The organism is Cognatilysobacter segetis (genome assembly GCF_004359965.1).
Classification (GTDB): domain Bacteria; phylum Pseudomonadota; class Gammaproteobacteria; order Xanthomonadales; family Xanthomonadaceae; genus Cognatilysobacter; species Cognatilysobacter segetis.
Genome location: NZ_SMRQ01000009.1, coordinates 1 through 57,671, shown reverse-complemented (window position 1 = coordinate 57,671; position 57,671 = coordinate 1). Strand labels below are relative to the sequence as shown.

Here is a 57,671-nt window from a genome sequence, read left to right as displayed (position 1 = left end):
GCCATCGCGATCCTCGTCTCGATGCCCGACCTGCGCATGCCCGCGATCACGCGTTTCGTCGACGGCAGCGGACCGGTCTTCAGCGGCGCGCTGTTCCCGTTCCTGTTCATCACGATCGCCTGCGGCGCGGTCTCGGGCTTCCACGCGCTGATCAGCTCGGGCACCACGCCCAAGATGCTCGCCAGCGAAGCCGATATCCCGGTGATCGGCTACGGCGCGATGCTGATGGAGGCGTTCGTCGCCGTGATGGCGCTCATCGCCGCCTGCGTGCTGCAGCCGGGCCTGTACTTCGCGATGAACGCGCCGGCCGCCGCGCTCGGCAGCACGCTGGACTCGGCGGCGACGGCGATCAACGGCTGGGGCTTCGCGATCACGCCGGAGCTGCTCGCGGCGACGGCGCGGCAGATCGGCGAGGAGACCGTGCTGTCGCGCACCGGCGGCGCGCCGACACTCGCCGTCGGCATGGCGCACATCCTCGCGGGCCTCGGCGGCGGCAGCACGATGATGGCGTTCTGGTACCACTACGCCATCCTGTTCGAAGCGCTCTTCATCCTGACGACGATCGACGCCGGCACGCGCGTGGCGCGCTTCATGTTCCAGGAGATGGCGGGCCTCGCCTATCCGCCGCTGCGGGAAACGCACAGCTGGGCCGGCAACGTGCTCGGCACCGCGCTCGCGGTCGGCGGTTGGGGCTGGTTCCTGTACCAGGGCGTCGTCGATCCGCTGGGCGGCATCAACACGCTGTGGCCGTTGTTCGGCATCGCCAACCAGATGCTGGCGGGCATCGCGCTCGTGTTCTGCTGCGTCGTGCTGGTGCGCATGAAGCGCGAGCGGCTGCTGTGGATCCCCGGCATCGCGACGTTCTGGTTGCTGGCGTGCACGCTGACGGCCGGGCTGGAAAAGCTCCTGCATCCCGATCCGAAGATCGGCTTCCTCGCCGCCGCGCGGAAATTCTCGGACGCCGCCGCGCGCGGCGAAGTGCTCGCGCCGGCGAAGTCCTTGGGCGACATGCAGCGCGTCGTACTGAACAACACCGTCGACGCGGCGCTCTGCGTGCTCTTCATCGGCGTCCTGCTCGCCACTGTCGGCTTCGGTCTGCGCGCGATGCGCAACGCGCGCCGCGACGCGGCACCGACGTCACGGGAGATGCCGCATGCGGCGCTGGGCTGAGCGATGGCGGGCGGCGGCGCGGCGCATCGCCGCGACGCTGGCGCAGGCCGCGCGCCTCGCCGTCGGCATTCCCGACTACGCGGCCTACTGCGAGCACGTGCGGCGCGCGCACCCGGACCGCTTGCCGATGGATCGCACGACGTTCTTCCGCGAACGCGTCGAGGCGCGCTACGGCCGCGGGCGCTCGCGCTGCTGCTGAAACAGGCGACCTGCAACGTTCCCGAATCCCGTCCGGCGTCGCGGTCTAGCTGCCTCGCGTCGCGCCCGCCTGCATGAGGCGTGGCACCTCGTCCAGCAGCTCGCGTGCGAGAAAACCGAGCGGCCCGCCCTGTCGCTCGGCGAGCGCGTCGCCCGCGGCGGCGTGCAGGTAGACGCCCCATGCGGCCGCCTGGAACGGCGTGGCGCCGCGCGCCGCGAGCCCGCCGATGATGCCCGACAGCGTGTCGCCCGAACCGGACGTGGCGAGCCCCACGTTGCCATAGTCGTTCGACGCGACCGCCTCGCGTTCGCCGCGCCCCAACGTCGGGCCGTCGATGATGTAGCTGGTCGCGCCCTTCATGACGCAGACCGCGTCGAAACGCCGCGCCATCTCGATCCCGAGTTCGAGCGGCCGCGCGACGATCTCGTCGCGCCCGCAGCCAAGCAGGCGCGCCGCCTCGCCGGCATGCGGCGTGATGATCCGCAGGGCCTCACCGGCAGCCACGCGGTCGCCATCGTCGTCGAACGCGCACAGGGCCGCGGCGTCGATCACCACCGGAACCGCGTGCAATTGCGCGAGCCACGCGGCGAGCATGCGCGCGGTCGTTGTCGACTCGAGCAGGCCCGGGCCGACCACGATGGCATCCGCATGCGACGCCATGACGGTCAGGCGCTCGCGCGCGGCCGTCGCCAACGCGCCGCCCCGGGTCTCCGGCAACGCGACCACGCGCGCTTCGGGCACCGCGGCGGCCACCAGGGGCGCCGCGCTCGTGCAGGTCGCCACCTGCAGCTTCCCCGCGCCGGCGCGCAGCGCGGCAACCGCACTGAGCAGCGCCGCGCCCGGCATTTCGCCCGCGCCGGCGACCACGAGGATCCGGCCGCGCGCGTCCTTGTCGCCCTCGTGGGACGGCTGCGGCAACGGCCATCGGCGCAGCTGCGCCGGCGTGATCGCAATGGGCGTCGGCAGCATCATTTCGGCCCCGCCGGCACGTCGGGCTCGGTGGTGACCGGTGCGCCGGCCTCGACCAGCGGCGCGACGAAGTTGTAGCGCTCAAGCACCAGCTTGCCGATGTGCCCGACGTTCGGATCGAACGCATAGCCCGTGATCGCGCAGTTGGCCACGTCCTTCTGGCGGTCGATTTCGAGGATCTGTGCCTCCGACATGCGCTCGAACAGGTAACGGAAGCAGAGCACCGTCACCTGGTGAGCGACGATCAGCACGCGGTCACAGCGGTACTCGCGCGTGATCGTGTCGATGACGCTGCGCAGCCGCAGGATCACGTCGCACCAGCTCTCGCCGCCCGGCGGGCGGTGGTAGAACTTGCCGATCAGGGTCAGGGCGCGTGCCTGGTCCGGGAAGTGCTGCTCCACGCCGAGGCGCGTGAGGCCGTCGAAGATGCCGAACTCGCGCTCGCGCAGGCGTTCGTCATAGCGGATGCGGTCGCAGTCGATGCCGCACTGCTGCAGCACGCGCTGCATCGTCTGCCGCGCGCGAACATATGGCGAGCACAGGAAGACGTCGGGGCGCTCGTGCTCGGGCAAGGCCGCGAACCAGCGGCCCAGCGCATCAGCCTGCTGCTCGCCCAGGCAGGACAGCGGCACGTCCGCGTCACGCGTGCCGAAGTCGTAGGTGATCGCGTTTTCCACGCGCGCACGGTCGCGCGCGACGTTGCCGGCGGACTCGCCGTGCCGGACGATCCACAGGCGATCGGGCCATTTCTGCGTCTCGCTCATGGCCGCAGCCTGCCGCGCGCACCGGCTACGTCCCGTCAACGCCGCCCGGAAACGACGACGCCCGCCCTCGCTAGAGGACGGGCGTCGGTGTTCCAGTTGCTCGGCTTACTGGCCGATGTGCTGCTTCAGCCAGCCGTTCACGGTGTCGTGCCAGAGCACGCTGTTCTGCGGCTTCAGCACCCAGTGGTTCTCGTCCGGGAAATACAGGAACTTGGACTCGATGCCCTTGCGCTGCAGCGCGGTGAACGCGGCGATGCCCTGCTCGACCGGGATCCGGAAGTCCTGCTGACTGTGGATGACCAGCATCGGCACTCGCCAGTTCTCGACGTGGTTGATCGGATTGAACTTCTCGTAGGCCTTCGGATTCGCCCACGGCGTGCCGCCGTTCTCCCACTCGCTGAACCACAGCTCCTCGGTGCTGTAGCCCATCATGCGCGCGTCGAACACGCCGTCATGGTCGACCAGGCACTTCCACGGCTGGTTCCAGTTGCCGGCCATCCAGTAGACCATGTAGCCGCCGTAGCTCGCGCCCAGCGCGCAGGCCTTGTCGCCGTCGAGGAACGGGTACTGCTTGAGCGCCGCGGCCCAGCCCTTCTGCAGGTCTTCCAGCGGTCGATCGCCCCAGTGCTGGCTGATGGCGTCGGTGAACGCCTGGCCGTAACCGGTCGAGCCGTGGAAGTCGATCATGACGACCGCATAGCCCTGCCCCGCGTACGTCTGCGGGTTCCAGCGATAGCTCCATCCGTTGCCGAAGCTGCCCTGCGGGCCGCCATGCACGAGGAACGCGACCGGATAGCGCTTGCCCTTCTCGTAGTTCCACGGCTTGACCACGTAGCCGTGCACCGTGTCGTTGTTCCAGCCCTTGAAGCTGAACTGCTCGTAGTCGCCGAAGCGGACGTCCTTCAGCAGCTCGGCGGCGCCCGGCGACAGGGCGCGCACGGGCTTGCCGTTGAGGCCACCGGCGAAGAGCTGGTCGCCCGACTTGAGGGAGTTGCGCGAGAACGCGAGCACGCCGTTCTCGATGTCGAACGACGACACGGTGCCGTCGCCGATCAGCCGGGTGACGCCGCCGGACGCGATGTCGACCGCCCACAGCGGGTGCTGGCCCATGTCCTCGGCGGTCGTGTAGATCGTCCTGCCGTCGTCGGAGAGCGTGATGCCGTCGGCCGAGCGATCCCACTTCGGGTCGATCTCGCGCTTCTCGCCGCTGGCGAGGTCCATCGCCATCAGCGCGAAGCGGTCGGCCTCGAAGCCGGGGCGCTTCATCGCGCGGTAGTACAGCGTGCGGCCGTCGGGGCTGAACACGCCGCCCGTGTCCCATGCCTTGTTGTCGGCGGTGAGGTTGCGTGCGTCCGCGCTTCCGTCGGCCGGCACCAGATAGAGGTCGAAGTTGGTCGACCACGGCTCCTCGCGGTTGGCGTCGCGCGCGCTGAACAAGATCGACTTCGAATCCGGCGACCAGCCGAACTCGCTGGCGTCGCCGAACGGGCGCGACGGCGCGTCGCCGACGACGTTGCCGCCGACCAGCCTGGCCGTGGCCGCGGTCTTGCCCGCGCCGGGCAGGTCGACGACGAACAGGCGATTGAGCTTGCCCTCGTTCCACGCATCCCAGTGGCGGATGAACAGCCGGTCGAACACGACGCCACTCGTCTTCTTCAGGTCGGTGCGCTGGCCGTGCTTGGCATTGCAGGCGAGGTCCCCCGCGCACTCGGGGAACGCTTCCATCGACACCACGACGCGTTCGCCGTCGGGCGACACCGCGTAGTTGCCGACGTCGAGCGGGAGTGCCGTGACCTGCGCGGGCGCGCCGCCGGCCAGCGGCACCGAATAGAGCTGCGACGAGCCGCCCTTCGAGCTGAGGAAATAGACGCGCTTGCCGTCGTGGGACACCTCCGGCGAATTGACGTTCCAGCCCTCGGGCGTGAGGCGACGCGCCTTCGCCGACGGACTCGAGGCGTCCTGCGCCCACAGCGCGGTCGACGCCTTGTTCGCATCGAAATCCACCACGCGCCGCGCGAAGACGAGCGTCCTGCCGTCGGGCGTGAGCGTGGGAGACGAGAACCGGTCGAGCGTGGCGAGCTCGCGCGGTTGGAGACCGTGGGGCGCGGCGGATGCCGCGAGCGGAAGCACGGCGGCGACCATCAGGGGCAGCAGGGCGTGGCGAAGGGACATCGGAGCTCCGCGATCGGGGGTTGACCGCCGATGGTAGGGCCGGCGGCAGTGGCGGCAAAGCGAAGGTGCGCGTGGAGGCGCCCGGCGCCGCGCAGGTGCGCGCGAGCGCGGCCGGGCGCGGCGACGAGGCGTCGGCAACGGGCATGCGTCGTGCGCTGCAGCACGCCAACGCGCGTCGCAACGCCTGCGCCGCCCTGCCCCGGACGGCCTCACGCAGGCCGTGGCTATACTCCGGCCACCTTTCACACGCCGGAGTGCTGCGTGTCGTCGATCCCGAATACCGCCGCGCTCGCCGCGGATCCGCGCCGCGACCTGTTCGGGCATCCCAAGGGCGTCTACGTCTGCTTCTTCACCGAGATGTGGGAGCGCTTCTCGTTCTACGGGATGAAGGCGCTGCTGCTGCTGTACCTGCTGAAGCACCACCTGTTCACCGACAACGCGGGCTACGACGTGCTGGGCGCGTACGGCGGCCTCGTCTACTGCATCCCCGTGTTCGGCGGCATGCTCGCCGACCGCTACCTCGGCATGCGCAAGGCCGTGATCTTCGGCGGCCTGCTGCTCGTTCTGGGCCACGCGGGCATGGCGATCGAAGGCAGCGCGGCACACGTCGTCGGCGGCCAGGTCGTGCGCGACGAAGGCGCGCTGCGCGCGTTCTACTTCTCCCTCGCGCTGATCATCATGGGCGTCGGCTTCCTCAAGCCGAACATCTCGACGATCGTCGGCAAGCTCTACGCCGAGGACGACCCGCGCCGCGATTCAGGCTTCTCGCTGTTCTACGCCGGCATCAACCTCGGCGCGCTGTTCGCCTCGATCGTATGCGGCTACCTCGGCCAGACGCTGGGCTGGAACTACGGCTTCGGCGCCGCCGGCATCGGCATGCTGCTCGGTCTCGCGCAGTTCATCTGGGGCCAGAAATACCTGCACGGACACGCGGAGCCTCCGGAGCCGGCGCGCCTGCGTGAACGCGTGCTCGGGTTGCCACGGGAACTGGCGATCTACGTCGGTGCGGTCGTCGGATTGTTTCCCGTCGCCTGGCTCATGTGGGCGGTCGCGAACGGCGCGTTCCGACTCCCGGGTGACGTGTCGCTGGCACTCGGCCTGATGATCCTGGTGATGGTCGGCGTGCTGGTGTGGTTCGTCTGGTTCGTGATCGCACGATGCAATGCCGTGCAGCGTCAGCAGATGATCGCGCTGATCACGCTGATCTTCATGTGCCTGGTGTTCTTCACTCTCTACGAGCAGACCTATGGCTCGTGGGTGACGTTCACCGATCGCATGCTGACCAAGGACATCGTGCCGTCGATGGTGAACCCGGCGGCGCAGGCGGCCTCGACGGCGGCCCACGTCGATTTCGCCGCGTTCGTGCGCTCGGCGCCGTGGTCGATCGCCTCGCTGCTGCTGGCGCCGCTCGCATTCGTGGTGTCGGCGACGTCGTCGGACCGCAAGCCGACCTCGGCCGCGCCGCGCGTGCTGTTCGGCGCGGCGGTGGTCGCCATGCTGGTGTTCCTCGTGCGCGACGCGCTGGTGCTTCCGCAGACGGCAAGCTCGCTCACCTACCTCGGCGCGATGTTCATCGTGCTGCTGGCGCCGACGTTCGGCGCGCTGTGGGCGTGGCTGGGCCGGCGCGGCATGGACCCATCCAAGCCGACGAAGTCGGCGCTGGGCCTGCTGTTCGCCGGGCTGAGCTTCATTCCGCTCGCCTGGGCAGCGGAGCACGCCGGTGCGACCGGACAACTGGCCAGCGTCTGGTGGCTGGTACTCGCCTACTTCGCACTCGAAGTCGGTGAGATGTGCCTCGCGCCGGTCGGGCTGTCGGCAGTGACGCAGCTGTCGGTGCGCAGCGTCGTCAGCCTCATGATGGGCACGTGGTTCCTCGCCACGGCGTTCTCGGAAACGCTCGCGGCCAAATTCGGCAAGCTCGCCTCGCTGGACATCCCGGAGGGCACGGCGATCGACATGGCCGAGGCCGGCGCGAAATACGCCCACCTCTTCTGGCTGATGATGTGGATCGGCATCGGGTTCGCGGTCCTCGCCTTCATCGCGTCGCCGCTGCTGCGCCGGTGGATGCACGGCGTGAAGTGATACGGGGTTTTCTGCAACAAAAAAAGGCGCCTCCCGGCGCCTTTTTTCTTGCAACGGTTCGTTATCGCGCGGTGGTCGACGCCGACTTCGGCGGCGAAGCGGTGTCGCCTCCGATGTTGCGCGACAGGAACGCGAGCAGCCGCGTGTAGAACTCGCGGCGGTGCGCCGGCACGTAGAAGCCATGACCTTCGGTGTCGAAGTACAGCGTCTCCACCGGCACGCCCGCCCTGCGCAGCGCACTCTCCATCATCCGGCTGTGCTCGATCGGCGCGCGCTCGTCCTCGCCGCCCGCGGCCAGGAACACCGGCACCTTGATCCGGTCGGCCAGCCGCGTGGGCGACACCGCGACGACCTTGTCGCGCGGGCCGATCCATTCGGACACGAAATTGCGTCCCGACTTGCGCTCGCTGATGTCGCCTTCGGTGTGCATCGTCGGCAGGTCGTATACGCCGACGTAACCGGCGGCGCACTTGTACAGCGTCGGCTCCTTGGCGACGCCCATGAGCGAGGCGTAGCCGCCATAGCTGGCGCCGTAGAGGCAGATCCGCGAACCGTCCGCAATGCCCTGCTCCACGGCCCACCGCGTGGCATCGGTCAGGTCGTCCTGCATCGTGCCGCCCCATTGGCGGGCGCCGGCATGGTGGAACGCGCGACCGTACCCGCCCGAGCCGCGGAAGTTGACCTGCAGCACTGCGTAGCCCGCGCTGGCCAGCAGCTGCGCGTCTTCGTCGAAGCCCCAGTAGTCGCGAATGCCGAACGGGCCGCCGTGCGGCATGACCACCATCGGCACGCGCTTGCCTTCGCTGCCCTTCGGCCGCGTGACGTAGCCATGGATGGCGAGGCCGTCGCGCGCCTTGAACTCGATCGGCATCATCGGGTTCATGGCATCCGGATCGAACCAGTCGCGGCTGCCGAGCGCGTAGTCGGCCTTGCGCTTGACCGTGTCGAACAGGTAGTAGTCGCCGGCACTGCGGTCGCTGGAGACGCGGACCAGTGCGACCGAGCCGTCCGATGTTTGCGACGTGACCGACACCGTGGAACCGGCGAAGGCCTCTTCCAGCTGACGCTGCAAACGTGCTTCGGGGCTCTGGGGGTCGAAGAACCGCGTGACCGGCTTGCCGGCCATGAAGTACGCACCGACCGGGACGCCCGTGCCGGGCTTGTAGATCATCCGCAGCGGGTCGGCCACGTCGTCGCGCAGGACGTCCGTGCGCGTGCCGGTGGCCGTGTCGAAGGCGACGATGCGGTCCGGCCCCTTCTCGCTTTCGACGTTGAGGTAGGCGATGCGGTTGTCGGCGGAGAAACCCACCGGCGACTCGTCGTGACCGGTGACGCTGTCGTCGTTGATGAGCTGCCAGTTTTCGCCGTCGCCCTTGCGGTAGTAGAGGCGGTTGGTCAGGTCGATGTCGGACCCGTGGGCGAAGCGCACGACGCCGGCGTTGTCCGTGGCGAACGAGGCGTTCCGGATCGGCGCCGTCGCCACGCGCACGCGGCGCCCCGTGTAGATGTCGAGCTTCTCCGCACGCGAATAGGCGTCGGCCGCGAACGGCGACACCGTGATGATCACCGCCTTGTCGTCGGCGGGCAGGTCGTCCACGAGGAACGCCGCGACGTCCTCGGCCTTCTTGCCGCGGATGTGCGTGCCCAGGTCGCCGCGGACCCGAAATCCGACGAGGGCCTCGGGATCGCCCCCCTCGGCATTCACGGCGAACAGTTCGCCGGTCAGGGACGGGCGGTCCAGCGCGCCGAACTTCTCGCCCGGCGATACCAGCACCCGCGTCGGATTCACCCAGGTGAAGTCGGAGACGACGGTGTTCTTTCCGAGCGAGAAGCTGCCCGTCATCTTGTTGTCGCTGCGGCGGATGATCGCGAGGATCGTCCGGTCCTCGAGCGGCACGGTGGCCGCGAAATAGTCGCCCTTGGGCGAGATCTTGATGGCGTCGAACTTGTCCTTGCGGATGTACGGCTCGATGTCCAGCGCGTGTGCGAGCGGCGCCGCGGCCATGGCGGCCGCGAGCATGGCGATCTTCAGTCCTTTCATGTCCCGTCCTGCGGAGTTTGCGACTGCACGCGCCGGCCCCCTGCCGGCATCCACGCCACAGCCGCCCACAGGCTATCCGAGGGCGGACGCCCCTGCACCCACGTCGCGCATGAACGTTTCAGCGAGCGCGTCCCGCCAGGCGGGAACGTCGATTCCGAGCGCGGCCAGGCCCGAGGTGTCGAGGACCGAATACGACGGCCGCTTCGCCGGCGTCGGATATTCCGAGGACGGGATCGCCTCGACGCGCGGAGCGCGCGCCAGCAGGCCGCGTGCCGTCGCTTCGTCGAAGATCGCGCGCGCGAAGCCGCACCAGCTGACCGCGCCGCGCGCGATCACATGCTGGATGCCCGCCGGCGCGCCGCGAGCGACGAGTTCGCGCGTCAGCGCCGCCACCAGCCACGCCGGCGTGGGGCTGCCGATCTGGTCGTCGACCACGCGCAGTTCGTCGCGCTCGCCGCCCAGCCGGAGCATGGTGCGGAGGAAGTTCTGGCCCCGGAGGCCGTAGACCCACGCGGTGCGGAGGATCATCGCGTCGGCGCCCGATGCCAGCACGCGCTCTTCGCCCTCCCGCTTGCTGCGACCGTAGACCCCGATCGGCGCGGTCGGGTCGTCGGGGCGATAGGGCTCGCGTCCGTCGCCGTCGAACACGTAGTCGGTGGAGTAATGCACGAAGCGCGCACCGACGTCCGCGCACGCCCGCGCCATCGACTCGGGTGCCTGCGCGTTCACGCGAAATGCGAGTTCAGCCTCGGATTCGGCGCGATCGACCGCCGTGTACGCGCTCGCATTGACGACCAGCCCGGGCTCGACCCGCGCGATGAGCGCCGAGATCGCGTCGAGGTCGGTGACGTCGAGCGCAAGGCAGCTCACCCCGGCGAACGGGGACTCACCGGACCGCGTGGTCGCGATGAGGCCGGACGGGATCTGGCGCGCGAGCTCATGCCCGACCTGACCGGTCGCGCCGATCACCAGCGTCTTCATCGCGCGGTCGGCAGGCGGTCGGCCGCGATCTGGGCCAGGAACGGCGCGGCCGCATCCTTGGGCGACAGCGACGGTGTCGACACGGGCCAGTCGATCGCGAGATCGGGGTCGTCCCAACGCACCGCGGCGTCGGCCGCCGCGTCATACGTTTCGGTGCACAGGTAGGAGAACAGCGCGGTGTCACTCAGCACCACGAACCCGTGCGCGAAGCCCGGCGGAATCCAGAAGTGCCGACGGTTCTCCGCATTGAGCACGACGGCGGTCCACCGGCCGAACGTCGGCGAGTCCGGGCGGATGTCGGCCGCCACGTCCCATACCTCGCCCTGCAGCACGGTCACGTACTTGCCCTGCGGGCGGGGCCACTGGTAGTGCAGGCCGCGGAGCACGTCGCGCTGCGAGAACGAAACGTTGCCCTGCACGAAGTTCGGCGTGAGGCCGTGCTCGGCAAGACGGTCGCGATTGAACGATTCGTAGAAATAGCCACGGTCGTCGCCGAACACCTTCGGCTCCATGACGACGCAGCCGGGCAGGTCGGTTTCGGTGACCTTCATGGCACCACCCCGCGCTCCGGCAGCGCCAGCAGATATTTGCCGTAGCCGTTCTTCGACAGCGGCGCCGCCAGCCGGGCCAGGTCGTCGTCGCCGATCCAGCCGTTGTTCCAGGCGATTTCCTCAGGGCAGCACACCCGCAGCCCCTGGCGCGCCTCGATGGTCTCGATGTAGTTCGACGCCTCGAGCAGCGACTGGTGGGTACCGGTGTCGAGCCAGGCATACCCGCGCCCGAGTCGCTGCAGGTGCAGCGCGCCCTCGTCGAGGTAGGCGCGGTTGAGGTCGGTGATCTCGAGCTCGCCCCGGGGCGACGGCTTGAGCTTCGAGGCCAACTCGCTGGCGCGACCGTCGTAGAAGTACAGGCCCGTGACAGCGTAGTTCGAGCGCGGCTTGGCCGGCTTCTCCTCCAGCCCGACCACGCGACCGGACCCGTCGAACTCGGCCACGCCGTAGCGCTCCGGATCGTTGACCCAGTAACCGAACACGGTGGCGCCGTGCGTGCGCGCATCGGCCTCGGTCAGCATCGCCGTCAGGCCGGGGCCGTGGAAGATGTTGTCGCCGAGGACGAGGCAGCTGGGCGCGCCCGCCAGGAACGCCTCGCCGATCAGGAACGCCTGCGCGAGGCCGTCGGGACTCGGCTGCACCGCGTATTCGATGCGCATGCCCCACTGCGAGCCATCGCCCAGCAGCGCCTTGAACAGCGCCTGCTCGTGCGGCGTGTTGATTACCAGCACGTCGCGGATTCCCGCGAGCATGAGCACGCTCAGCGGGTAGTAGATCATCGGCTTGTCGTAGACCGGCAGGAGCTGCTTGCTGATGGCCTGCGTGATCGGGTAGAGCCGCGTGCCGGAGCCGCCGGCGAGGATGATGCCCTTGCGCCCGGTCGTGCTCATGACTGGCCGATCCGTTCGAGGCGATAGCTCCCATCGAGCACGCGGTCCACCCAGGGCTGGTTCGCCAGATACCAGTCGACCGTCGCCTCGATGCCCTGCTCGAAGGTCACGGTCGGCGACCAGCCGAGTTCGCGCTCGATCTTGGAAGCATCGATCGCATAGCGGCGGTCGTGGCCCGGGCGGTCCTTGACGAAGGTGATCAGCGACTCGCGCGCACGGCCGTCGGCCAGCGGGCGCTTCATGTCGAGCAGCGCGCAGATCGTGCGCACCACCTCGATGTTCTCGCGCTCGGCATTGCCGCCCACGTTGTACGTCTCGCCGACCCTGCCCGCCTCGAGCACGCGGGCGATCGCGCTGCAGTGGTCGCCGACGAACAGCCAGTCGCGCACGTTGCGGCCGTCGCCATAGACCGGCAGCGGCTCGCCGCGAAGCGCACGGGCGACGATCAGCGGGATCAGCTTTTCAGGGAACTGGTACGGACCGTAGTTGTTCGAGCAGTTAGTCGTGAGGACCGGAAGCCCGTACGTATGGTGAAACGCCCGGACCAGGTGGTCGGACGCGGCCTTCGAGGCCGAGTACGGCGAATTGGGCGCGTAGGGCGTCGTCTCGGTGAACTTGCCCGTCTCTCCGAGCGAGCCGTACACCTCGTCGGTCGACACGTGCAGGAAGCGGAACGCGTCGCGCTTGACCGGATCCAGCGCACGCCAGTAGTCGCGAACCTTTTCCAGCAGCGAGAGCGTACCGACGACGTTGGTCTGCACGAACGCGGCGGGACCGTCGATCGAGCGGTCGACGTGGCTTTCGGCCGCGAAGTTCACCACGGCGTCGGGCCGGTACTCCGCGAGCAGGCGTTCGACGAGCCCGGCGTCCCCGATGTCCCCGTGGACGAAGACGTGGTTCGCGTCACCGTCGAGCGAGGACAGCGTGTCCAGGTTGCCCGCGTACGTCAGCGCATCGAGGTTGATGATGCGGATGCCGCGCCGGACGGCGTCCAGCACGAAGTTGCCGCCGATGAAGCCGGCGCCGCCGGTCACGAGCCAAGTGGTCAAACGCAGCTCCCTGCTGTGGGGAATAACGGGACGCGGAACGTGGATCAGAACGGGATGTCGTCGTCCGCGAAATCGCCGCCGAAATCGTTGCCGCGCGCGGCAGGCGCTTCGCGACGCGCGGGCGGTGCCGACGACTGCGGCGCGCGCTGCGGACGATCGCCGCCGCCGCGGAACTCACCGCGCCCGCCGCCCATGCCGCCGCCCTCGCCGCCGCCGAGCATCTGCATCTCGTCGGCGATGATGTCGGTGGTGTAGTGCTTGACGCCGTCCTTCTCGTACGAGCCGTACTCGATGCGGCCCTCGATATAGACCTGGCGGCCCTTCTTCAGGTACTCGCCGGCGATCTCGCCGAGCTTGCCGAACAGCTTGACGCGATGCCACTCGGTCTTTTCCTGCTGGTTGCCGTCGCGGTCCTTGCGCACGCTCGTCGTGGCCAGGCTCAGCGAGGTGATCGCCATGCCGCCCTGGGTGTACTTCACCTCGGGATCGTTGCCGAGGTTGCCGACGAGGATCACTTTATTCACGCCCCTGCTAGCCATATGTTCCTTTTCCTTATACTTTTCAATAGTTTATCACGGGGCGGAGAGTTCTTAACTATCCATAGACTTATGGGTAGAACTCGCAGTGAACTCGGCAATTTTAACGGCTGCCGGACGCATCGACACTCATTGGACCACGTGCTCGTCTCATTTTGTGCGCACCAAACGACCACACGTAGCCGCCAACGCCTGAGCTTGATCTCTCAGCCGGGCCACGAGGTCTTCGTCTGCGAAGATCGTCTCGAGCTCCCTCATCGGGCGAACTACCTCCAATACCGCACCTTTACTCAATACGTTCAAGCACGCCAACGCTACGTACCACCCCTCCTGCGCACTACCGAGCTCGTGCCTGAGGCCTGCAGTTGCGGCCTCCGCCTCTTGTAGGCGAGCCTCCTGCTCTACTAGTTGCTTGAAGACGCCCAATTTTGCGTCGACTACTGCACCGGGAGGCACGCCAGGCTCGAAACGAGGCCGTCGGCTTCTGGATGCAACCGCAGCTGCCTTCAGCTCTGCCAAAAGCTTCGCATGCACTGGCACGCCTTTAGAGCTCCGCGCATAGATGGTGGTGGCGCCTACCTTCGCCCCATCCTCGTACTTCGCGTTTGAGATCACATCACTAACGCTGAATGGTTGCCGTAGCTCAATATGCTGCTTCAGCGAAGCTCTTACGGCAGCCTCGAAGCGTGCGGATGCCACCTCAGAAACGTGTTTTTTGTTCATTACAGCCCTAAGGTAGAGAGGGCATGGCGTGCCGCCGCAATTGCGTCCTGCGCCGCCTTCCGTAGTACGGGCAAACGGGTTGTCTTTGCCACCTGTTCGTGCGCAGCCACACGTTGTTCCCAGTACTGCCTCGAACGCTCGGTAAAGACAAAGTTTCCGCAGGCGGCGCAATGCTCGTCCGTTCGGTTCCCATAGTCCGGCGTTCGTCCATCCGTTGAGCACATACTGCGCCTACCCCGGCTGCCGAGAATCAAGCAGTAACCATGCGGCGCAGCTTTAAGCGTGAATTGGCCTTCTGTTAACTTGGATTCGATCCAGTCATCAATCTGATCGGACCGGAGCAGAGATATTTGTGATCTCAATCGAGTAGCCAAGCGTCGCAGTAGAGCACTGAGCGAACCGCCTACCGGCTCCTGACCGGTGATGGCGCGTTCCATGATGGACTTGGCCAGTTCGCGCTGCGCATCCCCCATAAAGACCGAAACGTCATCGCCCTGGGCATACACAATCGTGTGACTCAAACTATTGTGATGGAGGAATCGGCTCAGATGCTGAAGATCACCCAGTTCATATCTCCACACGTAAAGCATGGAGAATGCACGCCGAAACATGTGGGGACGGACTACGATCTTAATGTCGGCAGCCTTCGCTACATTGGTGATTAGCCGATAGACCTGATTAGTATCTAACGCTCGCTCAACCTTCGAGTTCAGGCCTTCGTCCAACTTGAGACACCGGAACAGTGGACCAGTGCCGATGTTCAGATCGACCCCTGTCAGCCGCACCACGATCCTAAGCGCGCGCTCCAATTCCCCGATGACAGGCTGCGCCGTAGCGGTCCCACCCGGGCCATTAGATGTCTTACTCACTCGGCCCGCGAGGATGGAATCCTCCGACGCTCCTCGGCTAGGAAGGTCGCAAACGTCCAGCAGGGCAAGTTGGTGCTTTCGAGAACCGAGCAGCGAAAATGCTAAGACGATGCATGCACCGTAGGTAAGACGCGCCTCTGTGATGATCTGCTTTGCCGACCACCCGTTCAGAACTTCCGGCCACGGGCTACGTCGCGGCAGATCGCGGTAGGCCAAGTACGCCTCCGCCCTGGCCACCGCTCCATCAGCATCTTCAATCAGTGACAGGCAGTAGTCGAGGAGACTAAAAAAGGCCTCTGGCTCCAGCGTACGTGTCCGCCCGTCCGCCCGCCCTACGCGCTTCACCGCCTTACGCAAGTCGCCTCGATATCTGTACGGCCGCCATGCCAACTTCCGCCCATGCGCGTCTAGGCATTCGCCAAGCGTCCGCACCGCACTCAAGCGATTCTCGACAGTTGACTGGGTGAGCCCTAGACCTTCGATGTAGCGCTCGTATGCATTTACGTCGTCCTTTGATACTGCCGCTAGTGACTCGCAGTATCGGACGCAGCAGGCCCACTGAGCGAATGACCGCACGCTACGAGCAAAGCCGATCGTCGATGTCACCCGTCTAGGCCTGCGCGCATCCGTTGCGTACTTCAGTACGGCACGTTGGGCAACATCGATCCAATACTCCCGCCTTGCATGGCTGACGTTCGCGTCGTGTGCCAGCTGCCACGTCACAGTGTAGTGACTTGAGGCATACCCCGCCGTGTCTTGACGAAAGAACCAGCAATCGACGTTAGACGCAGGCAAAAGCCACGTACAACCACTAATGTCGAGATGCGGTTGCATACGCTTACTTTCGGCCGGGCTAACAGCCTGAGTGATCGCAGGACTCATTATTACTCCAGCGGCAGGAGCGCTACTTGAGCGACATACACCTGCGCCTCGGCTCGTACCGTCGCGGACGTGGATTCGAGAAGTACCTGATACTCGATCAGTCGAGGCCCCCACACTGCCGTCCAACGCTCTGGCCGGTGCTCCTGCAAGTACGCCGCCTTCTCTTCAATGTGTGTTGACCAAGCGAGCCACTCCGCAACGATCTTTGGAGATTCGAGGACAATTCGGCGGGCTTGACAGCCATCCTCGCCCGCACCACACGCATCGAGGCGAGCACACTGTTCCTGCTTCGCATTATCTGGGTCGCAGTGAAAGCCGTTGCCAAGTCGCTTCGCTCGGCGTGCGCGCGCCTCAGTAATTAGGTAGTTTTGGTAGTCCCTGTGTCTAATTCGATTGCTGGCTTCGACCTCGACACGATTCAAATAGCCAAGGGTCGTTTCGGGATCAGAGTGCTTTGCAATGCGCTGCACCGCGAAAATCGATTCGCCCCGCAGACTGCGCGTTAGGAAATGCGTGGTCCGAAACTGCTCGCCGGTTACGGTTTCGACCAAAGGAGATAGCGCTAGATGACCCTTGGCTGCCTTTCGGATAAACCGCCGCACCATGTAGGCGCCCATGCCTGGATCCAGCGTCTTGACCTGCACCGGCCTCGTTCGCGTACATGCGTGCAGGAAGAGCGGCACACCGCCATCCCGCGTTAGCTCCCTATAACTGCTGAACCGAGGGCCCACTACGCGCGTGACCACGCGTTCGAGGGCTTGCAGCCCTATAACGAGCGCATGATGCCTCTCGAGAGAAGCATCGGCGCCACTTCCGCGAAACTTGCCGAAGACGACACGGAACTTGCTCGCGTCCTCGGTGGGTGTGACGCACCCTTTGAACGAATAAAACAGCACAGAATCGACATTTGGCGCCAATTCGGGATTCGCTAACGCCAGAACGAGGAATGCATCTAACGACTTCGCCGTAGGGAATAGCGCGGCACGCACGCGATCGGCATTCCAACCGCGTTTCTTGCAGTAGTCTGCGACCCCGGCTGGCCATTCGGGCGAGCCCGGCAGGACATAGCCAAACATTGCGTATAGGTGCGCAATGGCAGCTTCTATAGAGCGGCCTTGTAGCCAGCCTCGCTCTGCATCGCCAGCCTGATATTTCCTAATGGCAGCATCCGCGAACTCCCAATCCGCGACGTGTTGCCGAACGACCCTCTCAGCTGAGTCCTCGAGAAGCCCCATCCACCCCTGCGAAACAGCCAGTACCTCTCTTTGAGTTTTGTCGAGGTTCGGGATATGAGCGACGGACCCCAGCCACTGGCTAAATTCCGCAGTCTCTTTAACACGCTCCCAGTTGTTCGCTGACTCCGCAAAAGTCGCCTTCGGAAGCGTGCGAACGCTGTGGAATCCCGCAGGCAAGTCGTCGTCGGGCACCAGACCTCTCTTCGCCAGGACGGTTACATATGCCGCAGCGTTGGAGTAATACGACCGTCGTGTTCCGTCAGATAGCGAGGCGTCTGAGCCAAGAGAGTCGCGAAAGGTCTGTAGCGAATGTGTTCCGAACTGCGCACCGGTAGAGACGACGTGACGCGCGTATCGACGAACATCCAGACCAACCGTGTACCCGCCGCGCTTCGCTCCCTGCCAATCGACAAGCGCATGCACCAGCTGATGCCCCGAGGGGAAGGAGCGCAATATCTCGAGGTCTAGCCGACGTCCGAAGAGTTCAGGAGTGAATGACGGAAGCTGCACAACAGATTGCGCAGGCGCCGTTGGCGACACTTCGGGTGCACACGGCCTGGTGGTTTCACCTGTCTTAAGCAGCGGCGAACGCTTCATTGCGAGTCAACGACGTAGTGGCCGAGACTTGCGAGTGAGCCGTGTCCGGTCTGCTGCATGACCGCACGCTCTGGCGGACGGCGTTCCGATCGCGGACGGCTCTTGACCTCGCGATTAACCATCACCTTTCGCAGTCCGTGAGTCCACACGCGCTGGTCCTCCATGAGCTCTCCTGAGGCAACCGCTGCCTTGAAAGCTGATCGCACCATGTTCGACAGCGCCTTCGGCGTGATCGCTTCGCCTGTCGTAGATGACTGGAACAGCGCATCGGTTGTTGCGTAAGGCCTACCCGCTTTTTCCGCTCTACGTCTGGCAGCCCTATTAACCTTCGGGCGATCAGCCTCGATCCACTTACGCGTTCGCGAAAGCAAGAGGGGATGGACGTCGACATTGCGCTCTCTTTGGCCCTTGGTTACCAGGAGACGCAGCTCAAGCGTTCGGTCATCGCTGAGGGCAGCATTGATCGCCGGCCACGAGGGAATCTGCGCGCACGTCAGCCCGCAGAGTTCCATCGCCCGCAGCCCCTTAACGTGCGCCCAGTCAAGCATTAGCTCGAACCGTTCCCTATGCACAGGACCTGCCGGGCCGAACCGCTTGATCGTCTGCACAGACTTATCACTGGGTACGTAGTTTGACTTGGGAGACGCACTGTCGGCCGCCAAGTTATGAGAGATACCGCCGGACCTAGTGCGCGTGATCGTGACCTGGTACTCGTCGGTCTCGCCGATGACTCCACAGATCGCACCGCGACCCTCGAGGTAATGGAGGTAGGCAAGCACGGTGCGCAGGACCTGGCCTGCGTACGGCGCGGACGCCCTCTCCTTGATCGCAGCCTTGTAACGGTTCAGAAAATCGAGTGTCACGCCCCTTACGTGCATCTGATCAACACGCAGCTGCTCATGAAAATCCCTGAGATGGGCAGCATAGGTGATCAGCCCTGATTCGGCCGAACCTTGCGCCACGCAGCTAATGAGATACCGCATGACCTCAAGCAATACCTCCCCGCCAGCGGTAGCAACAATGGGAAAGCGCTTGCAGGTGCGGCCACGTATGTTGACGTCACGCACTACCGTTGTGCCGTAGTAATTCATTAGAAAGACGAAGCCTTGAAGGCGTGTTTACCGCCATCCACCCTGACGTACTACGTCATGCATCGTGGCGGTCTCGTACGCGGCCGTTGGCTTATCGGGGCTGATGTCACCGAGATAGCCGCCGCACTGCGAATCATAGCGAGGGACGGAGCTGCCCGCCCCCCGGGCACTCCTTGACGCGTGGTCGCCGACCTGTCAGAGCGGTGGTTGCAGCGCCAACTACTGGACTTAAGAGTGTCCGTTCGGCCACATAAGAGTTGCTATATTTCGGCAGTCCAAGTGACCAACTCGAGCGGTAACCACTCGACGTTGCAGATTCCAGCGTGGTAGCCGCCGTCCAGGCCAAATGGCTTCGAACATTAGAGGGTGCGCCGCGCACGCATCTCTCAGTTCGCGGATGTCTTCTGCCTGGGGATCAGGAGGACCTCAGCGCTGGGCACACACTGCCAGTACAGCGCGCCCAGCGGACTCAGCGTTGTCGTAAGGAGCCGACCTGCAGCGCTTTCGGGGCGAAGGTGAAAAGGCATAAAGGCGCAATTCGACCAGTCTCCGCTCACGAGGCGCTGGGCGCGGCGTTTTAGCTCGGCATACATTTCCTCACGCAGCCCTGGGGCAGAGGTATCTCCTCGTAAGCGCTGTGCTTGGGCAGCGGCGAATCGAGTCGCCGCCCAGCAGCAGTAACGCCATTGCGCAATTGGTAGCTCGAGTCGATGCTCGCGAACTGCAAACGTCAGATCGTGAGCCCAGGATCCCTCCAAATGATACTTAAGAAGCTGGGACTCGAAAAACTGTTCCGCTTCAGCGATCACAAGGTCCTGCCACAGGCGGAGTCGGCACGCAATGCCGTACTCGTCCATGGGAATCGACTGTAGGAACTCTTCGAGCGTCTGCAGAAGGCCGTCGCGTTGGTAGTCAGGCCATCGGTAGCGCCATTGCATCTGCTCGATAGGCGTTTCTTCGGCAGCCGGCTCCAGTTCCCATCGGGCCTCCGGCCAAGGCGCATCGATGACGCCTAGCTGGCGCAATGGGTGCAGGTAGGCAAGCGTTAGACGCCGCGTGGGCGACACGGCAATCCTCCGCGCCTGCGCTGTCAACAGGGCCGCGAGGCCGAAGCAGCCCTGTACGCCCAAGTCATCAAGTGTAGGAGGAGCGATCACGGCCATCGACGACCGGTGCCTGTGGCCGGAAACATAAGGATATCTTACTATGAATACGCCCCGATCTTGTTCACCCTATCTGCCGGGTATACAGGAGTCGGATTGGTGGCTAGGCCGGGGCAGCCCTCGCTTTTTTCGATGCGTTTGAGACAGGCGCGCGAGCGTGCGGGGATCACCCAACAAGAGCTCGGCGTACGCGTCGGGGTGGACGAAAGCGTGGCCGGCCCCCGCATCAATCAGTATGAGAACGGCGTCCACCAGCCCCGGCAGGAGATGGTGCTCGAGCTCGCCAATGCCCTCGGCGTGCCTGCCGCGTACCTATCCACAAAGGATGAGTTATTGGCGCGGCTCCTACTTGCGTGGCCGAACCTAACGGCGGAACAGCGCCGGAAATACGCGGAACGCGCTGAGGCGGACGCAGTGAAGGTGCCGCGGCCGAGCGGCCGGACTACGCGGCCGGAAGCGGTGAAGAAGCTATCGCCGCGCCGGGCCAAACCTAAGTAGTTCCGACAACCCGGACTATCAGAGCCCCGCTATGCGGGGTTTTTTTGCGTCGAGGGGCCGGTGTTGGACTACCATCAGACATAAGCATCTCTTACTCTCTGGTATGGAAAGCAAGCCCCGTCTCGAACAGATCATTGAACGCGCCGCTCAAGATCCAGCGCTTGAACCAGTATTCCTTCGAGCCTTGCTAGATGCTCCGCTCTACGTGCACCTCCCGCTCTCCGACGATTCCGGCCGCGTGCGCATCGTTCAGTTCACTCGCCCAGATGGGATTGCTGTTATCCCCGTCTTCACCGCGGTCGACAAGGCCACAACCGCTGCTCAAGGTGCGGTCCGGGTAGCTTGCGTCCAGGGCCGCGAGCTGCTCGAGTGCACACGCGGAGCGACACTGATGCTCAACCCGAACGACCTATCGACCATGCTGTATCCGGAGGAAATTTCATTGCTGCTCGACCAAGGCATTGCGCAAATTGCGCCAATGCACGGTCACGTCAATGACATGCAAGTCATTCCCGCTGACCCTGCAGATTCTTGGCTCGCTGATCACATAGCAGCTCAAGCCCGAGCCGTGCCGGGGGTGTTCGCCGTGTACTTGCTGTCGGGCTGGCGGGGGGAGTGGCAAGGGCAGCCCACTCATTACATCGTGGCAGTCGGGGCGCCACAGGCCGCAAGTGAACGAATCGCACGTGCCATCGCGCTAGTCCTGGCTGAAGTCGCAGTGCGCATCTCAAGGCCCGTCGACCTAGTCACCTTCGGACCCGATGAGACGTTCCCCGAATGGCTTCAGGGCGACGGTGTCGAGGCGATCTGGACTCGCGACCCATGATCCAGTTGCCGCAGCATGCCGGCACGCCTCTAGCCGAAACCAACTAGAGAGCCGCCGGGGCTCATCCAAGTCACTTTTTTTCGGGGGCTACGCTTGTTCTAAGTGGCTACGAATATGGCCGACGAAGCGAGATGCCGCTTCGCGCGGATGGATCAAATGAACCTCCGACTTCGCCCTAGTGAATCCCACGTAGAACAAGCGGCGAGCCTCTAGCATCTCTGACGCATCCGCGCGCGGATGCGGAAAGTACCGCGCATCTAAGCCGAACATGAACACCAAGCCGAACTCTCGGCCTTTTGCGCTATGAAGCGAGGACAGGGTGAGGCGGTTCAGCTGTCCCCCATCACCCGCCAAGCTTCCGAGCTCCATTTCGCAGGAATCGCCGTCGGGCGCCACACGGGCCATGAACATTGCAAGGATTTCGAGCTCGTCGTGAAGGGACATGCATTCGTCCGCTAAGGGCTCAATAACCTCCGCAACCAAATCGTTCAGCCAGTCATGCAGCCGTAGCCCAGGGCTGCGCCGTGCCCATAAGTAGCCAATCAATCTCTTTTGGAAGTCAACGCAGGTCTCCTCAGAGTTCAACACTTCTGAGAATGTGCGACGGCCTTGATCCGCGATTTTTGAGAACCGAGGGGCGCCCGTACGCCATCCACCACAACACCACTGCGCACAAAGCTCTATCCATTGCATCAAACGGCTACTGCGCGGATACAAGGCTTTGCTGTCCGTTCTCAAGAACCCAATGCCGAGCGCTTTGGCCTTTTCTGCCACAGCGTCTCCCATCCAAGCGAACGGGTAAAGCACAGCGACATCCCCGTAATTGAGCTCCGAGTTGCGCGCCAGCGCCGCTGGTAAGAGCGCCGCCATTAGCTCGTCCGCGTGGCGTGCGTAGTCCCCGGACAAGCTGTGTATATGCACAGCCCCCTGCGCCGCTCCGGCTATAGCTTCGTACTCCCGGCTCTCGCCTAGGGCAGCTCGAGATGCGACCACGATGCGGTTGCCGCATCGGTAGTTGAGCCGCAGCGCGACTGTCTCAACGTCATCTCGGCCTGCCAATTTCTCAAGCAAGTCTGGACGGGCACCCGTGAAGCTATAAATAGATTGGTCCACGTCGCCGACAGCGAACAGTCGCATGCCGGTGCTGAAGCACAAGCCCATTACCATTTGATGCAATGCGACACCAAGGTCTTGATATTCATCTACCACCAACACGGGGTACTTAGCGAGCAAAGCGCTCTGTAGCCAAGGATGTGCACGAAGCGCCCGCACAGCGAGCAGCGGCATGTCTTCAAAGTCAATCAAGCCCCTACGTCTCAACCGACTCTCGAAATCTTCAACCAGCGAAGCTACGGTCGGATCGTTCTCTCGCCAAGCGTCGCTCGCACGATCAAGGTGAGATCGCCGGTAAGCTGACAAGCGTGATTCCCACTCACGTTGGTTAGAAAGCCCAGTGAGAGTCGCTTTCATGACCTCGGCGCGCTCTGTCCGAGACGCAACACGAAATTCATCCGGCAGGTCCATGCCAGAAACCTTCGCGTAGGGAAGAATGATTTGCGTCAGCGAGAAAGAGTGAATGGTCCCAACGAATGCTCTTCGGCCTGGTTCAACTCCAAGTGCAGCGAGGCGGTCTTCTAGCTCGCGGGCACATTCGTTGTTGTAGGTGATGCACGCGATTCCTCGTGGCTCGGGCACATCCTCGGCTAGCATTCGCGCCATTTTTGTTGTCAGCGTGCGGGTCTTGCCGCTCCCCGGCCCAGCTAGCACGACACAGTGGCCTACGGACTCATACGCCTGCCACTGGCCAGAGTTGCCGCGCAGATGCTCGGCCGCTCGAAGGTATGCCGCCCGATTAGACACGCGCTACCACGTGATCTATCGCGCGCTGGATGTAGGGCGGCGGCGCGACGTCGTCGACCCGCGAAGCCAGCCGCTGAGCAAAACGCCCTTTACCTATGCGCTCGATCATAGCCAAATAGATCTTATGGTCGAGCGTATTGGGGCGGCCTACCCACGCGTCTATGAGATCACGACGCTCAGCACTCAGCTTCTGCTCGTTCAGCGTCTCTGCGATAGATCCACGAAACCTCCTCAACTCGAAAAGGTCGACCTCGAGCGTGTGGCTGTTTGAGAAAACTCCGTATCGTTCGCACTCCCGACAGAATGCGTCGACATCGTCCATTTCCCTTAGCTCCGCCGCGAGTTCATCTTGACTCTCGCCTGTGCGCGCCTGCTCGATCACCGCCGCTAGCCGCCAAGTACGATTGAACCCGAGCGGTGTCTTGTCAGCGCCCAACGGGTCCCAGTCCGTCACAATCGAAAACGGAATCTGCATGCCGGCCAGGAACTTTGCATATGGAGCGAAGTTTGTTCCCGCAACCGAGCAGACGGTGATCCCGAGGTGATCGAGGTCATAGCCCATGGAGGTTGCGAACACGGGCATCAGAAACTTCTCTGCGTCGCCTTCTACGAGGATAATTCCGCGCGAAAACAGCATTTCAGCTCTGGTTACGTCCATATAGCGCTGGAGGTCTTCCTCCTCCGCACCCGACAACGAAATCCCCGCGGCAGACGTCGCTACCGTGCCATTCGCTCCGCTGTCTCGCAGCAGCACCAGCGATCTGAGGGGGGCGACGCTAGCTATGTGTGGCGAATGAGTGGTCAGCAGCAAAGAAAGCGGCTCTTCATCGTCGCGCCCTGCGTATGCGTCGAAAAGGTGTCGGTAGACCGAACGCTGCAGATGGGGATGCAGATGGGCTTCAGGTTCTTCTATAGCAAGCAGGGTGTGATCACGCCTGTTCTCACCCAGCAGCTGACGCAGCTCGAGGGTTTTAAGCGTTAGGAACGTCACGTTCGCCGACCCCAAGCTGGCGTCGCCAATGGTCCGCAGCCCCCCATCGATAAGAAGCCGAATATTTCTGTACAGCTGGGAAACTTCAGTTACGCCGAAACCCAATCCCACGTTGATGTCCTGCTTGGGACCACTCATCGATGCGTACAAGTCGCGGATCGCTGCTTCTAAGTCCCGCACGGTAGGAAAGTCGGTCAACTGCGTCGTTGCCGAATGCACCGCATCTCGAACTTCTTTTTGGTCGTCGCCCGGCACCTTTGCGAAGGCTCGCTCAAGTAGCGGGCGGAGGGGCGACCTACGCCACGCACTCAGATCGCCCTCCGCATCACGCAGCGCCGGTAAAAGGTCTAAGGCAATTCTGCGGCGAAGATCGTGCGTGACCCGTTTGGTGTCGGATTGTCCACCGTAACAAACGAACTCGTAGTCGTCGCTCGTCCGGGGAGGCCCGTCGAGACCGCTGATTGGTCGAAACTCGTACGTTAGTCGGACCGTCTTTTCGTCATCATCAAGGCGGAAGTCGGTAAGTAGAGCCAAGACCCCCATCGTTCGTTCAAAATCTTGCAACTCGACCGATACGACGATTCTTTCATCTTCCAATGGCTCGCCCAAGCCGTCCCAGAAATCGCCAACGGTAAGGTGGCGCGCGCTGTCAGGCAGCGTAGGATCGAAGATTAGGCGCAGCGCATAGAGAAAGTTGCTCTTCCCTACGCTGTTCTCGCCTACAAGGACGACGTTGCCGTCCACCGGCACATCGATCGTGCGGAAGTTCCGAAAGTTTTCGATGCGAATCCGTGTGATTTTCACGGCAGCTAGGACCCGTTGCGGATGACTGGGTGGATAGTGTCACCGCGGCCAATTTGAATATGTGCCGCAGGGTTGTGGCCAATTGCATTGTATTGCGCGCATCTCTAGCAATCCGTCGGTTGGCCTCAAAGCCAAGCTTCGCAGCCGCCTTCTACCGCGGTCGTAGCTGGCCACGCGCCAACCTATTCCGGCGTATTGCTGATGTCTTTCCAACGGACCTTGGCGACTCTCCCCCCATTTCCCTTTGAGAGTCGCTTGCGATCGATCATGTGCGAGGTAAATTCCCACTTTTCGGTAATTCGCACTACGCACAGCTTGTTAAAATTACCAGCGCGCTTAACGCTTACCTGTTCGCCAGTCTTTTCGGGCGAAATAGTTTTCACTTCGACGAAGTCGTTGCCCATACGCCCGTCACTGCCTGGCGCATGTGCCTTGTGCCGTTTAATCCCGAATTTGAGCTCCGCGTAAAGCTCGCCGAGCTCTCCCCATACCTGCAGGGATCGCCCGGTGAGATCTTTATAGTCAGCTGCCGCCTCTACCAAGGTCTCAAATACTTTGATGAGCTGAAGATCAGCTTGCGGGAACTCTTCTCGAAGTTCACGCTCATACAGGTGCTGGTTGATGTATTCCCATGAAATCCATTCACCGTCGTCATAGATGCCGTCGCCTACGTCCATTGGCCTGCCAGTCATAGCGCATCGAATGGTCATGAGTGGCCTCCGGGCGCCGCGTGGTAAGCCCCAACGCCGCGCTCCACAATAAGGGCAGCAAACTGCTCGCCGTCCACCAGCTCGATCTTGATCCCCTTTTCGTCGAAATAGGCCTGCGCGGCAGCGGAAGCGCTTTCAGAAATACTGCCTGCCGTAATAATCATTCCGAGATTCGCGTTCTCACGCTCGATGCCTCGGATCACCTCTCCGACTACTCCAGCGCCCATGGGGCGCCTAGCGTCGTAGTAGTGCTTCGCCTGGATCGCAATGCGGAGCTCGAATACACCGGCGAGCAGGAACGTGGCGACAAGATCCGCGCCAAAGTCTTTGGACCTCGCGACGATTGAGCACTGCCTCGCGCCCATTGAGAGCATAAGGCTTCGGATAAGCGCCTCAAACCCATATGAATCCATGCGACCACCACGGATCTCATCGATTGTCTGGCCCACCAAGCGAGAGTGCAGGTCGCTATGGAATTCCGGCTGCTTGTCCTCTCCCGCCAGCTGAAGGCACTCAGCGATGGCGTCTACAAGATCACTGGCGTCCGCGCAGCTGTTGTAAACCTTCATGCGCGATTGAAGCGCAGCACGGGCAAACTTTCTTGGGATCGGCTGCTTGTTGTTAAGCCACTTCACTTCTCGCCGGTAAAAGTCATGCTCGCTGCTGCCTTTTTGCGCGTCGCTAATTACTTGAGCAACGTAGAAAACACCAGGGTGCGGGACGACCACCAAGTCTCCAACCTGCATCTGCCGAATAAAGCGCCACAGCTGTCCGGCCGCGCCCCCGGCCTTTCGCTGATTGGGCTCGTTTGGGTAATACGCATCAGAAACCGTTTGGCGAAACGGCGCCCACTCCGTTGCGATGGCAGTGAGTCCTTTTGCATCAGGCCACCCGATGAGGATTTCATCCCGCGCGAGCGCTGCGCCCACCATATCCTCCCCACCAGGGGCAATCCGAAGAATGAAGGCCCCTTGCTTGTCGCTCATAGCCCCAGCTCATCCCTAAAGGTGCTCAGAATTTCGTTGGTGTAGTAGTAGTCGGGCTCGTGTTTCGACGCGCGCACCATTACGCTGAAGTCAGGCGCCTCCGGTTTGTCGGCATTGAACTTCACGAGCCCGATGCCCATAAGCACCGCGAGCGCATCGAGTCGCTTCAGGTCTCTGGGGTTGGCGTCTTGGGGCACGGCAATGTAGACCCGGTGCGCGAACAGCCGGTAGGCGCAGGCTTGTCCAAAGGCGGTGATGAGGCTTTGGGTGTCGATCTTGATTTCGACCGCAACTACTTCTTCGGTGAACTGGATCGGATCGGTTTTGCGCGGGCTATAGAGCCCGATTACGTCTGGGGTGCCCCACTTGCCGCCCGCCCCATTCCCGCCAATCGCAACGGCCTTAGTGGCTTCTTCCAGCTCACCTACCAGCCAAGCCGCGAAAGGCTCATAGAAGTGCTGCTCGCGCACTTTCACCGAGGCCGGCGTTGGCTGCGGCGCTTCTTCCTTCTGCTCGGCAGGGTCGACGACCGCGTAGACCCCCCGATCAGCCTTGTAGATATCGCCGGGCAGATGGTTGGCGAAGTAACGCAGCGAGCCCGTCGCGGTATTGGGATTTACGTTCAATTTCTCGCGAATAGCCTGATGAAGCTCACTCCAGCGAATGCCAGTGGGCTGCTTTCGGATAAGCTCGGCGGCCAGGTCGGCAACCTGCTTTCGTATCGTAGGTGTAGCCTCGGCTTCCGGCACGGTCAGTTACCTCAAGTGGTCGAGCCATAGTAGCCAGCTCGTTTGGGGCGGCAACCACTATTCAAACGGGTACGAACGGCAGCGCACTATGCAGTAGTCGCTGCGCAGGCGGTGCGGCACCTCCCGTAGGCGGCTGGCATCAAGCTTGATCAGCAGAAGGCTTGGAGAGCCGCAGTTGGGGCACGCAGCAACGCCCGGCGGGCTGGGCCAGCGGCAGTTTTGGCAGTCCAGACATTCGCCGCTTCGCTCGGCGAGCGCGTGATATACGGCCGTCAGCTGCTCAACACGCTTTCGCCTCAGCTCGTCAGTCGCTTCGCGCTCGATGGCTGCCAGGCGCTGCTGGTCCTCGGCCTCTGCAATCGCCTTGGCAAGGCGCCGTTCGTCCTCTTCGCGCCCCTTGCGCCGTGCCTCAGCCTCCGCAGCCTGCCGGCGCTTGCTCTCTTCCAGGCGCGCGTGGCGGCCGACCGGGCCATCTACGAGATACGTCCACTTTTCGGCCCGCAATAGGTGCCCAGCTATCGCCAAGCGATCAAGAAGGTGGTCTGCCGCATGAAAAACGCTCGGGATAGCTCCATTTTCCCAGTCATCGAAGAACCAAGCAGTCCGGGCCACGTTCGCGTCCCCGCGCTTTCGCTTCCGGTCCCGGTCGATTTTCTGCGCCTCGATGAGACGCGCCGCTACTTCATCGACGCCGAACGAGTGTTCTAGCCAACGGGAGACAGCCCCGGCCGTGACGCGGGCGCCCTCTTTGGCCGAGAGCACGAAGTGGTCCGCCGCCGCGAGGTGCCAGCGCATGCTCGAGGTATTCAGCGCCCATGCGTGGCGGTGGGCGGTGCGGGCAAATGGCGGCACCTGACCGCCGAAGTTGCGAAGAAGCGCGGCGATCTGCTCGGCTTCTTTGGCCTGCAGCTCTTCTTCCCTCTGCCGCAGCGCTTCTGGCAGCACCTTGCGCTCAAGAGCATCGAGATCACGCATGTATTCCCGACGCCGTGAGTCGCGCAGCCGATCAATGTCCTGCTGCTTCTGCCTCTCCTTGGCAGTGCGGCCGAAGGCGTCGCGCTCTTCCACGCCTTGCCTGCGCAGCTCGGCGTTGATCGCGTCCACCTTGGCCCGTAGCACTAGGCGCGCTTCCGCGAACCTCTGCTCGGCCTTTGGCGCGTGGATCCACTTCCGGGGCGCGCCCTCGAGCACGTAGCGCTCAAACGCACATGGGGCTAGCGCATCGTCCGGAGTCTTGGAGAGGTCAATTTCGACCATCGCCCAACCGCGGTGGCGCACCAGGTGCGCCTTGGCGTCATCCACGGCATGGGAGACCTTGACCTCAACCAGAAGGGGCAGCGTTGCTGCGGCCCCGCGATCGGAAAGAAAAACGTCGGGGCGGATTCCGTCCTGCCAGACCTCTTCGGTCGCCTCCGCGTAGCCCCAGGGCTTGGCGGGCCGCTCGTGATTCAAGAAGTGTGGCGTGCCGGAAACATCGCGAAGCTCGCAGCGTCGCTTCCACTCGGGGAGGAGGAGCTGGCGAGCGCGCACCAGGATCTGCTTGGCAATGAGGTGGATGGCCGTCTCCCGGCAGGCGTCGCTCCCGTAGCCGGCCTGGTGCGAGAAATGGTGCTGCTGCTTAAGGCCCGCGTTCTTCGCGATAAGCGGGCTGTTGCACTCAGGACAGATGCACCCGCAGGCCTTTCCGGTGGGCACGTCTTCCACACCATGCATCTGGCCGTCCCTGAGGCCAAAGGGCACGCAATGAGGCGATATCGGCAGCGTCCCTTCCAGCACGGCGCGGCCTCAGAAAGGAATGTCGATTTCCCAAGGCTCCTTCTCAGGCGCCTTCGTGAGCCGGATGCGCTCTTCCAGCGCCTTGATAAAGCGCACAGTGCTTGCGACGTGGCTAAAGATCAGCAGAGCTTCGTCGTAGCCAAGCACAGGGTTGTCGTGCGCGAGCGTGTGATTGTTGCGGACGTGGTTGAAGTATTCGAGGTTGGAAATAGACGACTTGAGGATGCGCTCGGCCATGTCTGAGCCAAGGCTTCCTTCGTCCTTCAGGCGCTTTACATAGGCACCGAAGATCCCGTTGAGCGGCATGTCGCGTGTGACCTGTAGCCCGTGCTGCTCGCACAGATAGCGCACGAACTTGACCAGGAAGGTATGCAGGCGATCGAGCCCCGCTTCGGGCTGGTTGCGCTCGATGCTCTCGCGCGCTTCCTTGGCTACCAAATCAAAGTCGCGCTCGTCTTCGGCGGCGGAGATTGCCTCGATATCGGCTACCGGCTTATCCAGAGACAGCCGGGTAATGATTGCCCGGCACTCTCCAACAAGCGCTTCATCCCTCGTGACAATGCCGGCAGAGCGAGCATGCTCTAAGAGCTCTACCAGACACTTTGCAACTACGCCGTTGGGCTCAACTTGCCAAAAGGCGCGCATCCGCTTGGCCTTGGAACCCCCATTAAAGCGGTAGCGCTCGTCATCGATGTTCCTGCCTACGAACTCATCAAAGAAGTCCGTGTAAGTGCGGTCAGAGAAATTCAGGACGTAGCCACTGTCCATTCCAAGCAGCTCCTCCAGCTTCCGGCGCTCTCGGGAAGTGAGGTCAGACACGACTGGCTACCTCCGCTGAAGCCGCGGCCTTCGCGACGTACTGGAAGTAGCGGGATAGCTCCCAGCTGTGATCGATGGCGGTCAGCATGCCGCCGTCCAAAGGAACGTGCTCTCCCGCGGCGAAAACGCCCACCGTGATGTAGCAGCTATTGAAACCGGTGCCGTCCGAGATACGACGCGAGGGCTGGTGGAGCGCCTGGTGCAGGCCGCTCCTCCCGCCAGCCAGCAGCCACTTCTCTCGACCGGGCCGCAAATGCTCAGTGCTGATTCGGCGCTCTACTAGCCAGTCTGCGTAGCGCTGCGCTTCTTCTAGCTCGGCAAACCCGCTCAGCTGAAGAATGTCCTCGCTCAGCCCGTCGTAGTCGAATTCGTGACGCAGCACGACGGCGATGAAGCGACTTCCGCGGAGGCGTCGGTTCTCGGCTTCGTAGCCAAGGCGCACCTTCTCGTGCGCCTCAGGGATCAGCTCAAAGGCCCAGCCGGGCGCAAAGCTGGCCATGGACATTCGAACAAACCCTTGATCACTTGTCATTAGCGGCATCCGCCAACTTTCACTGAACTGTTCAGGACACTCTTGCGCTCTTTCGTCTCAGAAGATGCGACGGCCGCGAGAGAGCAGGCGCGCCAGGAACTCATCCACTTACTCTTGTACCTCAGCGCGAGTCGCCGCCAACGTCTCTTCCATTGAGCTGCTCACGTCGTCACTTCTCGACAATCACCAACAGCGCGCTTGCGTGGACCTCTCCGCCCACGCGGTACCTCGTCGCAGAAACGGAGTGCCAACCTTCGCTGAGAAGCTTGTTGAGCTCGTCCGCGTTGACTGTCATCGGAGCGGCCAGCCCAGCGCGAACGCCTTGAACAACTTCGGCCCTTTGCAGGTGCTTTCTCCTGCCGCTTTCAACGGTCGTTGAGCTTGTCCAGCAGCTGTTGGCGCACGTCCCTGCCCTTGTCGTCGCGCTTTTGGGCCATCAGGTAGAGCCCTCGCCCGCCTGACCGCTTTTCCCACAGCTCGCCGACCATGCGCTTTTCTTTTTCCTGGTCGGCAGAAAAGCGGTCGCCGCCCTTGTATTCCACGACGAAAAGCCGCCCGTCACTGAGGCGCAGCACAAAGTCTGGGTAGGTCCGCTGCTTGCTCGTCGGCATCCAAAACTGCGTGGGGTGCACCAAGTTGCGCACCCAAAATTGCACGTCGTCCAGAAGATCAATCTGCTGGGCGCACTGATACTCCTCGCCGTCCGCCCCGCCCGGCGTCTTCCAGCGCAGATCGCCCGGCCGCGGGTAGTAGTGCTTCTTGAAGCGGTACGGGCCGTCGTAGTAGCTGAGCGCTGGATACTTGGTCATGTCGGGCGCAAAGGTATAGTTGCAGCCCTCCTCCGGCGGCACCGTGATATCGCCGTCGATCAGAAGCTGGTTGAAGCCCGCCTTGTAGGCCTTCTCCTTTTCCAGCTGCAGCTGCTCGCGGAGTTTACGCCGCAGCACGAACTGCGCCCTTAGAAGCTGAGCCTCCGAAAAACCGCGTTCCTCGTGAAGGGTCGTGATGCAGCGGCGGATCCACTCGCGAATGACCGGCTGCTTGAGGGCTTTATCGCGAATTTCTTGGTCGAGCCAGCCGATCAGATCGGTCAGCGTGCGGTCCTGGGCAAAGCCTGGCAGGTAGGTGGCGGCATCGTCTTTGACCGCATGAAACTGCACCTTGTCCCCTTCCAGGTAGACCTCAAAGGTCATGGCGTCGTCGGCGATGGACAGCGACGACATATCCGGCGGGGTCGAAAGGAGATCCCAGGTAAAAGACGGGAGCCGCTGCCCCTGCTCCAAGAGCTCAAGCTGCTCGTGGTCGCGTAGATAGAGCCGAGGCACGGTAAAGACTTCGCCGCGCTCGCTCGGCGCTTTGACTGCCTGAGTGGCCATCTGGTGAAGCGCCACTTTGTGCTGAACGGCGTCGCGCTTCTCGCCTTCCGGCACTGCCTCTGCGATGGCTTGGATCGTAGAGGTGTCGAGCTCGTCTAAAAGCTCTAACGTGCCGCCCTTGCCGCTGGGTGCAGGGGTAAAGCGCACCCGATCCTTGTCCCGTTCGGGGATATCGGAGAAGTCCGGCGCTTTAGCTACGTCGATAACCGTCTTGGGCAGCTCAGGAGGCGGCGCAGTCTCCCCGCCAGTTAGCGGCAGCGGGCGTTCTTTGCGCACCGCAGCGGCCGCCTCAAGCGGGTTAAAGCCAATGTTGATCAGTGACTGCGTGAGCTCGCCTGCTGCCCGGCCAAAGGTATCAGTAACTACATGGGCATAAGCCTTGCTCATCGCTTCTTGCTTGCGCGGCATGGCATAAGGCATGCGGAGCACACGGCCAAGCAGCTGCTGAATGTCCTTGTCGCTTTTGACCTGGGCAGTCGAGCAGAAGATGTAGGCAAAGCTGCAGTCCCAGCCCTCCTTAAGGGCCTGGACCGTGACGATCACTTCCACCTTGCAGTCTTTGGCGAATAGATCCTCGCCCTCAAGGCCGCGATCGGTTCCGGTCGCGCGGCGAACGGCCTCTTCCTTAAGTCCGACGGCCGGGCTTAGCAGAAATGCTTCTACCGCCTCGACGTTAGCCTCGCCGCGTTTGTTCTCCGCTTGGATGAGCACGATGGGGCGAATGTAGTCCGGCTCGACAGTGGCGATCTTGGCGAGCTCGTTACGCCTGGCAACCGCCGCCGATACCGCCTTCTGCCACTCGCCGCTGTGCTCTTTGAGCACGAGTGGGAACTTGATCATGTTCTCGTTCTTGAGCTCAAAGGCCGCTACCGAAACAAGAATGTTGGACGCAGCCCCGTCCGGCGTTGCGGTCAGCTCAATGATGGCCTTGGGCGCTAGGCGCTCGTAGACCTCGTAGGAGAGCTCGGTAGTCGCGTTATGAGCCTCATCCGTAATGATCAGCGGACTATGCAGGCGCAGCAGGTTCTCAAACGACGCTAGGGCTTTTCCGTTCTCGCCCTTGGTCAGGTAGGGAAGGTCAGAAACAGACCCAGCAAAATGCGCCTCCAAGTTTTCATGATGCGCGTAGACCTTTCGCCCTTCCGTATCGGATACGCGCAGCGACTGCACCGTAGCGACCACGATGCAGGCGCGCGTGCCAAGGTCCGCAGGCCGGATGGCGCTGAAATCCGCGATATCAAACACCGCGACCTGCCCCTTAAACGCCTCGTCCAGCTCCTGCCGATAGGGATGCTTCCTATCCTTTAGCGCGTCGAGCGTTTGCGTCTTAATTGCCGTGGTTGGCACAAGCCAAAGCGTCAGGGGATAGGGCTTTCCCATGACAGTGCGCGCAGCAATCTGGATGATGCTCGCGCCCATGATGGTCTTGCCGCCCCCGGTGGGGATGCGCAGGCATACATAGGGCACATTCAAAAGCGAAGGGATAGGCGAATACTCGGTGCGCAGGCCCTTATCTACGTTCTCTGCAAAGGCCGTCTCAACGCTCTTACGCGTGGTGGCTTCCAGGAAGTTCTCAAGCGAGCCCAAGGCGCGCTGCTGGTAAATCTTTGGCGTGATCATTAACGGGCCTTCAGATCGTAGGGCGTCTGCTTGAATGTAATTTTGCGCTCCGCGAGCTGCTCCTCTGAGAGCTCGCAAGCCTCGCCGTAGATCACTTTTGGCCCATCAAATGCAGGAAGTTGACGCAGGAGCTTGCGCGTCAGGACGTTGCCACCTGCTGGCGCGGTGTCGCCCAGAATGCCGTTGTAGAGGAGGTAATAGGCTGTTCCCTCGTGCTCGCCTAGGAAGGCCTGCTTGAGCGCCTTACTGGCCCTCGGCGAGCGGGTTTCGGCAAACCACACGTGCGCGGCCAAGTGCTCAAACTTGATCCCGTCGCGGACCGCGCCGTTCTCCGTGAAGATCGGCCAGCCAAGCTTCATGAAGCGAAAGCCGCCGCCACCCTCCTCTGGCCAGCCTACGGCTGCAGAGACCCCACCTTGTTCGCCGTCGATCACTCGCTTGAGGCGCGGCTGGCAATGAGTGCGTGCATGTTCGCCCACCTCAATGCCGATCCACTGGCGGTGCATCTTGTGGGCCACTGCGGCTGTGGTGCCCGAGCCGAGAAAGCTGTCTAAAACAAGGTCGCCCGGTTCGGTCGCAATCTCCAGCACCCGCTGCATCAGTTTTTCAGGCTTAGGCGTGCCAAATACGTCCTCGCCAAAGAGCGCAACGACTTCTTTTTTTGCGTCCTGGGTGTGCCCGGCTTCGTCGTAGTGCCAGTAGGTCTGAGGCACGCGTCCTTGCTTTACGTCGGTCAGGAAGCGCTTTAGGGATGGCGCGCTATTGCCATCCTTGCCCCACCAGATGCGGTTGTCCGCATCGAGGATCTTTAGCTTGGCTTCGCTGATCGACCAATAGCGCCCCGAAGGCGGGCCCGCGATCACTCGCCCGCTCGGGGTCGTAACGGGATACGTGCCCAGGCTGTAGAAGTTTCGCGCAGACAGATCGCTCGACTTCCAAGGGCCGCGGGGATCGTTATCGGGGTTCTTATACGCCTTGTCCTGGGCTTCTGAGCGCGCCACTAGGTTCGGCTGCCACAGCTCAGCATTTTTGGCGTAAACAAACATATGGTCGTGATCGACCGAGAAATGCCGCGCGGAAGATTTGGGCGAGTAATTCTTTCGCCAGATCACATTGGCAATGAAGTTCTTCCGCTGAAACACCTCGTCAGCGATGACCTTGAAGTAGTGCGCCTCGTTGTCGTCTAAGGTGATCCAGATGGACCCGTCCTCAGCCAAGAGCTCCTTCAGAAGCTCCAGGCGCGGATACATCATAGAGAGCCACTTGGAGTGCTCAAGATTGTCGTCGTAGTGCTCAAAGGCGCTTTTAGTGTTGTAAGGAGGGTCTATGAAGATGCACTTCACCTCCCCGCCGAAATAGGGCTGAAGGGCCTTCAGCGCATCCAAGTTGTCTCCTTCGATGAGGAGATTGGGCGCGTCTTCGTCCCCGTAGGAAAGCGACTTGACCGGCTCTAGCAGCCTGTAAGGCGCGAGCGCGGCTTTGGTGAGATCTTCGTCTCGATTGAACCAGCTAAGCGATGGCATTTACGTCCCCCGGCGAGCACCTCGGTGCTCGTACACCGGCCCGAGTGGCCTCATTCGCTGATTGTCCGCGAAGGCGGCTCGCGTGGGGAGACGCGCAGATCAGAAAATGAGGTGTGCCTTCGCTGCCCTCGAGCCAGATTCCGGCAAGCACTCGATTTGGCAGTCGCAACAAGGTGGAAGCCTGACTGAAGGCGCTATGTCGCGACGAATCGCAGCGGCGTCCAATCTCGGAAACCCTGGTGCCCACCTAACAATCGACCGGCTGGAAGCAGTGAATACGAGAGTCCGTCCGTACGAAACCCGGTGCCATGCAGAGAGCCGCACTGGACAAGTGTTGGAGGGACTGCGAGAGCAATTCCGGACCTCAGACGGCGCTTACCACATAGCCTCTAAGCTCGCTAGCCCGAGAAAACGTCAAAGGTGAATAAAAATGACCTTGTTGACGCCGCGTGCCATGTGAATGTCCTTTCCGGGTCGTGGTGACGACCGACATTGAAGTATACCCGCCGGCCGGCGTGGGTCGGCCGACGCCGCCGGGGGGCGTCGGAATTCTCCGGGGCCCCGCGGGGGCCACCTATACTCGCCCGCCGCGTTCCCACCGAGCGAGACGAGTCGATGCCCTCCCCGTCCCTGTCCGAGATCCAGGCGCTGGCCCGCGAGCCGATGGGCGCGGTCGACCGCCTGATCCGGGACCGCCTCGCCTCGGACGTGGTGCTGATCAACCAGGTCGCGGAATACATCGTGGGAGCGGGCGGCAAGCGCCTGCGCCCGATGCTGCTCCTGCTCGCGGCAGGCGCGGCCGGCGGCCCCGCCGCCCTCGATCCGCGCGCGCACCAGCTGGCCGCGGTCGTGGAGTTCATCCACACCGCCACGCTGCTGCACGACGATGTCGTCGACGAGTCGGACATGCGCCGAGGCCGCCGCACGGCCAATTCGGTCTGGGGCAACGCGGCCAGCGTGCTGGTCGGCGACTTCCTGTATTCGCGCAGCTTCCAGCTGATGGTCGAACTGCAGCGGATGGAGGTGATGCAGATCCTCGCCGACACCACCAACCGCATCGCGGAGGGCGAGGTGCTGCAACTGCTGCACATCCGTAACCCCGACACCGACGAGGCCGCCTACCTACGGGTCATCGAGCGCAAGACCGCCGTGCTGTTCGCCGCCGCGACCCGGCTGGGCGGGCTGCTGGCGGATGCGTCGGAAGCGGACTGCGACGCGCTCGAGGCGTTCGGGCTCGACCTCGGCTACGCGTTCCAGATCGCCGACGACGTGCTCGACTACGCGGCCGACGCGGATGTGCTCGGCAAGAACCTGGGCGACGATCTCGCCGAGGGCAAGGCGACGCTGCCACTCATCCACGCGATCGCACACAGCGACGCGGCTACCTCCGCGCGGTTGCGCGACATCGTCAGCGCGGGCGACGTCGACGCCCTGCCCGAGGTCGTCGCGGCCATCCGCGGCACCGGCGGGCTCGACTACAGCCGCGCCCGGGCCGAAGCGTATGCCGACAGGGCCGAGGCGAGCCTGAAGGGCCTGCCCGCCAACCCGTACACCGACGCGCTGCGTGGCCTTGCGCGTTACGCGGTCAACCGCGACGCCTGATCGCCCGGTTTACTTCGCCGGCGCGCCACGCGCCGCCGCGAAGCGCTCGCGGAAGAAGTCGCCCATCATGCGGTACGCGCGCGGCGCCTGGCGCGGGTCGTAGCGGCAATTGCTGTTCGGGTCGTTGCCGGCATCGGCTTCGGCGAAGCAGTGCGCGGCGCCACCGAAATCGACGAACTGCCAATCGGCGCCCGCCGCGGTCAGCTCCGCCTGCAGGCGCGCCACGTCGTCGCGGCTGACGGACTTGTCGGCCGCGCCGTTCAGCACGAGCACGGGCGACTTCGCGCCACGCGCCGGCGCGCGCGTTGGCGCATCGAGGCCCGCATGCAGTGTGACCACGCCGTCGACCGCTGCGCCCCCGCGCACGAGCTCGAGCGCCGCGGTGCCGCCGAAGCAGAAACCGAACACGCCCACGTGCCTCGCATCGATCGGCGCATTCCCGGACTGCGCGCGCAGCACGTCCACCGCCTTGAGCATGCGGGCGCGCAGCTTCGGTCGATCCGCCTTCAGTGCACCCGCGGCCGCGCCCGCCTCCTGCGCATTGCGGGGCCGGAGACCGCGTCCGTAGACATCCGCGACGAGCACCACGTAGTCGCGGCCCGCGACCCGCTTGGCCTTCTCGACGGCGGAAGCGTTGACGCCCATCCAGTTCGGCACCATCACCAGTCCCGGGCGGCGGGCCGCGCCCGCGTCGTCGTAGACGAGCACGCCCTGGAACGCCTGGCCGCCGACGGTCCAGGCGATGTCGCGCGTGCGCACGGCGGCCGGCGCCTGGGCAGCGACCAGCACGCAGCCGGCGGCGAGTGCGATGCGCAGTCGGTATCGGAGGTTCATGGTCGACTCCACACGGTGGGAAGGCCGGAGCGTAGCGCCGGCCGGACCCCGTCGGCGTGGAGGCTCAGCCGATCCCGAGGCCGGGGATGGTGCTGATCAGGTCCGGGTCGAAGCCGGCACGCCGGGCGAAATCTCGGCCGCGGTCGACGTAGTCGCGGTAGGCACCGAAGCTCGGCGCACCCGGCGACAGCAGCACCACCGGCGACGGCGCGCCCCGGAGCGCGTTAGTCGCCCGCGCCATGGCGTCGCCGAGGTCCGCCGCCTGCGACAGCGACCAGCCCCCGGCGTCGGCCACCGGCCGCAGCAGCTCGAAGATGCGCGGCCCGTTCGCGCCCATCGTCACGATCGCGCGCGGCGCACGCGACTTCATCGCGTCCGCGAACCCGGACCAGTCGAGCCCGCGGTCGTGCCCGCCCACGAGCAGCGCGACGCCGCGCCCGGCGAAGCACTCGAGCGCCGCCAGCGTGGCATGTGGCGTGGTGCTGATCGAATCGTTGACATAGGTGACGCCGTCGCGCTCGCCGAGCGTCTGCAGGCGGTGCGGCAGCGGGCGGAAGTCGAAGGCCGCGGCGGCCAGCGGTCGCGCGTCCAGACCGAGCGCTTCGATCGCGGTGAGCACCGCCGCCAGGTTGCCGCGGTTGTGGCGGCCGGGCAGCGGCAGGCCGAGCGTGTCGAGCACCCGCTCGTCGCCACGGTGCAGCACGTCGCCGCGCAGGTGCCAGCCGCGCTCATCGCCGAACCAGCGGATATCGACGCCCGGCAATTGCAGGCCCGACAGCACGGGATCGGCGGCATTCAACACGGCGATGCGCGGCCGTGCCTGCGTCACCAGGGCGAGCTTGTCCTCGACGTAGCGCGCCTGCGAGCCGTGCCAGTCCAGATGCTCGGGAAACAGATTCAGCACGACCGCGACGTCGGGCCGCGCGCCACCCGCGGCGACATCCCCGGTCTGGTAGCTCGACAGCTCGATGGCCCAGTACGCCGGCGGCGGTGTGGCGTCCGGCAGCTCGAGCAATGGCAGGCCGATGTTGCCGGCGAGCGCGGTGCGATGCCCGCCGCTGCGCAGCAGGTGCGCGAGCAGCGACGTCGTGGTGCTCTTGCCCTTCGTGCCGGTGACGCAGACCGCGTTCGTCACGACGCCATCGTGGCCGGCGTGTTCCCCGAACCACAGCGCGGTGCCGCCGATGAAGCGCGTGCCCCGTTCGCGCGCGGCGGTCGCGGCATGCCCGTACGGGCTGATGCCCGGCGACTTCACGACGATGGCGAAGCGCGATAGCGCCGCGCCGTCGACATGCGTCTCGATCGCGAGCGCGGCATCGCCGAGCGCGCGGGCGTCGGCGGCTTCGTCGGCGCTGCAGAACAGCGTCAGCGGAAGCGACGGCAGGCGCGAGCGGATCGCGCGATAGGCGGCGCGGCCTTCGCGGCCCCAGCCCCAGAGCGCGACGCGCTGTCCGTCAAGCTGCGAAATGCGCATGCAGGCGGGACCAGACCGGATCGGGGATGCCGTGCTCGTCCGACAGCACGAGCAGCGGCGGAATCGACGGCACCTCGCCGAGCTGCGGCAGCACCTCGCGCGCGAACCGTTCCACGATCGCGTCCTCGCGCCATTCCGGACGCTGCGCGAGCGTCGCCATTGCCGCGCGCGATTCCTGCCCTTCACCGACGCACTCGAAGGGCTTGTGGTCGCGGTATTCCAGCAGCGCGTCGAAGCCGGGCGTCTGCGCCGGATCGTCGAGCAGATTGCGCCCGAAGATGCCGACCAGTCGCGGCTTGCTCATGAACGGCGCGAGCGCGAGGAAGACGAAATGGCACTTCGGGCAGATGCCGCACCAGCGCTGCGCAGGACGTTCGCCGAGGATGTGGAAGTTGCGGTTGCAGCTCGAGAAGTGCTGGTCGTAGCGGTCGGATTTCGCAAACTGGCGCGCCACCGCGAGTTCGCTGAGCGGACGCAGCAGCGAGTAATAGCGGAGGTCCGAAGCGACGTGCGAGCGCAGGTGCGACGCGAACGCCTGCTCGAAGGCCCAGCCCTTCGACCACTGGTGGTTGACCTCGCCGGTGCCTTCGATCATCGAGCCGTAGCTGGCCGAACGCTCGTTGGAGAACACCACCTGGTCGACGCCATGCAGCAGCGCGGCGAGCGCGAGGATCGCGGAATTCACCGCCGTCACGGGGATATGGCCGTTCCACGCGCCGCTGCGGTTGTACTCGAACAGCTGCGGCGCGAGCTGGCGGCCGATGTTGAGCGTCGGAAGGCCGGTGCGTTCGGCGCAGGCCTGGATCAGCTGCGAGCCGCCGATCCACGTCACCGTCTGTTCGATGCCCGCGCTGCGCAGCGCCTCGATGCTGACCAGCGAATCCTTGCCGCCGCCGATCGCGGTGAGCGCATGCTCGCGCAGCCCGACCGGGGCGGCCGGATTCGCCGCATCGCCGATCGCCGGAAAGCGGATCGTGCCGCGCAGCCGCAGGCCGTTGCGGTACGCGAACTCGCCGAGGCCGTTCTCGTAGACCTCGGTCAGCAGCGCGGCCGTCGCGGCGTCGACCGCATAGCCCTCGATGCGGATATCGCGCGGCACCGCTGCCTTGTAGTAGCTCACGCCGGCGATCAGGTGCAGCAGCCGCAATGCCTGTTCGACGGCACGGGCACGCGGTGCGTCGAGCGCGAACGGCGCGCCGGGAATGGTGATCGTTTCGATCAGCTCCGGGCCGTCGTCGAACGCATAGACGAGCCGCGCGACGCCCGTTCCAGCGTCGAAATCGCAGCGTACGAAGCGGAAGCTCCGGATGGAGTCGCGCGAGAAGCGCCAGTCAGTCATCGAGGATGTCCTCGGCCGGCAGCGGCCGCAGGTTGTAGGTATTCGCCATCGCCATGCCGTAGGCACCGGCATCGGCGATGAGCACGACGTCGCCCTCGCACGTGGCGGCCGGCAGGCGGCGGTGGCGACCGAGCACGTCGCCGCTCTCGCAGATCGGGCCGACGACGTCGAAGGTCGCCAGCACCGCATCGTCGAGGCGCGTGAGGTTGTGGATGCCGTGGTAGGCGTCGTACATCGCGGGCCGCACCAGCGCGTTCATGCCCGCATCGAGGCCGAGCCGCGTGATGCCGTCCTTCTCCACCACCTGCGTCGCCCGCAGCAGCAGCGCGCCCGACTCGGCGACGAGGTAGCGGCCCGGCTCGATCGCCAGGCGGCAGCGTGGGTAGGCGGACTTGATCGCGCGCACGCCCTCGCGCCAGGCGTCGAGGTCGAACGGGCGTGCATCCGGCGTGTAAGGCACCGGGAAACCGCCGCCGATGTCGATGGTGTCGATGCCGTCGCTCGAATCGGCCAGTGCAGCGAGCGTGCCGTAGACCTCGCGCCAGTGCGCGGGATCGTCGATGCCGCTGCCGAGGTGCGCATGCAGGCCGGTGATGCGCAGCCCGAGCGTGCGCGCCTTCGCCATGAACGCGTCGAACCGCGCGATCGGCAGGCCGAACTTCGCCTCGGCACCGCCGGTCTTCACCTTCTCGTGGTGGCCCTCGCCATGGCCGAGGTCGAGACGCAGCCACGCACTGCGGCCGCGCACGACGTCCGGCCAGCGCTCGAGCATCTCCAGGTTGTCGAGCGTGACGTTGACGCCCGCCTGGAACGCCGCCTCGTACTCGCGGCGCGGCGCGAAGCTCGGCGTGAACAGGATGCGCGACGCATCGAGCCCCGGCAGCACGTGCCGCACATGCTCGACTTCCGCCAGCGAAACGCACTCGAAACCGTAGCCTTCGGCCTCCAGCGCCTGCAGAATCGCCGGATGCGCGTTCGCCTTGAGCGCGTAGAAGCCGCAGTCGACGGGGCCCGCGCCGAGCAGCGCGCGCGCGCGCTCGCGCACGGTCGGCAGGTGGTAGAGGTAGCGCGGCGTGCCCTCGCCCGCCTTGCGCAGCAGCGCGTCGCGATGCGTGATCCACCACGGCGTCGCGCGCTCGGGACTGCGGTGCACGACGTCGCGCCAGGCCGGGCCGAACACGCTCTCGTCCAGCACCGGCATTGCGCCGCCGCGCACGAGTTCGGCGTGCAGCGTGGGCAGCAGGCCTTCGGCGTCCGCTTCGTCGACGACGAAGGTGAGGTTGAGGTCGTTCGACGACTGCGAGATCAGGTGCACGCGCTCGCGCCCGAACGTGGCCCACACGTCGGACAGCTTGTGCAGCAGCGAGCGCATGCCGCGGCCCACCAGCGTGATCGCCGCGCAGGGCGCGATCACCTTGACGCGGCAGACCTGCGCGAGGTCCTCGCTCAGCGCGGCCAGCACGTTGGTGGTGACGAGGTTCTCGCTCGGGTCGAGCGACACGGTGACGTTGGTTTCCGACGAGCCGATCAGGTCGATCGACAGGCCGTGCTTCTTGAAGCGCTCGAACACGTCGGCGAGGAAGCCGACCTGCTGCCACATGCCCACCGATTCCATCGACACCAGCACGATGCCGTTGCGCCGGCTGATCGCCTTGACGCCCGGCACCGTCGCCGCGGACGCGTCGATGCGCGTGCCGGGCAGCTCGGGGCGCTCGGTGTCGAGGATCGCCATCGGCACGTTGGCGTCGCGGCACGGTCCGATCGAGCGCGGATGCAGCACCTTCGCGCCGGTGGTCGCGATTTCCTGCGCTTCGGCGTAATCGAGGCGGGCCAGAAGGCGCGCGTCCGGCACTTCGCGCGGATTGGCGGTGAACATGCCCGGCACGTCGGTCCAGATCTCGACGCGCGCGGCGCCGAGCAGCGCGCCGAAATACGCGGCCGAGGTGTCGGAACCGCCGCGGCCGAGGATCGCGGTGCCGCCGTCGCCATGCCGCGCGATGAAGCCCTGCGTCAGCACGATGGACGTCGGCTGCGCGGTGAAGCGCTCGGCGAAGTCGCGATCGGTGCGGTGCTGGCAGTTCACCGACAGGCGCCCGGCCCAGTCGCTCGCGTTCGGCAGCGCCACGGCGTTCAACCACTCGCGCGCGTCGCACCAGCCGATGTCGAGCCCCTGCGAGCGCAGGTAGGCGACGCCGAGCGTCGACGACAGCAACTCGCCCTGCCCCAGCACCTCGGCCTGCCAGTCGAGGCCGCGATCGACGGCACGGGGATCCGCCGCGAGCGCGCGCAGGGCCGCGAGCCGTTCGCCCAGCACGACGTCGGCGTCCAGACCCAGTTCCGCGCAGAACTCACGATGGCGCGCGATGAGCGCGTCGATCCTCGACGCGGTGGTGGCACCGGCGCCGGTGTTCGCGATCGCCTGCAACTCGTTGGTCACGCCCGACAGCGCGGACACCACCACGAGCACCCGCAGCCCTTCGTCCGTGGCGCGTTTGGCCGCGAGTCGCCCGATGGTGTCCCAACGGGTCCGGCGGGACACGGAAGTGCCACCGAACTTGAGTACCACCCAGCGCGTCGAAGCGGTCACGAGGTTTCCTGGAGAGCCGTGCGGCGACGCCGCGGGCGGACGTGGAAGCGCGCGGCCCGGCCGGGCTCGCGCGCTCATGGGAACGCGCGATTTTATTCGATGACGGGCCCGCCCGTGGCCGGCGACAATGCGCGCCCCCGATCCGGACGCCGATTCCATGACGCAGCGCCGTTTCCTCCAACTCGACGTGTTCGCCGATCGCCCCGGCGCGGGCAATCCGCTCGCGGTGGTGGTCGATGCCGATGGCCTCGACACGGCCGCGATGCAGGCGTTTGCGAACTGGACGAATCTGTCCGAGACGATCTTCCTGTTGCCGCCCGGCGAAGGCGCCGACTACCGCGTGCGCATCTTCACGCCGCGGCAGGAGCTGCCGTTCGCGGGCCACCCGAGCGTGGGTGCCGCGTGGGCGGCGATCGAGGCGGGCGTCGCAACGGCGGATCGCCGGTCGCTGGTGCAGGACTGCGCGGCCGGGCAGTTGCCCGTCGACGTCGGCGAAGGCCGCGCGATCCGCGTGCGCGCACCGCGCGCGCGGCGGATCGCCGGTCCCGAGGGCGCCGGACCGTTGCTCGACGCCGCGCTCGCCGGCCTGCGCCGCGGACCGCTGGCACCCGCGCTGTGGGACAACGGCCCGCACTGGTGGGTCGTCGAACTCGCCGACGAGGCCGCGGTGCGCACGATGCGGCCCGACCTCGCGGCGATCACGGCACTCACCGCGGATTCGGCGGTCGGCCTCGCGGTATTCGCCGAGGCCGACGGCGGCGTGGGCTACGACCGCGTGGTGCGTGCGTTCTGCCCCGCGGACGGCATTCCCGAGGATCCCGTGACCGGCAGCGCGAACGCCACGATCGCCGCCGCGTTGGCCGACGCCGGCCGCCTGTCCCGGGGCGGGCGCTACGTGGCCAGCCAGGGCCGCGAAGTGGGCCGCGACGGCCGCGTCGACGTGCGGGTCGACAGCGACGGCGAGGCCTGGATCGGCGGCCGCGTGCAGGCGGTGGTCCGCGGCACCGTCACATGGTGAGCGCTATTCCTGCCGTCATGACCCGTCGCTATATCCAGCTCGATGTCTTCGCCGACCGGCCCGGCGCCGGCAATCCGCTCGCCGTGGTGCTCGATGCCGAGGGCCTCGACGACGATGCGATGCAGGCGATCGCGCGCTGGACCCGCCTACCCGAGACCACGTTCGTGTTCCCGCCGACGAGCGCGGAGGCGAGCTATCGCATCCGCATGTTCAGTCCGCGCCGCGAGGTGCCCTTCGCCGGGCATCCGAGCGTGGGCACCGCGCACGTGGTGCTCCAGGCCGGCCTGGCACAACCGCGCGACGGCGTGCTGATGCAGGAAGGCCTCGCCGGCACGTTGCCGCTGCGCGTCGACGGCGTCGGCGCGGCGCGCACGATCGCCGTACGCACGCCACGCGCGCGGCTGGTGGAAACCGCGACGCCGGACGATCCGCGCATCGCGCGCGCGATCGCCGGCATGCGGCTCGGCGCGCTGCCGCCCGCCCTGATGGACGGCGGCCGTCGCTGGTGGCTGGTCGAGCTGGCCGACGAGGCGAGCCTGCGCGCGCTCGAACCGGCATGGGGTGCGATCTCCCAGCTCGCCACCCGCAGCGAAAGCATGGGCGTCTGCGCCTTCGCGAAGGCCGATGCGGGCGGCGACTACGACCTCGTCGTGCGCGCATTCGTCGGCGCGCCGGCGCAGTTCGAGGACGCCGCGTCGGGCGCGGCGAACGCGACGCTGGCCGCCTGGCTCGCGCAGAACGATCGCCTGCCCGGCCGCGACGGACGCTACACGGTGAGCCAGGGCCGCGAGGTCGGCTTCGACGCGCGCCTGCAACTGCAGGTCGACGCGGCCGGCGACGTGTGGTCGGGCGGCCACGTCCGCACCGTCGTGACCGGTTCGATCGACTGGTAGCCGCGCAGCCTCAGCCCTCCACCTCGAGCGAGATCGGCACCGAGGCCAGCGCCTTGGAGATCGGGCAATTGGCCTTCGCCTGCTCCGCGTAGGTCCGGAATTGCTCGGGCGACACGCCGGGTGCCTCCCCGCGCACGCCCAGGCGGATCTGCGCGACGTGCGGGCCGCCGTCCATCGACAGCTCCACGTTCGCCCGCGATTCGATGAAGGTGGGCGGGTGGCCGGCTTCGGTCAGCAGCGCCGAGAGCGCCATGGCGAAGCAGCCGGCATGGGCCGCCGCGATCAGCTCTTCCGGGTTCGTGCCCTTCTCGTCGCCGAAGCGCGAATTGAAGCCGTAGCGGGTGTCCTGAAGCAGGCCGCTCTGCGAGGTGTTGAGGCGGCCGCTGCCGGACTTGAGGTCGCCCTCCCAGCGGGCGGTGGCGTGGCGGGTGATGGCCATCGGACGTGTCTCCTGAACAGGGGAGAGGCGCAGGCTACGCGCCAGACAGAAAGTCCCCGTGAGCGCGGCGGCGCGCTTGTGCAGCGCAACGCGACGGCTGAACGGGCACGCGCTATCGTCGCGACAGCCCCGCCATGACGGCCCGCCGCGCGACCGCGCAGGCGTGCTCGCGGACAGCCATGACGGCGCATCCCGGACCGCTCCCTCGGCCCGCGATGCGGCCGGACATGACGCCGACTTCAGACGCCCCCGGACGGCTGCTCCCCTTCCCCCACAAGGAGCTCCGGACATGGCTTACACCACCGAACAGATCCGAAACGTGGCCCTCGCGGGCCACCCCGGCGCCGGCAAGACCACGCTCTTCGAAGCCCTGCTGCATGCCGGCGGCGCGATCCAGGCGGCAGGCAGCATCGAGCGCGGCAGCACGGTGTCGGACTTCGACCCGATCGAGAAGCAGCGCGGCCACTCGATCGACGTCGGCATCGCCAGCACCGACCACGCGTCCATCCACGTCAACCTGATCGACACGCCCGGCTATCCCGATTTCCGCGGCCCGGCGCTCTCTGCGCTCGCGGCGGTGGAGACGGTCGCGGTGGTCGTCGCCTGCGACGCGGGCATCGAATACGGCACGCGCCGGATGATGGACTACGCGAAGAACCGCGGGCTGTGCCGCGCCATCGTCGTCAACAAGATCGACCACGGCGACTGCCGTGCGCTGCTGGAAGAGCTGCGCGAAACCTTCGGCAACGAATGCCTGCCGCTGAACCTCCCGGCGAGCGGCGGCACCGCCGTGGTCGACTGCTTCGGCACCGCGGACGGCGACAGCGATTTCGGCCCGGTCGCCGACTGGCACCAGAAGATCATCGACCAGGTGGTCGAGGTGAACGAGACGGTGATGGAGCACTACCTCGACCTCGGCGAGGGCGGCCTGTCCGGGCAGGAGCTGCACGACGCCTTCGAACAGTGCCTGCGCGAGGGCCACCTCGTGCCCGTGCTGTTCTGCTCGGCCCGCAGCGGCGTGGGCGTGCGCGAACTGCTCGACGTTACCGAGCGCCTGTTCCCGCACCCCGGCGAGGCCAACCCGCCGCCGTTCGTGCGCGGCGCCGACGCCGAGCCGGTCGACGCGAAGCCCGATCCTTCGGCGCATGTCATCGCCGACGTCTTCAAGATCGTCAACGACCCGTTCGTCGGCAAGCTCGGCGTATTCCGCGTCTACCAGGGCACGGTGAAGAAGGACACGCAGCTGTTCGTCGACGACGGCCGCAAGCCCTTCCGCGTCGGCCACCTGTTCAAGCTGCGCGGCAAGGAGCACGTGGAGGTCGACCAGGCGATCCCGGGCGACATCGCGGCGGTGGCGAAGGTCGAGGACCTGCATTTCGACGCCGTGCTGCACGACAGCCACGACGAGGACCAGATCCACCTCGCGCCGCTCGCGTTCCCGAAGCCGATGTTCGGCCTCGCCGTCGACGCCGCCAGCAAGGGCCAGGAGCAGAAGCTCGCGACCGCGCTGCACAAGCTAGCCGAGGAGGATCCCTGCTTCCAGGTCGAGCACATCGTCGAGACCAACGAGACGATCGTGCGCGGGCTGTCGGACCTGCACCTGCGCATCAACCTCGATCGACTGAAGGAGCGCTACGGCGTCGAAGTGAAGTCGCGCCCGCCGCGCATCGCCTATCGCGAGACGGTGTCGACCCGGGCCGAAGGCCATCACCGGCACAAGAAGCAGACCGGGGGCGCGGGCCAGTTCGGCGAAGTGTTCCTGCGCATCGAGCCGCTCGATCGTGGCCGAGGCTTCGAGTTCGCCGACGAGGTGAAGGGCGGCACGATCCCCGGCCAGTTCATCCCGGCGGTGGAGAAAGGCGTGCGGCAGGCGCTGTCGAGCGGCGCCGTCGCCGGCTATCCGCTCCAGGACGTGCGCGTGACCGTGTACGACGGCAAGCACCACCCCGTCGACAGCAAGGAGGTCGCGTTCGTCACCGCGGGCAAGCGCGCGTTCGTCGACGCCGTGCTGAAGGCGCGGCCGCAGGTGCTGGAGCCGATCGTCGACCTCGAGGTGGTCGCGCCCGAGGCGAACATGGGCGATGTCAGCGGCCACCTCGCCGGCAAGCGCGCGCGCATCCTCGGCACCGACGGTTCACGCGGCGAGGTGTCGGTGAAGGCGCAGGTGCCGCTGTCGGAACTGGAAGGCTTCGCGGCGGAATTGAAGTCGATCACCGCCGGTCGCGGGCGCTACTCGATGGACTTCAGCCATTACGAGCCGGTGCCGGCGAACGTCCAGCAGAAGCTGGTCGAAAGCTACCGGCCGAAGGTCGAAGAGGACTGAGGCACCAATGAAAAGGCCGGCATCCGCCGGCCTTTTCGATCACGCGTCGCCCGATTACTCGGGATGCACATCCACGCGCACGCGGATCCGGCTGCCCGGGTCGTAGCTCGTGCGGGTGGTGTACTGACGACCGCCGTACTCGTACGTCACGTCGTACATCGAGACGTTGCGGCCGGTCTGGTAGTCGCGGTCGTACATCGGGTCGCAGGTCACCACGCGGCCCACGCGCGCCGGCTGGCGATGCGCGTTGTCGTAGATCTGCTTGCCGACCTGGCTGCCGACCATCGTGCCGATCGCGGACGTGGCGTAGCGCGCGCTGCCGCCGCCGACCTGGCTGCCGACCACCGCGCCCACGATGCCGCCGATCACCGTCGCCGCCGTGCTGCCGCCCTGCGTCGGCTGGCGCACGTTGCCGTAGGGGTCGCGGCCGTAGGTATCGCCGTAGTAGCGGTCGTCCGGGTAGCCGTCCCCATTGCGGTCGTTCGGGTCGTAGTAGCGGTCGTTGCCGTAACCCGAGTACGTGCGGCTCTCGGTGCAGCGCTGGCCGCCGGTGCTGGCCGCATAGGCGCCGCGCGAGTCGTAGACCGGCGTCACGCGCACCACGCGGGCGTAATCGGAGTACGAGCCCTGCGAGCCGTAGCCGTTCGACGGGTAGGACGAGTACTGCTGTGCCGACGCCGTACCCGCGGTGGCGGTCAGGGCGAGCGCGAGGACGCTGGCGGTGACGTGCTTCATTGAAGGCTCCTGACGCCGGGATGGCGCAGGGGCATCGTCGGGGTGGCGCGATTACCGCATCCTGAATTGGGCCCGATCCGCTGGAACCGCTCAGCCGCCGTTTACGCGAAGTGAAGAGTCACGGGCCGTTCGACACCGACCCCAACGTCCGCGCCTGCGGCGCGAGCTGCGCGCGCAGGAAGCCATCCGGATGCTCGCTCGTGCGCAGCACGATGTAGGCGCTTCCCGCCCGCACCTGTTGCGCGACCAGCGGCGTCAGGTCGACGCGACCGCCGATGACGCGCGCTTCGCCGTCGTCCGCCGCGACATCCAGCCGCGCCACCTGCTCCGTGTTCTCGCCGGCGTCGCCCGTGTGCAGCGTCGCTGACGTGGCGCGCTCGGTCAGCCCCGCCACCACGAGGTCGACGCGCACGCGGCCGTCCTCGTCGACGACGGCGCGTGCCTCGCCCGTCGGCGGGCGCGTGTCGGCGGCGGGTGCACGCACCAGGCTGAACATGCCGCGCAGGCGAACTTCCTGCGCCGATACGCACAGCGGCAGGGTCAGAAGCAGCAGGGCGATCGACGTCGCGAGTCGGTGCATGGCGGCGCTCCGGAACAGTCCGCAGACAAGCCTCCCGGTCGACGCGGCGTGATTCCGTGAAGACGCGCGTCGCGGCCGTCGCACGCTGACTTCTCATTCACTTTCGGCGCCGCAACGTGCGCGCATTGCTTGGAGATCCCCATGCGTCGAGTCCTGCCCGCCCTCGTCTTCGCCGCGTCCGCGGCGTTGTTCCTCACCACCGCGTGCTCGACCGTCACCGCGCTACTCGGCGACTCGATCACGTTCAGCCAACCGCAGCTGCAGGAACGGCTGGTCAAGCGCTTTCCCCGCGATTACCAGAAGCTCGGCGGCCTGGTGACGCTCACGCTGATGAACCCGCGCCTCTCCATTCCGCCCGGTGAGCGACGGCTGCAGGTCGATTTCGACATGGCCGTCGGCGCGCTCGGTCGCGCGTCGCGCAACCCCGACGGTTCGTTCACGCTGACCAGCGCGCTGCGCTACGATCCGGCCACGCGCGGCCTGCATCTTTTCGAGCCGCGCATCGAGAACGTGGAGGTCGGTTCGCTCGGCGGTCGCATGGGCGACACGCTGCGCGCCGCGCTCAACGACTGGCTGTCGGACTGGTCGCAGAAGGAACCGATCTACCAGTTCGACGATTCGCTGATCGGCCGCCTGGGTGCGCGCCGCGTCGAGGGGACGAAAATTGAGGACGGGCAGGTGGTGGTCAAGCTCGGCGACTGATCGCCGCGTCGCGGGCGTGCTGCTCGCGTTCGCATTGCCGCTCGCGCTTGCCGCGTGCCGCGGGGACGACCGCGGCGCGTCGAAGGGCGTGCCCTCGGCCGTCGACGATGCGCCCGCCGGCACCCTGCCGGCGCCCGAGGCGGCGCCCGGCACCAGCGTGACCGGGATGCCGACCTCGCCGCCTCCGCCGCGCGAGGTGCCCGCCGACGCCGTCGCCACGACGACGCCCGTCGATGCGCCCGCGCTGCCCGCACCCGTCGACGACACCGCGCTCGCCGGCGACACGCCCGTCGACAACGCCACGGACGCGCCGGTGCCCTCGCCCGCGCCGCCCCCGCCGTCGGCCGCCGACGCGGCCGCGGCCGCGAACCTGGTCACGCAATACATGGCGGCGCTCGGGTCGGGCGCGCTCGCACGCGGGCAGACGATGTGGTCGACGACGCCGAACGACTCCGCGGTGCTGCAGCTCGCCCGCAATGCGCCCTTCGACGCCGGCGTCGGCGCGCCCTCCACCGACGCCGGCGGGCGCATCACCGTGCCGGTGGACGTGCGAGGAAAGGCCGATGACGGCAGCGATCGCCATGTCATCGCCACCTACACCGTGCAGCGCGGCCCCGCGGGCAACTGGCGGATCATGTCGGCGGCCGTGCGCGACGTGGCGCCCTGAGGCGGCGATGCGCGCACCGCCCACGCTCGTGCTCGACACGAACGCGTGGCTCGATCTGCTGGTGTTCCGCGATCCATCGCTCAACGGACTGACCGACGACGTACGCACCGGGCGCGTGCGCATCGCCGTGGACGCGCGGGCGCTCGACGAACTCTCGCGGGTGCTCGGCTATGACGCGCTCGCGCTCGATGGCGAGGCCGCCGCGGCGCATCTCGCCGTGGCCCGGTCGCTCGCGACGACGATCGACGTGCCAGCGATGCGGCTGCCGCGCTGCCGCGACCCCGACGACCAGGCCTTCCTCGAGATCGCCGTCGCCGCCCGGGCCCGCGCGCTGCTCACGCGCGATGCCGAGCTGCTGCGCATGGCCGGTCGCATGGCGCGCGAGCACGGGCTCGCCATCGTGCCGCCGTCCGCGTGGCGCGATGCGCTCGCCGCACCGAAGTCCGTCGCCCGCGCGACCGATCAGATGTCGAAGCGGTAGGCGAGCTTCACCAGCAACTGCTCGCTGTCGCGAAGCTCGAAGGCGTCGAGCAGCTGGCGGCCCGCGCGGAACTCGCCATCGAGGCGTTCCTCGAACAGGCTGCCGCCGCGCACGTAGGCGATGTACAGGTCGGACAACGGCGCGAGCTCGTAGCGGTAGCGCACCTGGAAGCCGAGGTTGCCGAGTCCGAAATCGTCATGGCGCAACGCGACCGGCATCGCGCGCCCGTCCGGCGACAACGTGTACGACCGCAGCGCGCGTGCATCGAGTCCGATCGACTCCAGCTTGACGCGCAGCTCCTGCCGCGGGCCGATCAGCCAGGTGCCGGCGGCGGACGCGAAGATCTGGTTCGAGCGGTAGGTCGCCAGCGACGGCGCACCGCCGCCGCGCTCGCCGCGCCACAGCAGCCAGTCCGGGTTGTGCTGCAGCGACAGCGAGAACCCGAGGTTGGCGCTGTCGCTGAAGTAGTAGCGCGACGATACTTCCGTGGCGATGCGGCCCTTCTTCCAGCCGCCCAGCCCTTCCGCCGCGTACTGCGCATTGGCGTAGAACCCCCAGCGACCGCGGCGCGAGAAATCGCGCTCGTAGAACGCGTACGGCCGCGCGGGCAGGCGCACGGCGCCATGGCCGCGCGTCACCAGGTCGTCGTGCCCCGCGCTGTAGCCGGCCACTTCGACGAACTCGCTCCCGCCGTCACGAGTCTCGCTGGAGCGGTTGACGGCGATCGCATCGGCAATCAGCAGCCCGTGATCGTTCATGCGCCGCGACGTCGCGAAGCGCCACTGGTGGCTCGCGTAGGGCGACGAGGCCGGCAGGTCGGTGAAGCGCTTGGAGATCTCGTAGCGCGCGTAGTTGAAGTTGTTGCGGTCGAGGTAGCCGAAGTCGTTGAGCTGCAGGCGATCGCCGGTATGCAGCAGGTAGAGCTGCTGGCGGCGACCGGCACCGAAATCGTGGTCGATGCGCAGCTGGCCGCCGGTGTCGCGGATCGAGCGGCCGGCCTGCTCGACGTCGGAGGCCACCAGCGTCGTACGCAGGGTGAGCCCGTTCGCCGGGGCCCAGCGATGGTCGAACTCGCCGACGGTCGCCACCCGGTCGAAGTACGGACGGTCGACGCGCGTGAGCATCGCGCCGAAGCCCTGCGTGCCGAGATCGCGCGTGGCGCGCAGCGCGTAGAAGTCGCGGCCGACCTCGTCGGCCTCCGTGGCCGCGAACACCCCGTAGTTGATGCCTGCCGCGCTGCCGTTGAGCTTCACCGCCGCGGTCACGTCGCCGGCGCCCTCGCCGTCGTCGCGCGTGCCGCCGACGCGGCGCGTATAGATGAGCCGGTTCGCGTTGCCGAGCGAGCCGAACGGCACGTCGAAGAAGCTCTGGTTCTCGGTGAAGAACGGACGCTTGTCGCTGAAGAACGTCTCCACCGCGCCGAAGTTCACGACGAGCTGGTCGCTCTCGACCTGGCCGAAGTCGGGATTGAGCGTGGCCGACAGCTGGAACTGCCCGTTCGGCTTCCAGAACACGTCCGCGCCGGCATCGAAGTCCGTGCGACCGGCCACGTTGTCCAGCACGCCCACCACGTACGGAGTCACCGCGAGCAACGACTGGCTGTACTTCGGAATGTCGATCGGCTCGAACGCCGTGAGGTAGCGCGGCTCGGTGTAGCTGACGGCCGGCCACGACATGCGCTCGCCGGTGACGCCGACCACGCGGTCGAGCTGCACCTTGATCCGCCGCGTGTCCGAGGCGGTCTGCTGCATCGGCGCGATGTACCAGGGAACGAGGATCTCGGCCGACCAGCCGGCGTCGTCTTCCGTGACCGCGTGGCGCCATGCGCCATCCCAGTCGTGGTTGAACTGGTTCTCGTTGGTGATCGTGCCGTCCTCGATGCTGTCCGAGAGCGACACCATGAAGTTGTAGCCGGCGCGGCCGTCGCCGTCGAAATCGACGTACAGGTTCACCCGGTCGACCGGCCCGCCCTGGTCGCGCTGGAAGCGCTGGCGGCGCCGTTCGATGCCCGCCGGCTGCTCGCTGCGGAACGCCACGGCGAGGCCATCGGGCGTCGCCTTGATCCAGGCCTCGGTCGGGTACGGCGCCGCGACGCGGGACAGCGGCTGCGTCAGGCGGAAATCGGTGATGCGGCGGGCGTCGGCCCACTCGGCCGGGTCGATGCGGCCGTCGACCTTGATCGCCGCGGCCAGCGACGGAAGCGGCAGGAAGATGGCGAGCGCGAGCAGCGCGCGGGACGTAACGGGCATGCGGCGTATCCGGACGGGCACGGGTGCCGTTGGGCGCCGCAGCGTAGCCGGCCGCGCGGGGGCGGCCGAGGGTCGATGGTCATGGCCGGGGACGACGCGCGTCCCCGTTCCGTCACGCGCGCTTGCGCGTTGCCTTGCCCGCACGGTCGCCGCGCGCGGGCGACGCCGGCTTCGCGGCCTTCTTCGCGGCGGCCTTCTTCGCCGCCGGCTTGCGCTTGGGCTGCAGCATCGTGCCGGTGCAGTTCTTCTGCCCGCACATGCAGCCCCAGATCTTCTTGAGGCGGGCGGTATGCGGTTCGCCCAGCGTGATGCCGTAGTTGTACGTCAGCTCCTCGCCCGGCTTGATCGCCTTCTTCGCCTCGATGAACACGCGGTCGCGGGTGCGATCGTCGCCCTCGGCTTCCTCGATGATCGAGTCGCAGTTCGGCGCGCAGCTGTGGTTGATCCACTTGGCGACGTTGCCGCGGCGGGCGCCGTCGATCACGTACTCGTCGTTCAGCGTGAACAGGAAGGTGTGGCCCGACTCGGCCGAGCCTTCGTCACCGGCATCGACGTCCTCGTGCGTGCGGCGCTCGCCCTTGTACTCGATGATGCGCTCGCCCTTGGCGATCGGCGCCGTGGCGAACACGCCGGTGCCGTGGATGGCGGAGCGGCGGGCGACGATCTTGCTGGGCATGCGGTGGACCGGCTGGAGGGGAGCCGCATTCTGCCGCGCTTGCACGCCGCGGTCATCCACGCCACGCCTGGCCCACCGGCCGCGGGAGCGGCCGTGGCGGCCCGGGCGGTTAAATCGTACAATTCCGGTCCGTATTCAATTCCCGCGACGGGCCCCTCCGATGCTGCGGATCACCCGACTCACCGACTACGCCGCCGTGGTGCTGAGCGTGCTTGCCGCCTCGCCCGGCGAGGTGCTCAGCGCCTCGGACATCGCCGAGCGCGCCGGGCTCGAGGCCACCACCGTCAGCAAGGTGCTCAAGCCGCTCGCGCAGGCCGCGCTGGTCGAAGGCTTCCGTGGCGCGCACGGCGGCTACCGGCTGGCCCGGCCGGCCCGCGACGTCGCGCTGATCGACGTGATCGAGGCGATGGAAGGCCCGCTCGCGGTCACCGACTGCAGCGTCCACGACGGCAACTGCGGCCTGGAGTCGTCCTGCGGCATGCGCCGCAACTGGCGCCGCATCAACGACGTCATCGTGCAGTCCCTGCGCGGCATCACGCTGCAGGACATGCTCGAGCCGGAACCCGATCCACGCGCCGCGCGACGCATCGACGTGCGCCTCGCGAGCGCCTGAGGTACCCCATGAACGAACACATCGCCAATGCCGAGATCCACCAGCAGCTCGGCCGACGCTACGAGGCCGGCTTCGTCACCGACATCGAGTCGGACACGTTCCCGGCCGGCCTGAGCGAGGACATCATCCGCGCCATCTCCGCCAAGAAGGAGGAGCCGGAGTGGATGACGGACTGGCGCCTGGCCGCGTACCGCCACTGGCTCACCATGACGCCCCCGAACTGGGCGAAGGTCGAGCTCGCGCCGATCGACTTCCAGGCGCTGAGCTACTACTCCGCGCCCAAGGGCCCGAAGTACAAGTCGCTCGACGACGTGCCGAAGGAGCTCCTCGACACCTACGACAAGCTCGGCGTGCCGCTGCATGAGCGCGCGAAGCTCGCGGGCGTCGCGGTCGACGCCGTGTTCGACTCGGTGTCGGTCGGCACCACGTTCCGCAAGGAGCTGGCCGAGAAGGGCGTCATCTTCATGTCGATGTCCGAGGCGGTCCGCGAGTATCCGGACCTCGTGCGCCGGTACCTCGGCAGCGTGGTGCCGGTGGGCGACAACTTCTTCGCCGCACTCAACTCCGCCGTGTTCTCGGACGGCAGCTTCGTCTTCATCCCCAAGGGCGTGCGCTGCCCGATGGAGCTGTCGACGTACTTCCGCATCAACGCCAGCGGCAGCGGCCAGTTCGAGCGCACGCTGATCGTCTGCGAGGACGGCGCCTACGTCTCCTACCTCGAAGGCTGCACCGCGCCGATGCGCGACGAGAACCAGTTGCACGCGGCCGTCGTCGAGCTGGTCGCGCTGGAAGGCGCGGAGATCAAGTACAGCACCGTGCAGAACTGGTACCCCGGCGACGAGAACGGCGTCGGCGGCATCTACAACTTCGTGACCAAGCGCGGCGAGTGCCGCGGCGCGAAGAGCAAGATCAGCTGGACGCAGGTGGAGACCGGTTCCGCGATCACCTGGAAGTACCCGAGCTGCGTGCTGATCGGCGACGACTCCGTTGGCGAGTTCTATTCGGTCGCGCTGACGCACCACCGCCAGCAGGCCGACACCGGCACCAAGATGATCCACGTCGGCAAGCGCACGAAGAGCAAGATCGTGAGCAAGGGCATCAGCGCCGGGCGCGGTCAGAACACCTACCGCGGCTTGGTGCGCGTCGAGCGCACCGCCGAGGACGCGCGCAACTACACGCAGTGCGACTCGCTGCTGATCGGCAAGAAGTGCGGCGCCCACACCTTCCCGTACATCGAGGTGCGCAACCCGGGCGCGAAGGTGGAACACGAAGCGACGACGTCGAAAATCAGCGACGACCAGCTGTTCTACTGCCGCTCGCGCGGCATCTCGCAGGAAGACGCCGTGTCGATGATCGTCGACGGCTTCTGCAAGTCGGTCTTCCGCGAGTTGCCGATGGAATTCGCCGTCGAGGCGAAGAAGCTTCTGGAAGTGAGCCTGGAAGGCAGCGTCGGCTGAGCCGCGCACGCACGTTCCACGCGCCGCACCGCATGAATTCACCGGAATCGAAACGATGCTGAAGATCGAAAACCTCCACGTCCGCGTCGCCGGCAAGGAGATCCTTAAGGGCCTGACGCTGGAGCTCGCGCCGGGCCAAGTGCACGCGATCATGGGCCCGAACGGCGCGGGCAAGTCCACGCTGGGCAACGTGCTGGCCGGCCGCGAGGGCTACGAGGTCGTCGACGGCACGATCGAGTTCGAAGGCCGCGATCTGCTCGCGCTGGAACCCGAGGAGCGCGCCGCCGCCGGCGTATTCCTCGCCTTCCAGTACCCGGTCGAGATCGCCGGCGTTAACAACACCTACTTCCTGCGCTCGGCACTCAACGCGCAGCGCAAGGCGCGTGGCGAGGCCGAGCTCGACTCGATGCAGTTTCTCAAGCTCGTACGCGAGAAGCTCGCCGTGCTGCACCTGAAGGACGAGCTTCTGCACCGGGGCGTCAACGAGGGCTTTTCCGGTGGCGAGAAGAAGCGCAACGAGATCTTCCAGCTCGCCCTGCTCGAGCCGAAGCTCGCGATCCTCGACGAGACCGATTCCGGCCTCGACATCGACGCGCTCAAGGCCGTGGCCGACGGCGTCAACGCGCTGCGCTCGCCCGAGCGTGCCTTCCTCGTGATCACCCACTACCAGCGCCTGCTCGACTACATCCGGCCCGACGTGGTGCACGTGCTCGCCGAGGGCCGCATCGTGGAGACCGGCGGCCCCGAACTCGCGCTCGAGCTCGAGCAGCACGGCTATGCGTGGCTGAAGGACCGCGTGGCGCCCGGGGTCGACGCCTGACATGAGCGCATTGCTCGACAGCCTGACCGCGCCGTTCGACACGTTGCCCTCCCGCGACGCCGGCGCACTTTCGCCGCTGCGTCGCGAGGCCTTCGAAGCGCTGCGCCGCGACGGCCTGCCCGGTCCGCGCGTGGAAGCATGGAAATACACGAGCCTGCGCGCGCTCGAGCGACGCGCGTTCGCCGCGCCGCAGCCGGCACCGGAGGACACGGCCTGGGTCGCGGGCATCCCGTCGCCGCGGATCGTGTTCGTCAATGGCCGGGTTTCCGCGCGATTGAGCGCGCTCTCGGACCTACCTGCGGGCCTCGACGTGGAGCCGCTGGCGGCCCTGCTCGAGCGCGGTGACGCCAGCGCGATCTTCGCCGACGCCGACGATCGGGCCGACCGCCCGTTCGCGCGCCTCAATACCGCGCTCGCCGCCGACGGTGCGGTCGTGCGCGTCGCGCCGGGCGCCGTCGTCGAGCGGCCGCTGCATCTCGTGTCGATCGGCGCCGCCACCGGCACGGACATCGCCTCCCACCTGCGCCATCGCATCGAACTCGGCGAAGGCGCGCGCGCGTCGCTCGTCGAACACGTGGTCGCGGCGTCCACGCATTCCAACCTCGCGACCACCGTCGTACACGTCCGGTTGATGGCCGGTGCGCGCCTCGCGCACGCCCGCCTTCAGGACGAGGCTACAGGCGCCACGCTGTTCGCGCGGACCGACGCGGTGCTCGATCGCGACGCCACCTACGATCGGCTGGATCTCGAGCTGGGCGCCGCGCTCTCCCGCCACGAACTCGACATCGCGCTGCAGGGCGAACGCGCCTGTGCGAACGCCAACGGCGTTCTGCTCGCCGATGGCCGCCGCCATCTCGACACACGCCTGGGGATCGACCACGTCGGTCGTGACGGTCGCTGCCAGCTGACCTGGCGCGGGCTCGCGGGCGGCCGCGCACGCGCCGCCTTCCACGGCGGCATCCTGATCCGCGAGGGCGCGGACGGCACCGAAGCCGCGCTGTCGAACAAGAACCTGCTGCTCTCGGACGCGGCGGAAATCGATTCCCAGCCCGTGCTCGTCATCCATGCCGACGAGGTGCAGGCCGCGCACGGCGCCACCGTCGGCCAGCTCGATCCGACCTCGCTGTTCTACCTCCGCTCGCGCGGCA

47 protein-coding genes and 1 pseudogene (1 of these 48 running past the window's edge) are annotated in these 57,671 nt (G+C 65.9%); 16 read left to right on the top strand and 32 right to left on the bottom strand.

Annotated elements, in window-relative coordinates; genetic code table 11:
• Together E4F61_RS03440 and E4F61_RS03435 are read left to right on the top strand one after the other, a co-directional pair.
• A protein-coding gene (locus E4F61_RS03440) for a carbon starvation CstA family protein (RefSeq protein WP_133478276.1) crosses the window boundary here: on the top strand, positions 1–1,170 show its 3' portion. It extends 876 nt beyond the left edge of the window; 1,170 of the gene's 2,046 nt are visible here — the last part of the coding sequence; its start codon lies beyond the left edge, outside the window; it ends in the stop codon at positions 1,168–1,170.
• Positions 1,154–1,369: a YbdD/YjiX family protein gene (locus E4F61_RS03435; protein WP_133478275.1), complete on the top strand. Its 216-nt coding sequence runs from the start codon at positions 1,154–1,156 to the stop codon at positions 1,367–1,369. Before E4F61_RS03440 ends, E4F61_RS03435 begins: the two co-directional genes overlap by 17 nt.
• A gap of 45 nt (positions 1,370–1,414) precedes the next feature.
• On the opposite strand, the gene E4F61_RS03430 is transcribed toward E4F61_RS03435, so the two are convergent.
• The 3 genes from E4F61_RS03430 to E4F61_RS03420 form a co-directional block, all read right to left on the bottom strand.
• Complete coding sequence (locus E4F61_RS03430; RefSeq protein WP_202908934.1) at positions 1,415–2,338, bottom strand: NAD(P)H-hydrate dehydratase; 924 nt, start codon at positions 2,336–2,338, stop codon at positions 1,415–1,417.
• Entirely contained in the window at positions 2,338–3,102 is a 765-nt protein-coding gene (locus E4F61_RS03425; protein ID WP_133478274.1) for a histidine phosphatase family protein, read from the bottom strand. Before E4F61_RS03425 ends, E4F61_RS03430 begins: the two co-directional genes overlap by 1 nt.
• A gap of 105 nt (positions 3,103–3,207) precedes the next feature.
• Entirely contained in the window at positions 3,208–5,274 is a 2,067-nt protein-coding gene (locus E4F61_RS03420; RefSeq protein ID WP_133478273.1) for a S9 family peptidase, read from the bottom strand.
• A 357-nt stretch (positions 5,275–5,631) separates the two neighbouring features.
• Here E4F61_RS03420 and E4F61_RS03415 point away from each other — a divergent pair, with 357 nt between their 5' ends.
• A complete protein-coding gene (locus tag E4F61_RS03415) occupies positions 5,632–7,356 on the top strand; it encodes a peptide MFS transporter (RefSeq protein ID WP_425480101.1) in 1,725 nt (574 codons plus the stop codon).
• A gap of 61 nt (positions 7,357–7,417) precedes the next feature.
• On the opposite strand, the gene E4F61_RS03410 is transcribed toward E4F61_RS03415, so the two are convergent.
• The 10 genes from E4F61_RS03410 to E4F61_RS03365 all read right to left on the bottom strand — a co-directional run bounded on the left by E4F61_RS03410 (position 7,418) and on the right by E4F61_RS03365 (position 19,964).
• Positions 7,418–9,397, bottom strand: coding sequence for an alpha/beta hydrolase family protein (locus E4F61_RS03410; protein WP_133478271.1), 1,980 nt, complete (start codon positions 9,395–9,397; stop codon positions 7,418–7,420).
• A gap of 72 nt (positions 9,398–9,469) precedes the next feature.
• Positions 9,470–10,378 (bottom strand): dTDP-4-dehydrorhamnose reductase, encoded by a 909-nt coding sequence (gene rfbD / locus E4F61_RS03405; RefSeq protein ID WP_133478270.1) that lies wholly within the window; start codon positions 10,376–10,378, stop codon positions 9,470–9,472.
• Positions 10,375–10,929 carry a dTDP-4-dehydrorhamnose 3,5-epimerase gene (rfbC, locus tag E4F61_RS03400; RefSeq protein WP_133478269.1) on the bottom strand — a complete coding sequence of 185 codons (555 nt, stop codon included), beginning with the start codon at positions 10,927–10,929 and terminating at the stop codon, positions 10,375–10,377. The genes rfbD and rfbC overlap by 4 nt, the downstream gene beginning before the upstream one ends.
• Complete coding sequence (rfbA, locus tag E4F61_RS03395; protein WP_133478268.1) at positions 10,926–11,819, bottom strand: glucose-1-phosphate thymidylyltransferase RfbA; 894 nt, start codon at positions 11,817–11,819, stop codon at positions 10,926–10,928. The genes rfbC and rfbA overlap by 4 nt, the downstream gene beginning before the upstream one ends.
• On the bottom strand, positions 11,816–12,868 hold the full coding sequence (gene rfbB / locus E4F61_RS03390; protein WP_133478267.1) for a dTDP-glucose 4,6-dehydratase: 1,053 nt from the start codon (positions 12,866–12,868) through the stop codon (positions 11,816–11,818). Before rfbB ends, rfbA begins: the two co-directional genes overlap by 4 nt.
• Before the next feature lie 44 nt (positions 12,869–12,912).
• Positions 12,913–13,407, bottom strand: coding sequence for a single-stranded DNA-binding protein (ssb, locus tag E4F61_RS03385; protein ID WP_133478266.1), 495 nt, complete (start codon positions 13,405–13,407; stop codon positions 12,913–12,915).
• Between the two features lie 719 nt (positions 13,408–14,126).
• Positions 14,127–15,353, bottom strand: coding sequence for a phage integrase family protein (locus E4F61_RS03380; RefSeq protein ID WP_162301391.1), 1,227 nt, complete (start codon positions 15,351–15,353; stop codon positions 14,127–14,129).
• 527 nt (positions 15,354–15,880) lie between these two features.
• Positions 15,881–17,305 (bottom strand): site-specific integrase, encoded by a 1,425-nt coding sequence (locus E4F61_RS03375; RefSeq protein ID WP_133478264.1) that lies wholly within the window; start codon positions 17,303–17,305, stop codon positions 15,881–15,883.
• 401 nt (positions 17,306–17,706) lie between these two features.
• The gene (locus E4F61_RS03370) at positions 17,707–18,801 is read right to left on the bottom strand and encodes a site-specific integrase (protein ID WP_133478263.1); all 1,095 of its coding nucleotides are present in this window, start codon (positions 18,799–18,801) and stop codon (positions 17,707–17,709) included.
• Between the two features lie 386 nt (positions 18,802–19,187).
• Positions 19,188–19,964, bottom strand: a complete 777-nt coding sequence (locus tag E4F61_RS03365) for a hypothetical protein (RefSeq protein WP_133478262.1) — start codon at positions 19,962–19,964, stop codon at positions 19,188–19,190.
• Positions 19,965–20,096: 132 nt separating this feature from the next.
• Here E4F61_RS03365 and E4F61_RS03360 point away from each other — a divergent pair, with 132 nt between their 5' ends.
• Positions 20,097–20,462, top strand: a complete 366-nt coding sequence (locus tag E4F61_RS03360; protein ID WP_133478261.1) for a helix-turn-helix domain-containing protein — start codon at positions 20,097–20,099, stop codon at positions 20,460–20,462.
• A 103-nt stretch (positions 20,463–20,565) separates the two neighbouring features.
• Entirely contained in the window at positions 20,566–21,288 is a 723-nt protein-coding gene (locus E4F61_RS03355) for an SseB family protein (RefSeq protein ID WP_162301390.1), read from the top strand.
• Between the two features lie 87 nt (positions 21,289–21,375).
• On the opposite strand, the gene E4F61_RS03350 is transcribed toward E4F61_RS03355, so the two are convergent.
• From E4F61_RS03350 to E4F61_RS03305, 10 genes are all read right to left on the bottom strand, one after another.
• Positions 21,376–23,148, bottom strand: a complete 1,773-nt coding sequence (locus E4F61_RS03350) for an ATP-dependent helicase (RefSeq protein ID WP_133478259.1) — start codon at positions 23,146–23,148, stop codon at positions 21,376–21,378.
• Positions 23,141–24,943 (bottom strand): ATP-dependent nuclease, encoded by a 1,803-nt coding sequence (locus tag E4F61_RS03345; protein WP_133478258.1) that lies wholly within the window; start codon positions 24,941–24,943, stop codon positions 23,141–23,143. Before E4F61_RS03345 ends, E4F61_RS03350 begins: the two co-directional genes overlap by 8 nt.
• Positions 24,944–25,125: 182 nt before the next feature.
• Complete coding sequence (locus E4F61_RS03340; protein ID WP_202908932.1) at positions 25,126–25,653, bottom strand: hypothetical protein; 528 nt, start codon at positions 25,651–25,653, stop codon at positions 25,126–25,128.
• Positions 25,650–26,639 (bottom strand): restriction endonuclease, encoded by a 990-nt coding sequence (locus E4F61_RS03335; RefSeq protein WP_133478257.1) that lies wholly within the window; start codon positions 26,637–26,639, stop codon positions 25,650–25,652. The genes E4F61_RS03340 and E4F61_RS03335 overlap by 4 nt, the downstream gene beginning before the upstream one ends.
• A complete protein-coding gene (locus E4F61_RS03330) occupies positions 26,636–27,388 on the bottom strand; it encodes a hypothetical protein (RefSeq protein ID WP_133478256.1) in 753 nt (250 codons plus the stop codon). Before E4F61_RS03330 ends, E4F61_RS03335 begins: the two co-directional genes overlap by 4 nt.
• 57 nt (positions 27,389–27,445) lie before the next feature.
• Positions 27,446–29,164 carry a coiled-coil domain-containing protein gene (locus E4F61_RS03325; RefSeq protein WP_133478255.1) on the bottom strand — a complete coding sequence of 573 codons (1,719 nt, stop codon included), beginning with the start codon at positions 29,162–29,164 and terminating at the stop codon, positions 27,446–27,448.
• 9 nt (positions 29,165–29,173) lie between these two features.
• On the bottom strand, positions 29,174–29,983 hold the full coding sequence (locus tag E4F61_RS03320) for an abortive infection family protein (RefSeq protein WP_133478254.1): 810 nt from the start codon (positions 29,981–29,983) through the stop codon (positions 29,174–29,176).
• Positions 29,976–30,488: a hypothetical protein gene (locus E4F61_RS03315; protein ID WP_133478253.1), complete on the bottom strand. Its 513-nt coding sequence runs from the start codon at positions 30,486–30,488 to the stop codon at positions 29,976–29,978. Before E4F61_RS03315 ends, E4F61_RS03320 begins: the two co-directional genes overlap by 8 nt.
• Before the next feature lie 392 nt (positions 30,489–30,880).
• Positions 30,881–33,511, bottom strand: coding sequence for a DEAD/DEAH box helicase (locus tag E4F61_RS03310; RefSeq protein WP_133478252.1), 2,631 nt, complete (start codon positions 33,509–33,511; stop codon positions 30,881–30,883).
• Positions 33,511–35,034 carry a site-specific DNA-methyltransferase gene (locus E4F61_RS03305; RefSeq protein WP_133478251.1) on the bottom strand — a complete coding sequence of 508 codons (1,524 nt, stop codon included), beginning with the start codon at positions 35,032–35,034 and terminating at the stop codon, positions 33,511–33,513. Before E4F61_RS03305 ends, E4F61_RS03310 begins: the two co-directional genes overlap by 1 nt.
• A 615-nt stretch (positions 35,035–35,649) precedes the next feature.
• Between E4F61_RS03305 and E4F61_RS03300 the strand changes: the two genes are divergently transcribed.
• Positions 35,650–36,636 (top strand): polyprenyl synthetase family protein, encoded by a 987-nt coding sequence (locus E4F61_RS03300; RefSeq protein WP_133478250.1) that lies wholly within the window; start codon positions 35,650–35,652, stop codon positions 36,634–36,636.
• Positions 36,637–36,645: 9 nt separating this feature from the next.
• On the opposite strand, the gene E4F61_RS03295 is transcribed toward E4F61_RS03300, so the two are convergent.
• The 4 genes from E4F61_RS03295 to E4F61_RS03280 form a co-directional block, all read right to left on the bottom strand.
• Complete coding sequence (locus E4F61_RS03295; RefSeq protein WP_133478249.1) at positions 36,646–37,470, bottom strand: dienelactone hydrolase family protein; 825 nt, start codon at positions 37,468–37,470, stop codon at positions 36,646–36,648.
• Positions 37,471–37,534: 64 nt separating this feature from the next.
• Entirely contained in the window at positions 37,535–38,944 is a 1,410-nt protein-coding gene (gene murD / locus E4F61_RS03290; protein WP_133478248.1) for a UDP-N-acetylmuramoyl-L-alanine--D-glutamate ligase, read from the bottom strand.
• The gene (gene murL / locus E4F61_RS03285; protein WP_133478247.1) at positions 38,925–40,283 is read right to left on the bottom strand and encodes a UDP-N-acetyl-alpha-D-muramoyl-L-alanyl-L-glutamate epimerase; all 1,359 of its coding nucleotides are present in this window, start codon (positions 40,281–40,283) and stop codon (positions 38,925–38,927) included. The genes murD and murL overlap by 20 nt, the downstream gene beginning before the upstream one ends.
• Positions 40,276–42,870 (bottom strand): bifunctional aspartate kinase/diaminopimelate decarboxylase, encoded by a 2,595-nt coding sequence (locus E4F61_RS03280; RefSeq protein ID WP_238382779.1) that lies wholly within the window; start codon positions 42,868–42,870, stop codon positions 40,276–40,278. Before E4F61_RS03280 ends, murL begins: the two co-directional genes overlap by 8 nt.
• A gap of 157 nt (positions 42,871–43,027) precedes the next feature.
• Here E4F61_RS03280 and E4F61_RS03275 point away from each other — a divergent pair, with 157 nt between their 5' ends.
• Positions 43,028–43,888 carry a PhzF family phenazine biosynthesis protein gene (locus tag E4F61_RS03275; protein ID WP_133478245.1) on the top strand — a complete coding sequence of 287 codons (861 nt, stop codon included), beginning with the start codon at positions 43,028–43,030 and terminating at the stop codon, positions 43,886–43,888.
• Positions 43,889–43,905: 17 nt separating this feature from the next.
• Complete coding sequence (locus tag E4F61_RS03270; protein ID WP_425480098.1) at positions 43,906–44,781, top strand: PhzF family phenazine biosynthesis protein; 876 nt, start codon at positions 43,906–43,908, stop codon at positions 44,779–44,781.
• A gap of 10 nt (positions 44,782–44,791) precedes the next feature.
• Here the strand turns inward: E4F61_RS03270 and E4F61_RS03265 are convergent, their stop codons facing one another.
• The gene (locus tag E4F61_RS03265) at positions 44,792–45,220 is read right to left on the bottom strand and encodes an OsmC family protein (RefSeq protein WP_133478243.1); all 429 of its coding nucleotides are present in this window, start codon (positions 45,218–45,220) and stop codon (positions 44,792–44,794) included.
• 289 nt (positions 45,221–45,509) lie between these two features.
• Between E4F61_RS03265 and fusA the strand changes: the two genes are divergently transcribed.
• The gene (gene fusA / locus E4F61_RS03260; RefSeq protein ID WP_133478242.1) at positions 45,510–47,543 is read left to right on the top strand and encodes an elongation factor G; all 2,034 of its coding nucleotides are present in this window, start codon (positions 45,510–45,512) and stop codon (positions 47,541–47,543) included.
• Between the two features lie 54 nt (positions 47,544–47,597).
• Here fusA and E4F61_RS03255 read toward each other — a convergent pair whose 3' ends face one another.
• A complete protein-coding gene (locus E4F61_RS03255; RefSeq protein WP_133478241.1) occupies positions 47,598–48,278 on the bottom strand; it encodes a glycine zipper 2TM domain-containing protein in 681 nt (226 codons plus the stop codon).
• Between the two features lie 118 nt (positions 48,279–48,396).
• On the bottom strand, positions 48,397–48,858 hold the full coding sequence (locus tag E4F61_RS03250; protein WP_133478240.1) for a CHRD domain-containing protein: 462 nt from the start codon (positions 48,856–48,858) through the stop codon (positions 48,397–48,399).
• A gap of 141 nt (positions 48,859–48,999) precedes the next feature.
• Between E4F61_RS03250 and E4F61_RS03245 the strand changes: the two genes are divergently transcribed.
• Genes E4F61_RS03245 through E4F61_RS03235 form a run of 3 tightly spaced genes read left to right on the top strand, consistent with a single transcriptional unit; the run spans position 49,000 to position 50,708 of the window.
• Entirely contained in the window at positions 49,000–49,560 is a 561-nt protein-coding gene (locus tag E4F61_RS03245) for a DUF1439 domain-containing protein (protein ID WP_133478239.1), read from the top strand.
• Between the two features lie 16 nt (positions 49,561–49,576).
• Positions 49,577–50,227, top strand: coding sequence for a hypothetical protein (locus tag E4F61_RS03240; protein ID WP_133478238.1), 651 nt, complete (start codon positions 49,577–49,579; stop codon positions 50,225–50,227).
• 7 nt (positions 50,228–50,234) lie between these two features.
• On the top strand, positions 50,235–50,708 hold the full coding sequence (locus E4F61_RS03235) for a putative toxin-antitoxin system toxin component, PIN family (protein ID WP_133478237.1): 474 nt from the start codon (positions 50,235–50,237) through the stop codon (positions 50,706–50,708).
• Here E4F61_RS03235 and E4F61_RS03230 read toward each other — a convergent pair.
• Complete coding sequence (locus E4F61_RS03230) at positions 50,690–52,957, bottom strand: DUF5916 domain-containing protein (protein WP_133478236.1); 2,268 nt, start codon at positions 52,955–52,957, stop codon at positions 50,690–50,692. The genes E4F61_RS03235 and E4F61_RS03230 overlap by 19 nt on opposite strands.
• A gap of 211 nt (positions 52,958–53,168) precedes the next feature.
• A pseudogene (locus E4F61_RS03225) lies at positions 53,169–53,633 on the bottom strand (SET domain-containing protein); the annotation flags it as partial.
• A 160-nt stretch (positions 53,634–53,793) separates the two neighbouring features.
• Here E4F61_RS03225 and E4F61_RS03220 point away from each other — a divergent pair.
• From E4F61_RS03220 to E4F61_RS03205, 4 genes are all read left to right on the top strand, one after another.
• A complete protein-coding gene (locus tag E4F61_RS03220; RefSeq protein ID WP_133478234.1) occupies positions 53,794–54,246 on the top strand; it encodes an SUF system Fe-S cluster assembly regulator in 453 nt (150 codons plus the stop codon).
• Between the two features lie 8 nt (positions 54,247–54,254).
• Positions 54,255–55,703: a Fe-S cluster assembly protein SufB gene (gene sufB, locus E4F61_RS03215; RefSeq protein WP_133478233.1), complete on the top strand. Its 1,449-nt coding sequence runs from the start codon at positions 54,255–54,257 to the stop codon at positions 55,701–55,703.
• A gap of 55 nt (positions 55,704–55,758) precedes the next feature.
• Positions 55,759–56,523: a Fe-S cluster assembly ATPase SufC gene (gene sufC, locus E4F61_RS03210; RefSeq protein ID WP_133478232.1), complete on the top strand. Its 765-nt coding sequence runs from the start codon at positions 55,759–55,761 to the stop codon at positions 56,521–56,523.
• A 1-nt stretch (position 56,524) separates the two neighbouring features.
• Positions 56,525–57,671: SufB/SufD family protein (locus E4F61_RS03205; RefSeq protein WP_133478231.1), on the top strand; the 1,147-nt coding region annotated here is incomplete at its 3' end.

Coding starts and splice junctions, on each gene's coding strand:
- E4F61_RS03220 (WP_133478234.1), top strand. CDS start 53,794: ATGCTGCGGATCACCCGACTCACCGACTACGCCGCCGTGGTGCTGAGC.
- E4F61_RS03255 (WP_133478241.1), bottom strand. CDS start 48,278: ATGAAGCACGTCACCGCCAGCGTCCTCGCGCTCGCCCTGACCGCCACC.
- E4F61_RS03305 (WP_133478251.1), bottom strand. CDS start 35,034: ATGCCATCGCTTAGCTGGTTCAATCGAGACGAAGATCTCACCAAAGCC.
- E4F61_RS03275 (WP_133478245.1), top strand. CDS start 43,028: ATGACGCAGCGCCGTTTCCTCCAACTCGACGTGTTCGCCGATCGCCCC.
- E4F61_RS03235 (WP_133478237.1), top strand. CDS start 50,235: ATGCGCGCACCGCCCACGCTCGTGCTCGACACGAACGCGTGGCTCGAT.
- E4F61_RS03420 (WP_133478273.1), bottom strand. CDS start 5,274: ATGTCCCTTCGCCACGCCCTGCTGCCCCTGATGGTCGCCGCCGTGCTT.
- E4F61_RS03250 (WP_133478240.1), bottom strand. CDS start 48,858: ATGCACCGACTCGCGACGTCGATCGCCCTGCTGCTTCTGACCCTGCCG.
- E4F61_RS03365 (WP_133478262.1), bottom strand. CDS start 19,964: ATGGCCGTGATCGCTCCTCCTACACTTGATGACTTGGGCGTACAGGGC.
- E4F61_RS03415 (WP_425480101.1), top strand. CDS start 5,632: ATGTGGGAGCGCTTCTCGTTCTACGGGATGAAGGCGCTGCTGCTGCTG.
- E4F61_RS03355 (WP_162301390.1), top strand. CDS start 20,566: ATGGAAAGCAAGCCCCGTCTCGAACAGATCATTGAACGCGCCGCTCAA.
- rfbA (WP_133478268.1), bottom strand. CDS start 11,819: ATGAGCACGACCGGGCGCAAGGGCATCATCCTCGCCGGCGGCTCCGGC.
- E4F61_RS03430 (WP_202908934.1), bottom strand. CDS start 2,338: ATGCTGCCGACGCCCATTGCGATCACGCCGGCGCAGCTGCGCCGATGG.
- sufC (WP_133478232.1), top strand. CDS start 55,759: ATGCTGAAGATCGAAAACCTCCACGTCCGCGTCGCCGGCAAGGAGATC.
- E4F61_RS03335 (WP_133478257.1), bottom strand. CDS start 26,639: ATGAGCGACAAGCAAGGGGCCTTCATTCTTCGGATTGCCCCTGGTGGG.
- E4F61_RS03230 (WP_133478236.1), bottom strand. CDS start 52,957: ATGCCCGTTACGTCCCGCGCGCTGCTCGCGCTCGCCATCTTCCTGCCG.
- E4F61_RS03360 (WP_133478261.1), top strand. CDS start 20,097: ATGCGTTTGAGACAGGCGCGCGAGCGTGCGGGGATCACCCAACAAGAG.
- murD (WP_133478248.1), bottom strand. CDS start 38,944: ATGCGCATTTCGCAGCTTGACGGACAGCGCGTCGCGCTCTGGGGCTGG.
- E4F61_RS03265 (WP_133478243.1), bottom strand. CDS start 45,220: ATGGCCATCACCCGCCACGCCACCGCCCGCTGGGAGGGCGACCTCAAG.
- fusA (WP_133478242.1), top strand. CDS start 45,510: ATGGCTTACACCACCGAACAGATCCGAAACGTGGCCCTCGCGGGCCAC.
- E4F61_RS03425 (WP_133478274.1), bottom strand. CDS start 3,102: ATGAGCGAGACGCAGAAATGGCCCGATCGCCTGTGGATCGTCCGGCAC.
- E4F61_RS03370 (WP_133478263.1), bottom strand. CDS start 18,801: ATGAATTACTACGGCACAACGGTAGTGCGTGACGTCAACATACGTGGC.
- rfbC (WP_133478269.1), bottom strand. CDS start 10,929: ATGAAGGTCACCGAAACCGACCTGCCCGGCTGCGTCGTCATGGAGCCG.
- ssb (WP_133478266.1), bottom strand. CDS start 13,407: ATGGCTAGCAGGGGCGTGAATAAAGTGATCCTCGTCGGCAACCTCGGC.
- sufB (WP_133478233.1), top strand. CDS start 54,255: ATGAACGAACACATCGCCAATGCCGAGATCCACCAGCAGCTCGGCCGA.
- rfbD (WP_133478270.1), bottom strand. CDS start 10,378: ATGAAGACGCTGGTGATCGGCGCGACCGGTCAGGTCGGGCATGAGCTC.
- E4F61_RS03300 (WP_133478250.1), top strand. CDS start 35,650: ATGCCCTCCCCGTCCCTGTCCGAGATCCAGGCGCTGGCCCGCGAGCCG.
- murL (WP_133478247.1), bottom strand. CDS start 40,283: ATGACTGACTGGCGCTTCTCGCGCGACTCCATCCGGAGCTTCCGCTTC.
- E4F61_RS03245 (WP_133478239.1), top strand. CDS start 49,000: ATGCGTCGAGTCCTGCCCGCCCTCGTCTTCGCCGCGTCCGCGGCGTTG.
- E4F61_RS03340 (WP_202908932.1), bottom strand. CDS start 25,653: ATGACCATTCGATGCGCTATGACTGGCAGGCCAATGGACGTAGGCGAC.
- E4F61_RS03295 (WP_133478249.1), bottom strand. CDS start 37,470: ATGAACCTCCGATACCGACTGCGCATCGCACTCGCCGCCGGCTGCGTG.
- E4F61_RS03310 (WP_133478252.1), bottom strand. CDS start 33,511: ATGATCACGCCAAAGATTTACCAGCAGCGCGCCTTGGGCTCGCTTGAG.
- E4F61_RS03435 (WP_133478275.1), top strand. CDS start 1,154: ATGCGGCGCTGGGCTGAGCGATGGCGGGCGGCGGCGCGGCGCATCGCC.
- E4F61_RS03270 (WP_425480098.1), top strand. CDS start 43,906: ATGACCCGTCGCTATATCCAGCTCGATGTCTTCGCCGACCGGCCCGGC.
- E4F61_RS03315 (WP_133478253.1), bottom strand. CDS start 30,488: ATGTCCATGGCCAGCTTTGCGCCCGGCTGGGCCTTTGAGCTGATCCCT.
- E4F61_RS03410 (WP_133478271.1), bottom strand. CDS start 9,397: ATGAAAGGACTGAAGATCGCCATGCTCGCGGCCGCCATGGCCGCGGCG.